The sequence below is a fragment of the Halopseudomonas formosensis genome, from assembly GCF_900115905.1.
Lineage (GTDB): Bacteria > Pseudomonadota > Gammaproteobacteria > Pseudomonadales > Pseudomonadaceae > Halopseudomonas > Halopseudomonas formosensis.
Genome location: NZ_FOYD01000015.1, coordinates 1 through 57,671, shown reverse-complemented (window position 1 = coordinate 57,671; position 57,671 = coordinate 1). Strand labels below are relative to the sequence as shown.

42 protein-coding genes and 2 pseudogenes (1 of these 44 running past the window's edge) are annotated in these 57,671 nt (G+C 63.8%); 19 read left to right on the top strand and 25 right to left on the bottom strand.

Annotated features, from left to right (window positions below):
* The 3 genes from BM046_RS15065 to BM046_RS15055 form a co-directional block, all read right to left on the bottom strand.
* On the bottom strand, nucleotides 1–1,119 hold the 5' portion of the coding sequence (locus tag BM046_RS15065) for an acyl-CoA dehydrogenase family protein (RefSeq protein WP_090540937.1). The gene continues 78 nt to the left of window position 1, outside the view; the window shows 1,119 of its 1,197 coding nt (coding positions 1–1,119); its start codon is at nucleotides 1,117–1,119; the stop codon falls past the left edge of the window.
* A gap of 58 nt (nucleotides 1,120–1,177) precedes the next feature.
* Complete coding sequence (locus tag BM046_RS15060) at nucleotides 1,178–3,271, bottom strand: 3-hydroxyacyl-CoA dehydrogenase NAD-binding domain-containing protein (RefSeq protein WP_090540935.1); 2,094 nt, start codon at nucleotides 3,269–3,271, stop codon at nucleotides 1,178–1,180.
* A 138-nt stretch (nucleotides 3,272–3,409) separates the two neighbouring features.
* Nucleotides 3,410–4,195, bottom strand: coding sequence for an IclR family transcriptional regulator (locus BM046_RS15055; protein WP_090540933.1), 786 nt, complete (start codon nucleotides 4,193–4,195; stop codon nucleotides 3,410–3,412).
* A gap of 197 nt (nucleotides 4,196–4,392) precedes the next feature.
* Here BM046_RS15055 and BM046_RS15050 point away from each other — a divergent pair, with 197 nt between their 5' ends.
* Together BM046_RS15050 and BM046_RS15045 are read left to right on the top strand one after the other, a co-directional pair.
* On the top strand, nucleotides 4,393–6,018 hold the full coding sequence (locus tag BM046_RS15050; RefSeq protein ID WP_090540931.1) for an AMP-binding protein: 1,626 nt from the start codon (nucleotides 4,393–4,395) through the stop codon (nucleotides 6,016–6,018).
* On the top strand, nucleotides 6,015–6,689 hold the full coding sequence (locus tag BM046_RS15045) for a crotonase/enoyl-CoA hydratase family protein (RefSeq protein ID WP_090540929.1): 675 nt from the start codon (nucleotides 6,015–6,017) through the stop codon (nucleotides 6,687–6,689). Before BM046_RS15050 ends, BM046_RS15045 begins: the two co-directional genes overlap by 4 nt.
* 42 nt (nucleotides 6,690–6,731) lie before the next feature.
* On the opposite strand, the gene BM046_RS15040 is transcribed toward BM046_RS15045, so the two are convergent.
* From BM046_RS15040 to BM046_RS15020, 5 genes are all read right to left on the bottom strand, one after another.
* Nucleotides 6,732–7,532, bottom strand: coding sequence for an acyl-CoA thioesterase (locus BM046_RS15040; protein ID WP_090540928.1), 801 nt, complete (start codon nucleotides 7,530–7,532; stop codon nucleotides 6,732–6,734).
* Between the two features lie 148 nt (nucleotides 7,533–7,680).
* The gene (locus BM046_RS15035) at nucleotides 7,681–8,163 is read right to left on the bottom strand and encodes a YbhB/YbcL family Raf kinase inhibitor-like protein (RefSeq protein WP_090540926.1); all 483 of its coding nucleotides are present in this window, start codon (nucleotides 8,161–8,163) and stop codon (nucleotides 7,681–7,683) included.
* 33 nt (nucleotides 8,164–8,196) lie between these two features.
* Nucleotides 8,197–8,493: a hypothetical protein gene (locus BM046_RS15030; RefSeq protein ID WP_090540924.1), complete on the bottom strand. Its 297-nt coding sequence runs from the start codon at nucleotides 8,491–8,493 to the stop codon at nucleotides 8,197–8,199.
* 212 nt (nucleotides 8,494–8,705) lie between these two features.
* Nucleotides 8,706–9,905 (bottom strand): 3-oxoadipyl-CoA thiolase, encoded by a 1,200-nt coding sequence (locus BM046_RS15025; RefSeq protein WP_090540922.1) that lies wholly within the window; start codon nucleotides 9,903–9,905, stop codon nucleotides 8,706–8,708.
* A gap of 4 nt (nucleotides 9,906–9,909) precedes the next feature.
* Nucleotides 9,910–11,424 (bottom strand): 3-hydroxyacyl-CoA dehydrogenase, encoded by a 1,515-nt coding sequence (locus BM046_RS15020; protein ID WP_090540920.1) that lies wholly within the window; start codon nucleotides 11,422–11,424, stop codon nucleotides 9,910–9,912.
* Between the two features lie 232 nt (nucleotides 11,425–11,656).
* Here BM046_RS15020 and BM046_RS15015 point away from each other — a divergent pair, with 232 nt between their 5' ends.
* From BM046_RS15015 to BM046_RS14995, 5 genes are all read left to right on the top strand, one after another.
* Nucleotides 11,657–12,085: a PaaI family thioesterase gene (locus BM046_RS15015; RefSeq protein WP_090540918.1), complete on the top strand. Its 429-nt coding sequence runs from the start codon at nucleotides 11,657–11,659 to the stop codon at nucleotides 12,083–12,085.
* A complete protein-coding gene (locus BM046_RS15010; RefSeq protein WP_090540916.1) occupies nucleotides 12,082–13,422 on the top strand; it encodes a hypothetical protein in 1,341 nt (446 codons plus the stop codon). Before BM046_RS15015 ends, BM046_RS15010 begins: the two co-directional genes overlap by 4 nt.
* Before the next feature lie 63 nt (nucleotides 13,423–13,485).
* Complete coding sequence (gene mutM, locus BM046_RS15005) at nucleotides 13,486–14,298, top strand: bifunctional DNA-formamidopyrimidine glycosylase/DNA-(apurinic or apyrimidinic site) lyase (RefSeq protein WP_090540914.1); 813 nt, start codon at nucleotides 13,486–13,488, stop codon at nucleotides 14,296–14,298.
* 191 nt (nucleotides 14,299–14,489) lie between these two features.
* Nucleotides 14,490–14,789: a multidrug transporter gene (locus BM046_RS15000; protein ID WP_235818661.1), complete on the top strand. Its 300-nt coding sequence runs from the start codon at nucleotides 14,490–14,492 to the stop codon at nucleotides 14,787–14,789.
* Between the two features lie 62 nt (nucleotides 14,790–14,851).
* A complete protein-coding gene (locus tag BM046_RS14995) occupies nucleotides 14,852–16,666 on the top strand; it encodes a Na/Pi cotransporter family protein (RefSeq protein ID WP_090540910.1) in 1,815 nt (604 codons plus the stop codon).
* On the opposite strand, the gene ggt is transcribed toward BM046_RS14995, so the two are convergent.
* The 6 genes from ggt to BM046_RS14965 are packed head-to-tail and all read right to left on the bottom strand — an operon-like array spanning nucleotide 16,653 to nucleotide 22,642.
* A complete protein-coding gene (gene ggt, locus BM046_RS14990) occupies nucleotides 16,653–18,335 on the bottom strand; it encodes a gamma-glutamyltransferase (protein ID WP_090540908.1) in 1,683 nt (560 codons plus the stop codon). The genes BM046_RS14995 and ggt overlap by 14 nt on opposite strands.
* Nucleotides 18,332–18,583, bottom strand: a complete 252-nt coding sequence (locus BM046_RS14985; RefSeq protein WP_090540906.1) for a YfhL family 4Fe-4S dicluster ferredoxin — start codon at nucleotides 18,581–18,583, stop codon at nucleotides 18,332–18,334. The genes ggt and BM046_RS14985 overlap by 4 nt, the downstream gene beginning before the upstream one ends.
* Nucleotides 18,584–18,606: 23 nt before the next feature.
* Nucleotides 18,607–19,086 carry a pantetheine-phosphate adenylyltransferase gene (gene coaD / locus BM046_RS14980; protein ID WP_090540905.1) on the bottom strand — a complete coding sequence of 160 codons (480 nt, stop codon included), beginning with the start codon at nucleotides 19,084–19,086 and terminating at the stop codon, nucleotides 18,607–18,609.
* 42 nt (nucleotides 19,087–19,128) lie between these two features.
* Nucleotides 19,129–19,707, bottom strand: a complete 579-nt coding sequence (gene rsmD, locus BM046_RS14975; protein WP_090540903.1) for a 16S rRNA (guanine(966)-N(2))-methyltransferase RsmD — start codon at nucleotides 19,705–19,707, stop codon at nucleotides 19,129–19,131.
* Nucleotides 19,704–21,278, bottom strand: a complete 1,575-nt coding sequence (locus BM046_RS14970) for a M16 family metallopeptidase (protein ID WP_090540901.1) — start codon at nucleotides 21,276–21,278, stop codon at nucleotides 19,704–19,706. The genes rsmD and BM046_RS14970 overlap by 4 nt, the downstream gene beginning before the upstream one ends.
* The gene (locus BM046_RS14965) at nucleotides 21,278–22,642 is read right to left on the bottom strand and encodes a M16 family metallopeptidase (protein WP_090540899.1); all 1,365 of its coding nucleotides are present in this window, start codon (nucleotides 22,640–22,642) and stop codon (nucleotides 21,278–21,280) included. The genes BM046_RS14970 and BM046_RS14965 overlap by 1 nt, the downstream gene beginning before the upstream one ends.
* Nucleotides 22,643–22,756: 114 nt before the next feature.
* On the opposite strand from BM046_RS14965, the gene ftsY reads away from it, so the two are divergent.
* The 6 genes from ftsY to hemN all read left to right on the top strand — a co-directional run bounded on the left by ftsY (nucleotide 22,757) and on the right by hemN (nucleotide 28,863).
* The gene (gene ftsY / locus BM046_RS14960; protein ID WP_090540897.1) at nucleotides 22,757–23,974 is read left to right on the top strand and encodes a signal recognition particle-docking protein FtsY; all 1,218 of its coding nucleotides are present in this window, start codon (nucleotides 22,757–22,759) and stop codon (nucleotides 23,972–23,974) included.
* A 3-nt stretch (nucleotides 23,975–23,977) separates the two neighbouring features.
* A complete protein-coding gene (gene ftsE / locus BM046_RS14955; protein WP_090540895.1) occupies nucleotides 23,978–24,640 on the top strand; it encodes a cell division ATP-binding protein FtsE in 663 nt (220 codons plus the stop codon).
* A 1-nt stretch (nucleotide 24,641) separates the two neighbouring features.
* Nucleotides 24,642–25,652 carry a permease-like cell division protein FtsX gene (gene ftsX / locus BM046_RS14950; RefSeq protein ID WP_090540894.1) on the top strand — a complete coding sequence of 337 codons (1,011 nt, stop codon included), beginning with the start codon at nucleotides 24,642–24,644 and terminating at the stop codon, nucleotides 25,650–25,652.
* Between the two features lie 181 nt (nucleotides 25,653–25,833).
* On the top strand, nucleotides 25,834–26,697 hold the full coding sequence (rpoH, locus tag BM046_RS14945; protein ID WP_090540892.1) for an RNA polymerase sigma factor RpoH: 864 nt from the start codon (nucleotides 25,834–25,836) through the stop codon (nucleotides 26,695–26,697).
* A gap of 66 nt (nucleotides 26,698–26,763) precedes the next feature.
* A complete protein-coding gene (locus BM046_RS14940; protein WP_143084209.1) occupies nucleotides 26,764–27,360 on the top strand; it encodes a hypothetical protein in 597 nt (198 codons plus the stop codon).
* Nucleotides 27,361–27,474: 114 nt separating this feature from the next.
* Complete coding sequence (hemN, locus tag BM046_RS14935) at nucleotides 27,475–28,863, top strand: oxygen-independent coproporphyrinogen III oxidase (protein WP_090540889.1); 1,389 nt, start codon at nucleotides 27,475–27,477, stop codon at nucleotides 28,861–28,863.
* A gap of 13 nt (nucleotides 28,864–28,876) precedes the next feature.
* Here hemN and BM046_RS14930 read toward each other — a convergent pair whose 3' ends face one another.
* Complete coding sequence (locus BM046_RS14930; RefSeq protein WP_090540887.1) at nucleotides 28,877–31,876, bottom strand: bifunctional diguanylate cyclase/phosphodiesterase; 3,000 nt, start codon at nucleotides 31,874–31,876, stop codon at nucleotides 28,877–28,879.
* 271 nt (nucleotides 31,877–32,147) lie between these two features.
* Between BM046_RS14930 and BM046_RS14925 the strand changes: the two genes are divergently transcribed.
* Complete coding sequence (locus tag BM046_RS14925) at nucleotides 32,148–33,062, top strand: alpha/beta hydrolase family protein (protein ID WP_090540885.1); 915 nt, start codon at nucleotides 32,148–32,150, stop codon at nucleotides 33,060–33,062.
* A gap of 44 nt (nucleotides 33,063–33,106) precedes the next feature.
* Here the strand turns inward: BM046_RS14925 and BM046_RS14920 are convergent, their stop codons facing one another.
* Entirely contained in the window at nucleotides 33,107–33,424 is a 318-nt protein-coding gene (locus BM046_RS14920) for a hypothetical protein (RefSeq protein WP_090540883.1), read from the bottom strand.
* A 74-nt stretch (nucleotides 33,425–33,498) separates the two neighbouring features.
* Here BM046_RS14920 and BM046_RS14915 point away from each other — a divergent pair, with 74 nt between their 5' ends.
* The gene (locus BM046_RS14915) at nucleotides 33,499–34,776 is read left to right on the top strand and encodes an exonuclease SbcCD subunit D C-terminal domain-containing protein (protein WP_218150050.1); all 1,278 of its coding nucleotides are present in this window, start codon (nucleotides 33,499–33,501) and stop codon (nucleotides 34,774–34,776) included.
* Complete coding sequence (locus BM046_RS14910) at nucleotides 34,773–38,021, top strand: AAA family ATPase (RefSeq protein ID WP_090540881.1); 3,249 nt, start codon at nucleotides 34,773–34,775, stop codon at nucleotides 38,019–38,021. Before BM046_RS14915 ends, BM046_RS14910 begins: the two co-directional genes overlap by 4 nt.
* A 58-nt stretch (nucleotides 38,022–38,079) precedes the next feature.
* Here the strand turns inward: BM046_RS14910 and BM046_RS14905 are convergent, their stop codons facing one another.
* The 5 genes and pseudogenes from BM046_RS14905 to BM046_RS16625 form a co-directional block, all read right to left on the bottom strand.
* The gene (locus tag BM046_RS14905) at nucleotides 38,080–39,546 is read right to left on the bottom strand and encodes a carbon starvation CstA family protein (protein WP_090540879.1); all 1,467 of its coding nucleotides are present in this window, start codon (nucleotides 39,544–39,546) and stop codon (nucleotides 38,080–38,082) included.
* 684 nt (nucleotides 39,547–40,230) lie between these two features.
* Nucleotides 40,231–41,136 (bottom strand): SphA family protein, encoded by a 906-nt coding sequence (locus BM046_RS14895; protein WP_090540875.1) that lies wholly within the window; start codon nucleotides 41,134–41,136, stop codon nucleotides 40,231–40,233.
* Between the two features lie 100 nt (nucleotides 41,137–41,236).
* Nucleotides 41,237–41,824 carry an IMPACT family protein gene (locus BM046_RS14890; RefSeq protein ID WP_090540874.1) on the bottom strand — a complete coding sequence of 196 codons (588 nt, stop codon included), beginning with the start codon at nucleotides 41,822–41,824 and terminating at the stop codon, nucleotides 41,237–41,239.
* A gap of 84 nt (nucleotides 41,825–41,908) precedes the next feature.
* Nucleotides 41,909–42,132 (bottom strand): annotated as a pseudogene (locus BM046_RS16630) (cytosine deaminase); the annotation flags it as partial.
* A gap of 6 nt (nucleotides 42,133–42,138) precedes the next feature.
* Nucleotides 42,139–45,603, bottom strand: coding sequence for an EAL domain-containing protein (locus BM046_RS16625; RefSeq protein WP_177197887.1), 3,465 nt, complete (start codon nucleotides 45,601–45,603; stop codon nucleotides 42,139–42,141).
* Between the two features lie 234 nt (nucleotides 45,604–45,837).
* On the opposite strand from BM046_RS16625, the gene BM046_RS14875 reads away from it, so the two are divergent.
* Nucleotides 45,838–46,917: a GGDEF domain-containing protein gene (locus BM046_RS14875; protein WP_090540868.1), complete on the top strand. Its 1,080-nt coding sequence runs from the start codon at nucleotides 45,838–45,840 to the stop codon at nucleotides 46,915–46,917.
* 15 nt (nucleotides 46,918–46,932) lie between these two features.
* On the opposite strand, the gene BM046_RS14870 is transcribed toward BM046_RS14875, so the two are convergent.
* The gene (locus BM046_RS14870) at nucleotides 46,933–47,610 is read right to left on the bottom strand and encodes a 5'-methylthioadenosine/S-adenosylhomocysteine nucleosidase (protein ID WP_218150049.1); all 678 of its coding nucleotides are present in this window, start codon (nucleotides 47,608–47,610) and stop codon (nucleotides 46,933–46,935) included.
* Nucleotides 47,611–47,698: 88 nt separating this feature from the next.
* Nucleotides 47,699–49,279: a transporter substrate-binding domain-containing diguanylate cyclase gene (locus BM046_RS14865; protein ID WP_090540864.1), complete on the bottom strand. Its 1,581-nt coding sequence runs from the start codon at nucleotides 49,277–49,279 to the stop codon at nucleotides 47,699–47,701.
* Between the two features lie 669 nt (nucleotides 49,280–49,948).
* On the opposite strand from BM046_RS14865, the gene BM046_RS14860 reads away from it, so the two are divergent.
* Both BM046_RS14860 and BM046_RS16530 read left to right on the top strand, forming a co-directional pair.
* Nucleotides 49,949–50,833, top strand: coding sequence for a universal stress protein (locus BM046_RS14860; RefSeq protein WP_177197886.1), 885 nt, complete (start codon nucleotides 49,949–49,951; stop codon nucleotides 50,831–50,833).
* Between the two features lie 50 nt (nucleotides 50,834–50,883).
* Nucleotides 50,884–51,135 (top strand): annotated as a pseudogene (locus tag BM046_RS16530) (IS66 family transposase); the annotation flags it as partial.
* A gap of 530 nt (nucleotides 51,136–51,665) precedes the next feature.
* On the opposite strand, the gene BM046_RS14850 reads toward BM046_RS16530, so the two are convergent.
* Nucleotides 51,666–56,819 carry a RecQ family ATP-dependent DNA helicase gene (locus BM046_RS14850; RefSeq protein ID WP_090540861.1) on the bottom strand — a complete coding sequence of 1,718 codons (5,154 nt, stop codon included), beginning with the start codon at nucleotides 56,817–56,819 and terminating at the stop codon, nucleotides 51,666–51,668.
* Nucleotides 56,820–57,022: 203 nt separating this feature from the next.
* A partial coding sequence (locus BM046_RS14845; RefSeq protein WP_143084208.1) for a DUF3387 domain-containing protein occupies nucleotides 57,023–57,671 on the bottom strand: 649 nt, incomplete at its 5' end.

The window sequence follows — 57,671 nt, the reverse complement described above, 5'->3', positions numbered from 1 at the left end:
GTTGAAGTAGGTGGAAGCCGGCGCCGCAGCGTAGTCGGCTACCAGGTACTCACCGTCGAAATCGCCTTCCAGTTCTTCCGGCAGGAAGGGCAGGGCGTAGGGGCCCAGCGCCTTGCGCATCAGATGGGTGATGGCCTGACGGATCTCGGTGCCCTGCACCTTGAGGATGGAGCTCTCGGCGCCCGGTACACCGCCTTCGGAGGCGGCTGCGACGATACGCAGGGTACTCATCTCGGCCGCCATCAAGGACATTTCCACTTCGGCGATCTGGGCACGGAACAGCGGGTCTTCCAGCAGGGACTTGCCGCCCTTCTGCTGCCTGGCAGCAATCTTCTTCAGGTGGCTCAGGGCCGCCTTGGAGGAGCCGATGCCGGCCAGGCCGGTACGCTCGTGGGTCAACAGGTACTTGGCGCAGGTCCAGCCCTTGTTCTCTTCACCCACCAGGTTCTCTACCGGCACGCGCACGTCGTCGAAGAAGACTTCGTTGACTTCGTGGTCGCCGTCCAGGGTGATGATCGGACGCACGGTGATGCCGGGGGTGTTCATGTCGATCAGCAGGAAGGAGATGCCGCGCTGCTGCTGGGCTTCCGGATCGGTACGCACCAGGCAGAAGATCATGTTGGCGTGCTGACCCAGGGTGGTCCAGGTCTTCTGACCGTTCACCACATAGTGATCACCGTCACGTACCGCACGGGTCTTCAGCGAGGCCAGGTCGGAACCGGCGCCCGGCTCGGAATAACCCTGACACCACCAGTCCTCACCGGACAGGATGCGCGGCAGATACTTGCGCTTCTGCTCTTCGGTACCGAACTTGATGATCACCGGAGCGACCATGTTGACGCCGAAGGGGATGGTGCGCGGTGCACCGGCAGCAGCACTTTCCTCGTCGAAGATGTGCTTTTCCACCGGGCCCCAGTCGGTGCCGCCGTGTTCAACCGGCCAGCCCGGTGCATACCAGCCCTTGCGGGACAGGATCTGCTGCCAGCGCTGGTGGTCTTCCTTGGTCAGGTGCTTGCCGAGCTTCACCTTGCTGGCGATGTCCGCCGGCAGTTCCTGCTTGAGGAATTCACGCACTTCATCACGGAAGGCGATTTGTTCAGCTGAGTAATGGATTTCCATGTTGGGTCCTCGTTGTTGTTCAGCTCACGGGTGCCCGCCGGGGGCACCCGTCGATAAGTCAGAGATCAGCGAACTTGCGTCCTTCTTTGGCCAGTTTCTCGAGCAGCGGTGCCGGCTTCCACCAGGCGCCCAGTTGCTCGTGGAATTCGCAGATGCGGGCGTAGACACGATCCAGACCGATCGCGTCAGCATAGAACATCGGCCCGCCCTGATGGGCCGGGAAGCCGTAGCCGTTGATATAGATGACGTCGATATCGCTGGCACGCTGGGCAATGCCCTCTTCCAGGATCTTGGCGCCTTCGTTGATCAGCGCGTACATGGTGCGCTCGATGATGTATTCATCGGACAGCGTGCGGCGCTCCACGCCCTGTTCCTTCGAGGCGGCTTCCAGAATGGCCGGCAACTCCGGGTTGGGCAGCGGGGTGCGCGAACCCTTCTCGTAGACGTAGAAGCCCTTGCCGGTCTTCTGACCCAGCATGCCGGCTTCGGCCATCTTGTCGAGGATGGTCGGCAGCTTGTACTCGGCAGGCAGGGTCTGGCGCTGACGGGTACGGATGGCCAGGCCGATATCCAGACCGGACAGGTCACGCATGGCGAAGGGGCCCATGGCCATGCCGAACTTGCGCAGGGCAGCATCAACCTGCTCGGGGGTGGCACCCTCTTCCAGCAGGAACTCGGACTCGCGGCCGTACTGGAATATCATGCGGTTGCCGACGAAACCGTCGCATACGCCAACCGGTACGGCGACCTTCTTCAGTTTCTTGCCGATGGCCATGGCGGTGGCCAGCACTTCGTTGCTGGTCTGCTCGCCGCGCACCACTTCCAGCAGGCGCATGACGTTGGCCGGGCTGAAGAAGTGCAGACCGACTACATCTTCCGGACGCTTGGTGAACCGGGCAATCTGGTTCAGGTCCAGCGAGGAGGTGTTGCTGGCCAGGATGGCGCCGGGCTTGCAGTGGGCATCCAGAGCCTCGAAGACCTTCTGCTTGACACCCATGTCCTCGAAGACGGCTTCCACCACCACATCCACGTCGGCCAGGTCGGCGTAGTCGGTGATGCCGCTGACCAGCGCCATGCGCTTCTCCAGCGCCGCTTCGGTCAGGCTGCCGCGCTTGACGCTCATGCCATAGGTGTCACGGGCGCGCTGAATGGCGGCATCGCGGGCAGCTTCGCTGATTTCCAGGATCTTGACCGGAATACCGGCGTTGGCGAAGCACATGGCGATGCCCACGCCCATGGTGCCACCGCCGATCACGGCGGCGGACTTGATGTCGCGCACCGGGGTATCGGCCGGCAGACCGTCGACCTTGGAGGCCTGACGCTCGGTGAAGAAGGCGTGTACCAGCGCAGCGCGCTGGGGCGACACCAGACATTCGGCAAACAGCTCACGCTCGCGCTTGAGGCCTTCAGCCAGCGGCAGGGTGAAGGACGCCTCTACGGCGGATACACAGCGCTGGGGCGAGAACAGGCCCGGGGTCTTCTTCTCGATCTCGGCACGCTTGGCGGCGACCAGGGCAGCGTTGTCCACGCCTTCCAGCTTGTCGGTGCGCTCCCCGGTGCGGCGCGGGCCCTTGCCTTCGGCGATCAGCTTCTCGGCGAAGGCCAGGCCGGCGGCCAGCAGGTCGCCTTCGAACAGTTCATCCACCACGCCCAGTTGTTCGGCTTCGGTGGCGGCAATGGGGTTACCGCTGACGATCATGTCCAGGGCCTTCTCCACACCGACCACGCGGGGCAGGCGCTGGGTGCCGCCGGCGCCGGGCAGCAGGCCCAGCTTGACTTCCGGCAGGCCGACCTTGGCGTCCTTGCGGGCGATCCGGTAATGGCAGCTCAGGGCCACTTCCAGGCCACCGCCCAGGGCGGTGCCATGGATCACGGCGATGCTCGGCTTGCTGCCGGCCTCGATCTCGTTGACCACTTCCGGCAGGCTGGGGGACTGCGGCGGCTTGCCGAATTCCTTGATATCGGCGCCGGCGATGAAGGTGTTGCCGTCACATACCAGAACGATGGCCTTGACCTCGGGATCAGCCTCGGCGGCATTGAAACTGTTCTGCAATCCGGAGCGCACGGCGACACCGAGGGCGTTGACCGGCGGATTGTTGACTCTGACAACGGCAACGGCGCCTTGCCGTTCCAGTGTGACGACCTCAGACATGCTGAACCTCCTCTGATCCTTTCAAATGCGTTTCATTGAGCGAAATAATGAAACCATGTTTCGCATGGCAAAATACAAAACTTGCAGAGCGTTGTCGATGCCCCCCGCTAAATGGTGGGGCATAAGGGGCGTTGATGATCAGACGCCCAGTCTTTCGATGTCCCGGGCCAGAATGGCCAGCTGATGTGCCAGCTGGTTCTTGACCTTGTCCTCGGACACCAGATAGGTCGGTGCGCCGCAGGTCAGGGCCATGAGGGTGCCGTCCTGCAGGTGCAGGGGTACGCCGGCGGCATTGACGTTGCGGTCCCAGTCGCCGAGGGACAGGCAGAAGCCGTACTTCTGATAATCGGCGAAGGCCTGTTCCAGCTGCTTCTCCAGCTCCGGCCAGTTGTCCGGGTTGCGGCTGGCCAGCGAGCTCATCACATGGCGCCGTTCCTCTTCCTTCATTGCGGCCAGATAGGCGCGGCCGGCGGCGGTAGTGGCCAGAGGCAGGCGGACGCCGACGTCCATGCGCAGCGAGGTCACTTCGGCGGGGCGGCAGTTCTCCACGTAGATCATGGACAGACGATCACGGCAGGTCAGGCCGACCGAGGTGTTGGTGTTGCGGGCGAACTCGTCGAGGTAGGGCTTGGCCAGCTGTCGGACCCGCAGGTTCGATACATAGGCATAACCCAGCGCGAGCACGCCGGAGTCGAGCTGGTACTTCTCCAGCTGCGGGGAATAGGAGAGATAACCGAGCTTGGTCAGGGTGTAGGTCATGCGCGAAACCGTGGGCTTCGGCAGGCCGGTAATCCGGGCGATATCCTGGTTGCCCATGACCACCGCGCCCTGGCTGAAGGCCCGCAGGACATCCAGTCCGCGCGACAGCGCCTCGACAAATTTGCGGTCCTTTACCGGGCTCTGCTCGATCTGATCGTCGTTCATTGAAAATGCGTACCTTGATAGATGTATCCGTGAAGTCTTTATTGTTATTTCGCTACGCGGAATTTACCTGAGTGCAGACATCCGGAGGCAGATTGTTTTGATTTGTTCAGATGATTGCACAGCTAAGGCGAATAGAATAGCATCTTTTTGGTATTGCGTTTCGCACAGCAAAATAATAGTCCAATAAAGAGGTTCCGATGTCCAGTCCTGAATCCTGCGTTGTTGCCCGCCAGCTGGCCGAACTCGGCCACACCAACCTGTATCACCTGTTGGAGCAGGCCTGTCGTGATTATGGGGACAAACCGGCATTCTCCTGCGGCGCGGATTCGGTGAGTTTCATCGCCCTGCGCGAGCACGCCGATGCCTTTGCCCGCTATCTGCGGCACGAGGTCGGGTTGCAACCCGGTGATCGTCTGGCAATCCAGCTGCCCAACCTGCTGCAGTACGTGGTCACCATCTTCGGTGCGCTCAAGGCCGGACTGGTCATCGTCAATACCAATCCCCAGTACACCGCTCCCGAGACCCGCCACCAGTTCAGCGACGCCGGTGCCCGTGCCGTGGTGGTACTGGACAAGCTGGTTCCGCTGGTGCGTGGCATCCAGGCGGACACGCAGATCGAGCATCTGATCGTGACCAGCGTGGATGACTGGCGCAACCCCCAGGAGCAGAGCGACGCCGCCGACGTGAGCCGTTTCATGAAGGCCCTGGCCGTCGGTCGAACCCTCCCGGAGGTCGAACCCGAGCGTGGTCTGGATGATATCGCCGTACTGCAGTACACCGGCGGCACCACCGGCGTCTCCAAGGGCGCGATGCTCACCCACCGCAACCTGCTGTGCAACGTCCTGCAGGCGGTCAGCATCATCCAGCCGGGTGAAGTCCAGTACGGCAACGAAACGCGGGTGTCGCCGCTGCCGCTGTACCATATCTTCGCCTTTACCGCGAACTGCCTGGCCTCGGTCTTTACCGGCTTCAACAGCGTGCTGATCACCAACCCCCGCGATCTGGACAGCATGATTGCCGACATGAAGCGGCATCGGGTCACCCTGCTGACCGGCATCAACTCCCTGTTCGTGTCGCTGATGGCGCACCCCGAATTCGACAGCCTGGATTTCAGTCACCTGAAATGGGTCAACTCCGGCGGCGCGCCGCTGAACGTGGCTGTGGCCGAGCGCTGGTTCGAGCGCACCGGTGCTGTGGTCCGTGAAGGCTTCGGCATGACCGAGACCTCGCCGGTGGTGGTCGCCTCCACCGCCAACACGCCCTATAAGGAAGGCTTCATCGGTCAGGCGGTAGTAGACACCGAGATGAAGATCGTTGATGACAACGGCAACGAGCTGCCCTCCGGCGAGGCCGGTGAGCTGTGGATCCGCGGCCCCCAGGTCATGCTCGGCTACTGGCAGCGTCCCGAGGCCACCGCGGAAGTGCTGACCACGGACGGCTGGCTGAAGACCGGCGACATCGGTGTGATCGACGAGGACGGCTTCCTCAAGCTGGTCGACCGCAAGAAGGACATGATTCTGGTCTCCGGTTTCAACGTCTATCCCAATGACGTGGAGGACGCGGTCATGCGCCACCCCGGCATCCGCGAGTGTGTTGCCGTGGGCGTGCCCGATGAGCGCAAGGGTGAAGCGATCAAGCTGTATGTCAGCCTGCATGACCGCAATCTGACCGAGGCCGAGATCATCGCCCATTGCCGCGAGCAGCTCACCGGGTACAAGGTACCGAGCTTTGTCGAGATCCGCGAAGATCTGCCCAAGTCCACGGTGGGCAAGCTGCTGCGCCGGGTGCTGCGCGACGAAGCCAGAGCGCAGGCCGGCGCATGAGCGCGCTGACTCTGACCCTCGCCGAGGGCGTGGCGGAAATCGCCCTGGACGATGGCAAGGTCAATGCCCTGTCGGAGCAGATGCTCGAGGCTCTGCTGGCCGCCATCGATCAGGCCCGCGCCGCAGAGGCGGCGCTGCTGATCTACGGCCGTGCCGGTGTCCTGAGCGCTGGCTATGATCGCAGGCTGATCGCCGCCGGCGGCCCGGCCTGTGATGCCATGCGTGCCGCCGGTGATCGTCTGACACTGGCACTGCTGGATTACCCGGCGCCGGTGGTGATTGCCAGCACCGGCCATGCCATGGCCAAGGCGGCCTTCATGCTGCTGCTGGCCGACTACCGCATCGGTGCCGCCGGTGCCTTCAATATCGCCCTGAACGAAGTGGCCATCGGCATGACCATGCCCGATGCCGCCATGCCCCAGGCGCGTCGTCTGGCACCGCAATGGCTCAACCGCTGCGCCCTGCAGGCCCAGGTGCTGGACCCGCAGCAGGCGCTGGAGGCGGGGTTCTATGATGAGCTGGCTACCGGCGGTGAGTTGCTGGAGCGGGCCAGGGTGAAGGTGCGGGAACTGGCGGCTCTGGATCGCAAGGCTTACCGGGAGACCCGTCTGTTGCTCAACGCCCCGTTGCGGGCGGACGTGATGGCGGCGCTGACCGGCGTTCGCGGCTGATCACCCGGACCGGGCCAGGGCGCCCGGTCCTTCCTTTTATTGCTATTCCTTGAAATACACCGACTGGGTGCTGGTCAGCAGCAGTACGCCATCCTCCGACCACAGGTGGGCGATCTGGTCGGCATAGTTGCGGTGCAGCCGGGTAGCCCGCGCCTGCCCCAGCAGGAAGCCGCTGGCCTGCAGCAACTCCTCGCCGGTGGCGTGGAAGTAGTGGGTCATGCTCACGGTACCCGAGGGCGTAAAGCTCTGGCGCAGCAGGAAGACCCGCGGCGCGAATACATCCCCCAGGGCGGTCAGGGAGGCGAAATCCAGCGCCCGCTCGGGGTAGTCGCGCACCCACAGCAGGGACTCGGTCTCCGGCTCATCCTCGGGGCGGCGGGAGAAGGGGACGCCGCGCACGAAACGGAAGTCGTACTGCTTGAACCAGTTGCGGATGCTCAGATCGACGCGCTGCAGGCTGGTCGGTGCGGGCGCCTGGGGCGCGGCCAGCTGCTGTTCCGACAGGGTCTCGCGGCGGTTGGCGAAGAAAGCGGTGGCGCTGGTGACCACCTCGCCGTTCTGCTTCTGCAGCAACAGCCAGTGCTGGGTCGAGCGATTGGTGCGCAGCGGCGTGGCCTCGACCTCGAAGTCGCCATCGGCCACCGGGCCGGCAAAGTTCACCGTCAGCGACACCGGGTCCCCCAGGCGTTCGGGGTGCTGCAGTACCGCATTGAGCAAAATGGCCGCAGTCAGTCCGCCAAAGGGGCCGACCATGTTCTTGAAGGCGTCGCTGGTGCTTCCTTTATATAGATTGGGCGCAACCGGGGTCAGGGCAATGGCCTGATCGAAGGCATGGCTACTCATTGTTGATTATCCGTTGGCAGGCTTGCTGAGGGTCCCATGCTAGGGGGCGCGGGAAGGGGCGGCAAGGTGATATGACCGCGTGAATCCGCCGTCATACACGGGCTGAGGGCCGCGATGGGCGAGCCGTCTTTCGCTCGCCCAGGGCGTATCAGCCGCGCTGGTAGGTGCCGACCAGACGGTTCATGGCCAGGGTGTGGGGCTCGACCCTGGCGAGCAGTTGCCACATGTCCAGGCCCTCATCCAGATTCGGCTCGCAGTCCAGCGCCAGAATCCAGAAGTAGTACTTGTGCTGACCATGCCCTTCCGGCGGCATGGGGCCACCGTAGGCGCTCTTGCCGAAGTTGGTCGGGCCATCGGTGTGCTGCTTGCAGCCCTCCGGCAGCGAGGTCACATCGGCGGGAATGTTGTAATGCACCCAGTGCACGAAGCCGTAGGTGCCATTGGCTGATACCAGCGGCGCATCCGGGTCATGGCAGATCACCGCGAAGCTTTTTGTACCGGCCGGCGCACCGCTCCAGCTCAGCGCGGGGGAGACGTCCTCGCCCTCGCCGGTGTGCTTGCGCGGAATGGCGCCGTCGTTGGCGAAGGCGCTGCTGGTCAGTTGCAGGTCGAGATTCAGGGCAAAACCCATGGGATACCTCCAGGTTGGCGTGAAAGGTCGGGATCAGCGGATCAGGCTGCTGAGCAGCCAGAGGCCGAGCAGCAACCAGATGACACCACGGATCAGACGTTTCTTGATCAGTGAGCTGAAGCCCAGATAGATGAGGAACAGACCCAGAACCACAAAGGCGATGCTGAGCAGGCTGCTGTCCACCCCCAGCGCCCGGGAAAAACCATTGACGAACGCGCTGCTGGCGCCGCTGAGCAGGTTGAACAGCCAGGACAGGGCATCCACGATCAGCCGGACCAGGGTGCCGAAGGCCTGACCGAGCCATTCGAAGGGGTTGGTATCTACATGCATCGGAGCGCTTCCGGTTCTGTTAGCGGGCAGGGGGTAACCATAGCAGAGGTTGGGGGGTGGTCAGAAGGCCGGTGCTGGCTGTTCCCTTCCCTCACCCCCGCCCCTCTCCCGCAAAGGGGAGAAGGGAGCAGGTCGCCGTTACCCGATAAGCACGAGGTAACCCGACGCACGGCCTTCCCCCTTGGTCCTCGGAGGAAGGGAGACAAGGGCGGTCAGACCCGCTCGATCACCGCTGCCACACCCTGGCCCAGGCCGATGCACAGGCTGACCAGCGCGTAGCGCTTGCCGGTACGCTCGAGCTGGCGCAGGGCGGTCAGGGTCAGGCGGGCTCCGGAGGCGCCCAGCGGGTGGCCGACGGCGATGGCACCCCCGTTGGGGTTCAGGCGCGGGTCGTCGAAGGCGATGCCCAGCAACTTGGCGCAGCCCAGCACCTGGGAGGCGAAGGCCTCGTTGATCTCGATCACGTCCATGTCATCCAGGGTCAGACCGGCGCGGGCCAGTGCCTTCTTGCAGGCTTCCACCGGACCCAGACCCATGACCCGCGGGGCAACGCCGGAAACTGCGCCGGCGAGGATGCGGCCGCGGGGCTTGACGCCGTATTTCTCACCGATGGCCTGGCTGCCGATGATCAGCGCGGCGGCACCGTCGTTGACCCCCGAAGCGTTGCCCGCAGTCACTACACCGCCTTCGAACAGCGGACGCAGACCGGACAGGGCGGCCATGTCGCTGGACGGGCGCGGGTGTTCGTCCTGATCCACTACCTTGTTCGGCTTCTTGCGGCCCTGGGGAACCTCGATGGGGTGGATCTCCTCGGCGAAGAAGCCCTCGGCACGGGCCTTCTCGTACAGTGCCTGGCTGCGGGCAGCGTAGGTGTCGGCCTCTTCCCGGGTAATGCCCAGCTCGGCAGCCACGTTATCGGCGGTCTGCGGCATGGTGTCGTCACCGTACTGCTTCTCCACCTTGGGGTTGGGGAAGCGCGCACCAATGGTGCTGTCGAAGGCGCGGAAATCCCGGGAGTAGGGGCTTTCGCTCTTGGCGATGACGAAGGGGGCACGGCTCATGCTCTCGGCGCCACCGGCGACGAACAGCTCGCCTTCACCAGCCTTGACCGCCCGGGCGGCATCGAGGATGGCGGCCAGGCCGGAGCCGCACAGGCGGTTGACGGTCACGCCGGCCACTTCCTGGGGCAGGCCGGCCAGCAGGCCGGCGTGGCGGGCCAGGTTGCGGGCATCTTCACCGGCCTGGTTGGTGTTGCCCATGACCACGTCCTCGTAGTCCTTGCCGTCGAAGGGGTTGCGTGCCACCACGGCACGGATCACCTCCGCCAGCAGGTCGTCCGGACGTACCGGAGCCAGGGCGCCGGCGTGGCGGCCGAAGGGGGAGCGCAGTCCATCATAGATATAGGCAGTCATCGAATTACTCCTGGAAATCGGGGGTGGTCAGGGGCAGGCCCAGCTGTACGCGACGGCGCAGCCAGGGGCTGGGCCGGTAGCGCGGCTCGCCGTACACCGCCTGCATGTTGTTGAGTACGGTCAGTACCGCCTGCTTGCCGTAGTGTTCGCCAAAGCCCAGCGGGCCTTTCGGGTAGCCGAGGGCGAGCTGGATGGCGCGGTCCAGGGTGTCCGGGGTGGCGATGCCCTTCTGCGCGATCTCGCAGCCGAGGTTGACCACGCTGGCGATCAGCCGCTGGATGACAAAGCCGGGGGAGTCGTTGATCACTTCCACAGGTACGCCGTCGGCGCCGAGTGCCTGACGGGCCTGGGCGACCACATCGGCGTCGGCAGCGGGCTGGCGCATCAGGGTGCGGCGCTTGTCCCAGCTGGCGAAGCTGTCCAGTGCCAGAGTGCGCTCGGCGGGCAGGCCCAGACGGGTCAGGGCAGCGGTGCAGTCCTCGCCCAGCGGGGTGATCAGGCAGATCGCCTCGGCGGAGGGCTGCTCACCGGTTTCCAGGGTGGCACCGGCGTTGGCCAGTACCTGGGCTACCTGGTTGCGCAGTGCCTCGTCATCGCTCTGCAGCCAGTAGGGGCGGCTGAGCAGCACGCTGCCGACGGCCGGTTCAGGCTGCTCGATCTTCTGGCCATCTTCATAGCGGTAGAAACCCTGGCTGGTCTTGCGGCCCAGCAGGCCGGCGGCAACCCGCTGCCCGGCAATGAAGGACGGGGTATAGCGTGGATCATGGTAGAACTGCTCGTAGACCGACTCCATCACCGCGTGGGATACGTCCAGGCCGGTCAGGTCGAACAGCTCGAAGGGCCCCATGCGGAAGCCCGGGCCGTCGCGCAGGATGCGGTCGATCTGCTGTACCGTGGCCACGCCTTCGCTGAGCATGCGCAGGGCTTCGGTACCGAAGGCGCGCCCGGCATGGTTGACCAGGAAGCCGGGGGTGTCCGGGGTGATCGCCGGGAAGTGTCCGGCCTTCTCCGCCAGCTCCACCAGACCCTTGATGTAACGCTCGTCGGTACGCGAACCGCGGACCACCTCGACGATCTTCATCAGCGGCACGGGGTTGAAGAAGTGGAAACCGGCCACCCGCTCGGGGCGGCTGCAGCCGGCGGCGATGCGGGTTACCGACAGGGAGGAGGTGTTGGTTGCCAGCAGGCAGCCTTCGCTGACGATGGCTTCCAGGTCGGCGAACAGCTTCTGCTTGACCTCGAGGATCTCGACGATGGCCTCGATCACCAGGTCGCAGTCCTTCAGGTCGGTCAGCGCTGCGGCGGGCTGCATGCGCGCGCAGGTGGCCTCGAACTCCGCCTCGCTCAGCTTGCCCTTGGCCAGCTGACGCTGCAGCAGGTTGCGGTTGAACGCCAGGGCATCCTCGATGGCCTCAGCCCGGGTATCGAACAGCAGTACCTGCTGGCCGCTGCTGGCGAACAGCTGGGCGATACCTCGGCCCATGGCGCCAGCGCCGATCACGCCAATACGATTGAACATGGAAGGACTCCTCGGTATTCTCTGGTTATCTTGTTTCGCTGAGCGAAACGATATTTCGTTTAAAGAGTTGCGAGATTAAATCCTGCGAGTGCCCAGTGCAAGTCGACCTGCGCATTACGCTTATGGTCCGGCATAAGCCACAGCAACCCTCATTATCCGCGCTGCTGCACCATGGCATACTGCACCCCGGTGTCAGCATGGCACAGGCCAACCTTCGACGAGATTCTCATCCATGAGTGAAGACCAGAAACTGGTAGTTCAGAATTCGGTGACCGGTTTTTTTCAGGAGCTCGGTGGTGAGCTGCTGGAGTTCGAGCCCGATCGGGCCGTCATCGGCCTCACTCTGGAAAAGCGCCATCTCAACAATGCCGGCAACCTCCATGGCGGCGTGGTCGCCAGCCTGCTGGACGTGGCCATGGGCCTGTGCGGCACCTGGGCCGCCGATCCGCAGGACCGCCGGGTGGCCATTACCCTGTCGATGAATGTCAACTTCAGCGCACCGGCCGGCGAGGGCGAGCGCGTCCGTGCCGTGGCCAGCTGCCGCAAGCAGGGGCACAAGATTTTCATGGCCAGCTGCGACCTGCTGGATGAGGCCGGCAATCTGCTGGCCTTCGGCGAGGGCGTGTTCAAGAAGGGTGCACTGCGCAGAGATCTGCCGTGATCACCTGGCTGCTGCCTCTGGGTGTTGCGCTGGAGCTGCTGGCGCTGGGCGGGCAGTGGCCGCAGCTCAGCTGGGTCGCCGCCGCAGCCATTGCTTCCTATTATCTGCTGAATTTCCGGCGGCTGCTGATCTACCCCCGGGTGCTCGGCCTGATCACCCTCGGCTCGGTGCTGTTGCTCGCGGTGCTCGGCACCGAGCAGGAAACCTGGGGGCAACTGGCCGCCTCCGGGGCCTACTATGCAAGCTTTCTCGGGGCCCTGGGGTTGATGCAGCTGCTGGCCAGACACCTGCCCCATCTGCGCGAGATGCACAAGGCGCTGCTGGCCGGCCCGGGCCTGTGGCTCTATCCCCGCTACGTGCTCACCGCCGGCAGCATCGGCTCCATCCTCAACTTCGGCATGATGGCGCTGCTCTGCGGCACCCTGCAGCAGCATCTGCAGCGCTACGATCTGGACGAACAACGCCGGCGTGCCGGGATGCGTACGGTCATGATAGCCACCCTGCGCGGCTTTGCCCTGGTGCCGCTGCTGGCACCGACCAGCGTGACCATTGCCATGCTCACCCGGGAAATGCCGGATATCAGCTGGGCGGGGATGCTGCCCTATGGGCTGGCGGCCTCGCTGATTCTGCTGCTGGTGGGCTGGCGGCGGGAGAATCCGGCGCTGGTCGCCCTGCGCGACGAGATCGGCGACAGTACCCCGGCAACCGGTATGGGTCAGTTGCTGATCGGCTCCTTTCTCGGGCTCGGCGCCATCGGTCTGCTGTCCTGGATGACGGTGCTGACGCCCTCCCAGGCGGCGATGATCCTCATCCCGCTGGGCATCGGCCTGTATGTGCTGTGGCGCGAGCGCTCCCCAGCCGAGGTGCTCAGGCAGGTCTCCGGCAACCTGGTGACCATGCACAACGAGATGTTCATCTTCGGCTGCGCGGCCGTGCTTGGCGGTGTGCTGGGGGCGCTGGCGCCGCTGGATGGACTGGCAGACTGGCTGGCGCAGGCTCCGCAGTACAACGCGCTGGTGGGGGTGGCCAGCCTGTTCGGCATCATAGGCCTGGCGATGATCGGCATCGCGCCCATTGTGTCGCTGGCGCTGATGGTCGGTCTGCTGTCACGGCTGGCCGAACTGGGTGTACCCATTCTGACCCCGGCGCTGGGTCTGATGTGCGGTTTCTCGATCGCCATGATCTTCTCGCCGTTCGGGCCCTCGACGCTCATTCTGGCGCGCTTCAGCGGCTCGCGGGCCAGCGAGGTGGTGTTCGGCTGGAATGGGCGATTCGTCGCCACGGTACTGCCGTTGCTGCTGATCCTGCTGCTGGTCACCCACTGGCTGCAGGGCTGAACACCTGCGACAGGGCGGTCTTGATACAATGGCCTGCCTGCTGTTGCCTTGAAGGAAGCCTCGATGCCGGAACTCCCAGAAGTCGAAACCACCCGCCGCGGGATTGCCCCTCACCTGCTGGGTCGGCGGGTGACCCGGCTGATCGTCCGCGATGCCCGCCTGCGCTGGCCGATCCCCGAGGATCTGGGGATCCAGATCGAGAATCAGACCTTCACTGCGGTGCGACGGCGGGCCAAGTATCTGTTGCTGGATATCGGCGGCGGTACCCTGATCAGTCATCTTGGCATGTCCGGCAGCCTGCGGCTGGTGCCCGCCGACACGCCGGTGCTCAAGCATGAGCACGTGGATATCGAGCTGGATTCGGGCATGACCCTGCGTTACACCGACCCGCGGCGCTTCGGCGCCATGCTCTGGCAGCCTGCCGGCGCGGAGCATCCGCTGCTCAGCCATCTGGGGCCGGAGCCGCTGTCCGATGAGTTCACCGGCGAGCGCCTCTACCAGCTGTCGCGCAAGCGCAGCATGGCGGTCAAACCCTTCATCATGGACAACGCCGTGGTCGTCGGGGTCGGCAACATCTATGCAACCGAGGCGCTGTTCGCCGCCGGTATCGATCCCCGGCGCGAGGCAGGACGGATCAGCCGGGCGCGCTACCTGGCGCTGGCCGAGGAGATCCGAAAGGTGCTGGCGCGAGCCATCGACAGCGGCGGCACCACCCTGCGCGATTTCATCGGTGGTGATGGCAAGCCCGGGTACTTCCAGCAGGAGTTGTTCGTCTATGGGCGTGCCGGTCAGCTGTGCAAACTGTGTGGCACGACATTGTCCGAATGCCGCCTGGGTCAGCGCAGCAGCGTGTTCTGCCGACACTGCCAGAGCTGAGTGGCGGCGGAAGTGTGCGCCGGGTAGCGCTTTGCCACTCGGCAGATTTTCTAATATGCTCAAAGAGCCTACAATGGCGCTGTCGGCACTTCGGGACGGAGTGCCTGAACATAATAATGCCGATTATCGGGCTCACACTCAGGGATACCACTATGCGCCTGTTACGTCACATCACTGCTCTGTTCGCCGGCATGCTGCTCGCCGGTAGTGTCATGGCCGCCGAGGCCAATTACGGTTATCAGGAACACGTCGAGAATCCGGGCATCTTTGCCATGGTGGGTGACCTGATCATTGCCCGCCCGATCGGCGCGGCCATCACAGCAGTAGGTGCGGCGGCATTCGTCGTGAGCCTGCCGTTCACCGCGCTGGCCGGCAATACCGCCGAGGCCGGTCAGGAGCTGGTCGTGCGTCCCGGTCGGGAAACCTTCATGCGCTGTCTGGGCTGCACCAAGGCCGGCTACGGTCGCAAGCAGCGCGACGAGAATCTCTGACAAGGCACTGCGCACCGGGTAGTGCGGTAGTTGGAGCCCGTCTGAACGCTGTCGGGGCGGTAATGGAAAGATCGATCGGGCGGATCTGGTTTCCGGCTCTGCTGCTGTTGTTGCTCGGTTTGATGATCTGGAGTACCGAATTGGCCACCCTGGCAGCCGGGGTCGGCCTTTTTGTCATGGGTATCGGACGACTGGAGGAGGGCTTCCGGGCCTTCTCCGGCGGTGCGCTGGAACGCTGGCTCAAGTGGAGTACCAGCGGCCTGTGGAAGAGCCTGCTGGTGGGCATAGTCAGTACCGCCGCGGTGCAGTCCAGTACCCTGGTGACCCTGCTGGGGATTGCCTTTCTCAGTGCCGGCCTGATCAACACCCTGGGTGGTGTGGGTCTGACGCTCGGCGCCAACTTGGGTACCACCTCCGGCGCCTGGCTGATTGCCCTGGCCGGCCTCAAGCTCAACATGGCGCAACTGTCGATGCCTATGCTGGCCTTCGGTGTCTTTCTCGCCCGGCGCGAGGAGGCCGGCTGGCGGGGTGGTGGCCTGGCGCTGCTGGGCATCGGCCTGGTGTTCCTCGGCATCGATCTGATGAAAACCGGCTTCAGCGGCTTCGAAGGGGCCTTCGATCTGGCCCGTTTCGCGGTCGATGGGTGGGCCGGCGTCTTCCTGTTCGTGCTTATAGGTGCGCTGGCCACTGTCATCATGCAGTCCAGCCACGCCACCCTGGTGCTTACGCTGGCGGCCCTGGCGGCGGGCCAGGTGAATTACGACAACGCCCTGGCGCTGGTCATAGGTGCCAACCTCGGTTCCACCGCCACAGCCCTGTTCGCCGCCATTGGCAGCAATAATGCCGGACGCCGGATTGCCGCTACCCACCTGATCTTCAACCTGGTCACCGCCGGCGGCGCCCTGCTGATGCTGCATCCGCTGGTGGCAGCGGTCGAGTGGCTGGCGCAGCTGGCTGGTCTGGGGTCGGATGAGCACATGCTCAAGCTGGCCATCTTCCATACCCTGTACAACGTCTTCGGCCTGGCATTGACGCTGCCCTGGGCACTGTTGCTGGTCCGCCTGCTGGAGCGCTGGCTGCCCGACGAGCCGCGACCGCCCGAAGCGGAGGGCCTGCTCAGTGAGCGGTCGCGTGCCCACGGACTCTATGTCAACGATTCGGCGCTGGTGCATGCCGATACGGCGCTCAAGGTACTGGGCCAGGAGCTGCAGCATCTGGCACAGCTGAGTCGGCAGGTGGTGGGTGCGGCCATGTATCTGCCCGGCAATCTGGCCGAGATGAGCACTGTCCAGTTGCATCAGGCGGTCCGGCAGCCGGTGCCGATGGAGCTGCGCGAGGATGCCGACGCCCTCTACGAGCAGCATATCAAGGGAGTCTTCGCCGATATGGTGGACTTCATGTCCAGGCTGGACGTGTCACTGTTGCCCGAGCAGCAGCACGCCCTGCTCAATACCACCATGGCGGCGCGGGATCTGGTGACCGCAGTCAAGGCAGCCAGGCATCTGCAGGTAAACCTGCGCAAACATATCGACAGCCCACATCCGGTCCTGCGCGAGGCCTATTCCCGCCTGCGTGAACAGTGTGGTCTGCTGTTGCTCGAGCTGCGCGATTGGGCCAATCATGCCGATAGCGATGCGGCGTATCTGCTGCAGGACAGTGATGCCAGAGCGGCGCTGTTTACCAGTGACTTCCAGCGCACCCTGCAGCAGCAACTGCGCAACCGTGAATTGGACGGCTGGCAGGCTACCTCGCTGCTGAACGATCTGAATTACCTGGACCGCATCCGCCGTCACCTGCTGCGCGGTCACGCCGGTCTTGGACAGGGGGTGCCGGTGAACGACGAGGAGCGTCTGGAGCAGGCGGTCAATCTGGCCTGACCGCCAGGCGGACGCTGGCCTGACCTTCACCCCGGGGGTCGCTGGCGGCGCTCAGCGACCCCCGGCGCTTGTTCCAGTGCACTGCCTGCATATCGCCGTAATCTCGACCTACAGGTTTGAGTTCATGGCCCAGCTCCTCCAGCTCCCGGCGCTGGTCGGGGCTGAAGGTGGCGTCCTCGATCTGGATGTGGTCGGGCAGGTACTGGTGGTGAAAGCGCGGACGGCTTACCCACTGCTGCACCGGCCGCCCGTCCATCGCCTCCAGCGCGCCCAGCAGCACCATGCTGATGATGCGGCTGCCACCGGGGGTGCCGAGGATCGCCAGCTGTTCATCGTTCTCCAGCATGGTCGGCGTCATGCTCGACAGCGGTCGCTTGCCCGGGGCAATGGCGTTGGCCTCGCTGCCGGCCAGTCCGTAGCTGTTCTTGCCGTCCGGATCGGCGGCGAAGTCATCCATCTCGTTGTTCAGCAGCACCCCGGTGCCGGGCACGGTGAAGGCCGCGCCGAAGGGCAGGTTGATGCTCAGGGTGGCCGCCACCGCATTGCCCTGGCGGTCGATCAGGGAGAAGTGGGTGGTATTGGTGCCTTCCACAAAGCCCAGCGGTTCGCCCAGCTCCAGACTCGGCGTGGCCCGTTGCGAATCAATCGAGGAGGCCAGCTGGCGGGCATGCTCGCGGGACAGCAGGCGTGCCACCGGCACCTCGACGAAGTCGCTGTCGCCCAGCAGCAGGGCGCGGTCGCGGTAGCTGCGACGCATCAGCTCGACCAGCTGATGGGTGCGCAGGGTCGAGCCAGGCTTGGCCTGTGGCAGGAGTTCCAGCCCCTGAAGCATGCCGGCCAGTGCGATACCGCCGGCCGAGGGCAGAGGGGCGCTGATGATCTCGAAGCCCCGGCTGGCAAAGCGCACCGGCTCGCGTTCAATGACCCTGTAGCTGTCCAGGTCCGCCTGCTGCCAGATACCGCCGGCTGCGCGTACCCCTTCGATCAGACGGGCAGCGACCGGGCCGCGGTAGAAACCATCCAGACCCCGCTCACCGATGGCGCGCAGGGTGGCGGCCAGCTCCGGCTGACGAATCAGCTCGCCGGCCGCAGGAGCCTGATTGTCCCTGAGAAAGATACGCGCCGTTTCCGCATCCTGCTGCATGGCCTGCAGGCGGAAACCGACCAGGGTGCGGTAACTCTCGCCCACCGCAAAACCTTTCTCGGCGGCGGCCACCGCCGGCGCCAGACTCTGCTGCAGGGGCAGCTGTCCGTAGTGCTGCGCCAGATGCACCAGCGCCGCCGGCAGACCCGGGATGCCTGCGGCAAGGGGGCCATTGATCACCCGTTGCAACTGGTTGTCGCCATCCAGATACAGGTCGCGATGGGCTGCCTGGGGCGCGGTTTCCCGTGCATCGAGAAAGCGGTAGTCGGTGCCCTGTTCGCCGCTCAGGCGCAACAGGAAGAAGCCGCCACCACCGATGCCGGAACCGTAAGGCTCGACCACCGCCAGGGTGGCGGCCACGGCAATGGCCGCATCGAAGGCGTTGCCGCCCTGATCCAGAATGAGATGACCGGCCTCGGTGGCCGTGGGGTGGGCGCTGGCGACGGCCTGCTGATCCGGCGCCGCCGCCTGTACCGCCTGGCCCAGTAACAGCGCCAGCAGCGGCAGGGCGGCCAGCGCCTTCATTTGTCGCTGACCAGCAGCTCGTACTTGGCCATCAGCTGCTCCCGGCTCTCGACCCGGTTGGGGTCCAGCGGAATGCAGTCCACGGGGCAGACCTGCTGACACTGGGGCTCGTCGAAATGGCCGACGCACTCGGTGCACAGGTCCGGGTCGATGACGTAGATTTCCTCGCCCTGGGAAATGGCCCCGTTCGGGCATTCCGGTTCGCAGACGTCGCAGTTGATGCAGTCGTCGGTAATCATCAGGGCCATGGGCTACTCCGGAATAAAGCGGGTCAACCCTGGTAGCGCTTGAGCAGCGCTTCGTGCACCACCGGGTGGACAAATTTGCTGACATCCCCACCCAGCGAGGCGATCTCGCGGACCAGGGTAGAGGAGATATAAGAATACTTCTCCGACGGGGTCAGGAACAGACTTTCCACATCAGGCGCCAGCTGGCGGTTCATGTTCGCCAGCTGGAACTCGTACTCGAAATCCGATACCGCGCGCAGACCACGCAGCAGCACGTTGGCCCCGACTTCGCGGGTGAAATGCGCCAGCAGGGTGGAGAATCCCACCACTTCGACATTGCTGTGCTGCTTGAGCACTTCCCGAGCCAGCTCGACGCGCTCCTCGAGGGAAAAGGCCGGGTTCTTCTTCGGGCTGGCAGCGACGGCGACCACCACACGGTCGAACAGCTTGGCCGCACGGCCAACCAGATCCATATGGCCCATGGTGATGGGGTCGAAAGTGCCGGGGTAAAGAACAGTATTCATTGGCGTTATCCTGCCTGTGGGTACCGGAGGGCGAATGGTAGCCTACTGGCCTCGTCGCTGCCACAGGCTGTACCACACCTGACCGGCCTTCTTCTGCCGGTGCAGATGCCAGTTGGCCGGGTGGGCAAGCTGCTCGGGTGGGGTCTCGCTTTCGGTGTAGATGAGCGCTTCAGCGGTGAGCCAGCCATTGGCTTCCAGGGCCACGCAGGCCGGCTCCAGCAGGTTCTGGTGGAATGGCGGGTCGGCAAACACCAGGTCGAAGGGCTCGGGCGGCGGGCTGGCCAACAGGGTCAGGGCGTCATGCTGGCGCACCTCGGCACGGTCGCAGTTCAGGGTCTGCAGATGCCCGCGCAGGGTCTGCACCACCTCGCGGCTCAGGTCACAGGCCAGGACATGCCCGGCGCCGCGGGACAGCGCCTCCAGCGTCAGTGCTCCGCTGCCGGTGAACAGGTCCAGGCAGCGGGCGCCTTCAACGCGGAAACTCAGCCAGTTGAACAGGGTCTCCCGGACCCGGTCCGGGGTCGGCCGCAGGCCCGGCTGCTCGATGAAGGTGAAACGGCGGCTGCGCCACTCGCCGGCGATGATGCGCAACTGGCTGGGACGGGACTTGCCGGGCTTCATGGGGCCGACTCCGTTGTGGTCGCCGGGACGCGCAATGCGTCTTCTTCGGGCTGCACTTCTTCGTCGAGCTGCTCTTCGGCTTGCGGCACAGCAAGGGCCGCAGGCCCGACGGTTACCACCAGCCGCCGTTCGGGGTCGAAGTGCCGGGCGAAGGCCTGGCGAATGTCTTCGGTGGTCAGGGCCTGCACCTGATCAAGGAACAGCTGAAGGTGGTTGAGCGGCAGTCCGTAGAAACCTATCACCCCGAGCTGGCCGACAATGGCCGCATTGTTGGCCGTGCTCAGCGGGAACTCGCCGCTGATCTGCCGGCGGGTACGTATCAGCTCCGCCTCGGTCGGCCCTTCGCTGATGAAGCGGTCGAGACTCTGGTGGATGACCTCCAGTGCCTGATCCACCTGGTCGGCGCGGGTCTGCATGCTTATCATGAAGGGCCCGGTGGCCTGCATCGGGATCAGATTGCTGCTGACCGAATAGGACAGTCCCCGAGTCTCGCGGATCTCCTCCATCAGCCGCGAGCCGAAGCCGGAGCCGCCAAGTATCTGGTTGCCTACGTAGAGGGCTACGTAGTCCGGATCATGCCGGCTGATGCCGTGCTGGCCCACCAGTACATGGGTCTGCTGGCCATTGAACTCGATATGCCGGTGGCTGCTGGTGATCGGCTCGGGAGCCGGGGTGGACTCGGCGGCCGGTCCCTGGGGCAGGGCGTTGGCCAGCCGTTGGGCAATGCGTTCGGCCCCGGCGCGGTCGATGTCGCCGACCAGGGCGATCACCGCATTGCCGGCGCTGTAGAAGCGACGGTGGAATTGCTCGAGGTCGGCAATGCTGATGCCGGTCAGGCTCTCCGCTGTGCCCTCGGGCAGGCTGCCATAGGGATGCTGCGGGTAGAGATCGGCCCAGAAGGCCTCGCTGGCCAGTGCCCCCGGGCGCTGCAGCCGCAGCCGCTGGCTGGCCAGCAGCTGGTTGCGCAGGCGCTCGAAGGCGTCTTCGGGAAAGCTCGGGCGCGACATGACCTCGGAGAACAGGGCCAATGCCGGATCGAGCTTGTCCTGCTCGGTCAGGGTACGCAGGCCGACCAGCGCCATGTCCCGGTGCGAGCTGTTGGTGAAGCGTGCTCCCAGCTGTTCGAAGGCGGCGGCGATGGCGCCGGCATCCTTGCTGCCGGTGCCCTCGTTGAGCATGCCGTTGGTGAGCATGGCCAGGCCCGGCTGGTCCCCGTCGCGGCTGGCGCCGGCGGCGAACAGCACCTGCACATCCAGCATCGGCAGCTCGGACGCAGGCATGAAATACACCCGCGCGCCCTGTTCGGTCACCCAGTGCTGCAGGTCCAGGTTGCGCCGCGCCGGAGCCTGATCAAGATCGATACGTTGCAGCGACTCCAGTGCCGGCAACAGCTCGCTGACGGCATCCTCCGGTTCGGCGTCCGCCGGCCCGGTCTGTTCGGCTGGTACCCCGGTCACTGGCTCGGGTGACAGTGGCGCGGGGGCAGGTTCGTAGAGCTGCCACAGCACCACGGCCAGTACAGCGACAGTCAGCAGTGCGGCGATCCAGCGCCGGGTGGTATTGGCAGCCATCAGGGCGTCTCCTCGGTCGCGGTGGGCAGGATATGGGCGCGGGTGAGGCGTTCGGGGACCAGATAGCGACGGGCAACCTCGCTGATCTGCTCGGGGGTGATGGCCTGAAGTGCGGCGACGTCCTCGTCGAGCAGGGTCCATGACAGGCCGATGCTTTCCAGCTTGCCGATCTCGTTGGCCTGATGGCTGATGCTGTCCTGGGCGTACACCAGTCCGGCGGTCATCTGTGCCTGGACGCGGTTCAGCTCCTGCTGACTCGGCGGGGTTTGCTGCAGTTGTTCGATCTGTTCACGAAGCGCCTTCTCCAGCTGGTCCAGATCTACCCCACGGGCCAGATTGGGAATGCCGGAGAGCAGGAACAGGCTGTCACCCCGGACAAAACCGTCGTAGTCGGCCGAGGCCGAGGTGGCGATGGCCGGCCCGCGCTCCAGATTGCTGGCCAGACGGGCGCTGTAACCGCCGTCCAGTACTGCGGCCAGCAGGCGCAGGGCGTGCACTTCCCAGGCCTGTTCGGCGGTGCTCAGGCTGGGCACGTTGAAGCCCAGGAGAAGGCTCGGCATCTGCACCGGCAGGCGTAGGGTCAGCTGGCGCTCGGCACCGCCGGGCAGCTCCAGCGGCGCCCGGGCATCGGGCGCCGGCTTGTCTGGCAGGGGGGCGAAGTAGCGCTCCACCAGCTCGCGCACCTGCTCGAGCTGGACGTCACCGACGATCACCAGAATGGCGTTGCTCGGCTGGTAGTAGCGATCGTACCACTCGCGCATGTCGCCCACGGTGAGGCGGTCGAGGTCGTGCATCCAGCCGATTACCGGCTGGCCGTAGGGGCTGGCCATGTAGGCCTGGGACAGGAAGCGTTCGTAAGCCAGGCTGTTAGGATTGTCCTCGACCCGCAGACGGCGTTCTTCCTTGATCACTTCCATTTCCCGAAGGAACTCGTCCTCGGGCAGCGTCAGCTTGTGCATGCGCTCGGCTTCCAGTTCCAGCGCGATGGGCAAGTGTTCGCGGCTGAGTATCTGGTAATAGGCGGTGTAGTCGCGCCCGGTAAAGGCATTCTCCTGGGCCCCGAGGCTGCTCAGCAGTCGCGAGGCCTGGCCCGGTGCCAGGCGTTCGCTGCCCTTGAACATCATGTGCTCGAGGGCGTGGGACAGGCCGGTGCGGCCGGGCGGTTCGTAGCTGCTGCCGACCCGGTACCAGAGCTGGGACACCACCACCGGCGCGCGGTGGTCCTCACGGACGATGACCTTGAGGCCGTTATCCAGGGTGAATTCGTGGGTAGGCTGCCGGCCTTCTTCTGCCAGCGCGCTGCTGGTCAGACCGACCAGCACCAGCAGCAGAGTGGTCAGCAGGGAGCGCAGTGGCGTATGCATGTTGGATCCTGTGGCTTACGAGGGTCGCTGAAGTGGGGTAGGATAACCCAACCTTCCACGCGCAGGCCAAGGGGGAGCCCGAACGCCAGCGCCAGACTCAGATAGTGACAGTCAATGTTTGGTTCCAAAGACAAGCCAGAACATCCACAGCAGGATCCCGAGCGCAGTGACGACGGCAAGAGCGGTCGCAAGGGCCTGTTCGGCTGGATGCGCCGCAAGGGGGATGACGCCCCTGGCGAGGCGCCTGCCCAGCCCCCCGCACCGGCTGAGGCAGTGACCGAAGAGAAGCCCGCCGATAAGCCCGCCGCCACCGGCAGCCATGACCAGAGTGCGCGCCAGGCCGCCGCCGAGCTGTTCTCGGGGCTGGCCCAGACACCCGCCGAGCCGGCGGAGCAGCCGGCCGCTGAGCCAAAGGGCTTCTTCGCGCGCATGCGCGCCGGGCTGTCCAAGACCAGCGCCAACCTTGGCGAAGGCATGGCCAACCTGTTCCTCGGCGAGAAGGAAATCGATGACGAGCTGCTCGAGGAAATGGAAACCCGCCTGCTGATGGCCGATGTCGGCATCGAGGCCACCACCCTGATCATGGAATCCCTGCAGCAGCGGGTGCGCCGCCGCGAGCTGTCCAACCGCAACGCCCTGTACCGTGCATTGCAGAACGAACTGGAGCGCCTGCTGACGGATGTGGCCAAGCCGCTGCAGGTGGACGCCGGCAAGAAGCCCTACGTGATTCTGGTGGTGGGGGTGAACGGCGTGGGCAAGACCACCACCATCGGCAAGCTGGCCAAGCGCCTGCAGGGCGAGGGCAAGCAGGTGATGCTCGCCGCCGGGGATACCTTCCGCGCCGCCGCAGTCGAGCAGCTGCAGGTGTGGGGCGAGCGCAACAATATTCCTGTGATTGCGCAGCACACCGGCGCCGACTCCGCCTCGGTGGTGTTCGATGCCCTGCAGGCCGCTCAGGCCCGCGGTGCCGACGTGCTGATTGCCGACACCGCCGGGCGTCTGCACAACAAGGACAACCTCATGGACGAGCTGAGGAAGGTCAAGCGGGTCATGGCCAAGCTCGACCCCGATGCACCCCACGAGGTGCTGCTGGTGCTGGATGCCGGCACCGGGCAGAACGCCATCAGCCAGACCCGGCTGTTCGATCAGGCGGTGGACCTCACTGGCCTGGTACTGACCAAGCTGGACGGCACCGCCAAGGGGGGCGTGATCTTTGCGCTGGCCAAGCAGTTCGGCCTGCCGATCCGCTATATCGGCGTGGGCGAGCAGATCGATGATCTGCGGCCCTTCACCGCGCCGGAGTTCGTCAAGGCGCTGTTCGGACGCGAGTAACCGATGATCCGCTTCGACCAGGTCAGCAAGCGCTATCCCAACGGTCATCAGGGGCTGGACAACCTGAGCTTTCACATACGCACCGGGGAGATGGTGTTCATCACCGGTCACTCCGGGGCGGGCAAGAGCACCCTGCTCAAGCTGATCATGTGCATGGAGCGCCCGAGCTCCGGGCATGTCTTCGTCGGTGGCCAGAACCTCAAGGACCTGCGCAGTCACGATATTCCCTACCTGCGTCGCCAGGTCGGGGTGGTGTTCCAGAACCACCAGCTGCTGTTCGACCGCACCGTGTTCGATAACGTCGCCCTGCCGCTGATCATCAATGGTACCCCGCAGGACGAGATCGGCCGGCGGGTGCGGGCGGCGCTGGACAAGGTCGGCCTGTTGAAGAAGGAAAGCCTCTACCCCATCGCCCTGTCCGGTGGGGAGCAGCAGCGGGTCGGCATCGCCCGGGCGGTGGTGCACAAGCCGGCGCTGCTGCTGGCCGACGAGCCCACCGGCAACCTGGACCCGGCGCTGTCGGCGGAGATCATGGCCCTGTTCGAGGACTTCAACCGGGTCGGCGTGACCGTGATCATTGCCAGTCACGACCTGCCGCTGATTGCCAAGCTGGATCACCGCATGCTGACCCTCAGCGAAGGGCGACTGCTGGCGGACGGGAGCTGAGATGGCCACCAATCAGAACCAGAACAAGGCAGCTGACAAGCGCCAGGGCAAGGCCGCCAGCGGTGCGGCCCGCTCCCGGCACAGCTGGCGCCACCCGCTGCGCAGCTGGGCCAACAGCCACAGGGACAGCGCCCGCCTGGCCCTGCACCGGGTTACCGATGCCCCCTTCAGCACCCTGATGATAGTGCTGGTGATGAGCATAGTGCTGGCCCTGCCCATGGGGCTGGCGGTACTGATCGACCAGGTCGAGCAACTGGGCATCGACTGGCAGCGCGCGGCCCAGCTGTCGGTCTACATTGAAGACGAGGTGGATGCCGCCGAAGCCGGGCAACTGCAGAGCAGGATCGACGAGCTGCCCGGTGTGGCGAGCACCCAGCTGCTGGACAAGGAGCTGGCGCTGGCGGAATTCCAGCAGCACTCCGGGCTGGGCGAGGCCCTGCAGCAGCTGGCCTACAACCCGCTGCCGAACGTGATACTGGTGATGCCCGAGAGTATCGAAGGCGGCTCCTCGGCCCTGCGGCCACTGCGTGATCAGCTGGCACAGCTGCCCGGCGTCGACGAGGTGCAGATCGACCTGCTGTGGGTCGAGCGGCTGACCGCGGTGCTGAAGATGTTCGAGCGCTTCACCGGCGGGCTGACGATATTGCTGATCATCGCCATGTTGCTGGTCATGGCCAACACCATCCGCCTGGCGATCGAGAGTCGCCGCGAGGAGATCCTGGTAGTGAAACTGGTGGGCGGCACCGATGCCTTCGTGCGTCGTCCCTTCCTGTACCTTGGGGTCTATTACGGCATACTGGCCGGGGCACTGGCCTGGCTGCTGCTGATTGCCGGCCTGAGCTGGCTGAATGTCACTGTACGCGAGGTGGCCAGTCTCTATCAGAGCGACTTCGTACTGAGCGGCATGCCGGTCATCGATGGCCTGACGCTGCTGGCCGCGGCCATGCTGCTGGGCCTGGCCGGTGCCTGGCTGGCCGTAGGTCGGCATATCCGCGAGATTCAGCCACAGTAACCGATGGAATCGGGTAACTGGTTGATTTTAAAGGGATTGATCGGGGTGTTGCGGAACTTTTCCGAGCATTCCCTGTCAGAGCCCTGAGTGATACACTGCGGTGTCGGCCAAAGCGCCCAGGCGCTACCGGCCCGTCCCGACCGGACGTGAAACGGTCTTACGAATTTTCTGGAGTCCAAACATGAGCACTGCTTTGCAGCCCGTACATAACCTTTCGCCAGGTGCCAACCTGGAGGCCTATGTTCAGACCGTAAGCAGCATCCCGGTACTGAGTATCGAGGAAGAGCGCGAGCTGGCTGACCGTTTGTACTATCAAGAAGATCTGGACGCAGCCCGTCAGCTGGTCATGTCGCACCTGCGTTTCGTAGTGCATATCGCCCGCAGCTATGCCGGCTACGGCCTGGCCCAGGCCGACCTGATCCAGGAAGGCAACGTCGGCCTGATGAAGGCGGTCAAGCGCTTCAACCCGGAAATGGGTGTGCGCCTGGTGTCCTTCGCCGTGCACTGGATCCGCGCCGAGATCCACGAATTCATCCTGCGCAACTGGCGCATCGTCAAGGTGGCTACCACCAAGGCCCAGCGCAAGCTGTTCTTCAACCTGCGCAGCGCGAAGAAGAAGCTGGCCTGGCTGACCCATGACGAGGTCAACGCCGTGGCCGAGGATCTGGGCGTGGCGGCCCGCGAGGTGCGCGAGATGGAGAGCCGCCTCTATGGTCAGGACCTCGGATTCGACGGCGCCGATGACGACGATGACGACGCCAGCTACGCCCCTGTGCACTATCTGGAAGACAAGCGTTACGATCCGGCGGTGCAGCTGGAGAACGCCGACTGGAGCGACAGCTCCACCCAGCAGCTGCAGCAGGGCCTGGCCCAGCTGGATGAACGCAGCCGGGATATCCTCTACCAGCGCTGGCTGGCCGAGGAAAAGGCCACCCTGCACGAGCTGGCGGCCAAGTATCAGGTCTCCGCGGAGCGGATCCGGCAGCTGGAGAAGAACGCGATGACCAAGCTCAAGAAGCACATCGACGTTGACGACGCGGCCTGATCGGGTCGGACGGCATACAGGGGCATCCAGTGGGATGCCCCTTTGTTTTTGGCAAAGAGGAATTGCATGAATCCGAGATTGGCCCTGCGTGTCGGCACCCTGCTGGCGGCGATAGTGCTCACCATCCTCGCCCTGGACCAGTGGTGGCAGGAGCGGGAGGCCACCCAGCCCCTGAGCTGGCAGCCGGAGTATCAGGCCAGCCTCTGGGCTCCCCTGCGCAACGGCTCGCTGACACTCGGCGACCTGTCCGCGGTGCTGGGCGAGGGCCGGTTGTGGATGATCAGTGCCGATGGTGAGCCGCGTCTGGTCAGTCGCCATTCGCTGGAGGCCGAGCGTCAGCCATGGGAGGTGACTGCCAGCATTGCCCTGGACCCACAGCAGACCGCCTCGCTGGTGCAGGCCCGGGGCTGGCGTGCCGACATGCCTGACCAGCCGGTGGGTACCGATATCGGCCGCGCCCTGGCCGACTACCCGGTGGAGCGCCTGAGCCTGATTCCGGAACAGCCGCTCAAGCTGGTGCGCATCATTGCCACCTTCGGCCAGCCCGACTGGCAGATGCCGGTGGAGCAGGGCGAGGCCTGGATCTATGCCCGCGAGGGTGTGGTGGTCGCGGTGGGCGAGGAGCAGGCCCATTCGATCATGTTCGGGCTGCGCGCGGAATAGTTAATCCGCGCTGTTCTTGACTCGCCTCAATGCAAAGGGTGGTGGCTTGCCTTACACTTTCCCTTTGCGAGCGCCGGAGCTTTCTGTCCCGGCAATATTGAGGGCGAGAGACCCATGACCCAGAACATCACCTTCGACCGTGCCCTGATCGAGAAATACGACCGCCCGGGCCCGAGGTACACCTCCTATCCCACTGCGCCCCAGTTTCACCAGGCCTTTGCCATGGATGATTATGTGGCGGCGGCCAAGGCCAGCAATGCCGAGGCGGCGCCGAAGAACCTGTCGGTCTACATTCATATCCCCTTCTGCAAGAGCCTCTGCTACTACTGCGCCTGCAACAAGATCATCACCCACAAGACCGAGCGTGCAGTGGAGTATCTGGAGTACCTCAAGCGCGAGATCGCCATGCAGGGGGCGCTTTTCGACAGGTCCCGCAAGCTGACCCAGCTGCATCTGGGTGGCGGCACCCCGACCTATCTGACCAGCGAGCAATTGGCCGAGCTGATGGACAGCCTGCGCGAGCACTTCAATCTGGATGACAGTGACGAGCATGAGTTCTCCCTGGAGGTTGACCCACGTACTGTTGCGCCGGTGCAGATCCACCAGTTGCGGGCACTGGGCTTCAACCGCCTGAGCTTCGGCGTGCAGGACTTCGATGAGGCGGTGCAGGCCGCGGTCAACCGGCTGCAGAGCGAGGAACAGACCCGGGAGCTGGTCAGGGCGGCGCGGGAGGCCAGATTCAGGTCGGTCAGCGTGGACCTGATCTACGGCCTGCCGCTGCAGACGGTGCAAAGCTTCGATGCCACCCTGAGCAAGATCATCGACATGCGCCCCGACCGCATCGCTGCCTACAGCTATGCCCATCTGCCGGAGCTGGTGCGCGCGCAGAAACTGATCCGACCCCAGGACATGCCGCCACCGGAGCGCAAGCTCGAACTGCTGGAGCTGACCATTGCCCGGCTGACCGCAGCCGGATACGTCTACATCGGCATGGACCACTTTGCCCTGCCGGACGACGAGCTGGTACTGGCCCGGGAAAACGGTACCCTGCAACGCAACTTCCAGGGGTATTCCACCCGCGCCGACTGCGATCTGATCGGTATCGGCGTGTCCTCCATCGGCAAGGTGCACAACACCTACAGTCAGAGCGTGAAGGAGCTGTCCCAGTACTATGCGCGCCTCAACGAGGGGCTGCTGCCCATCCAGCGTGGCTACACCCTGACCGAGGATGACCGTTTGCGCAGGGAAGTGATACTGGACCTGATGTGCCAGGAGCGGATCGACTTCGGCAAGTTCGAGGACCGCTACCAGATCGACTTCAGGGCGTATTTCGCCGATGCCCTGGCCCAGCTGGAGGAGCCACTGGCGGATGGGCTGGTGGCCATCAATGAGGATGGGCTGGTGCTGCTGCCGGAGGGCAAGCTGATGCTGCGCAACGTCGCCATGGCCTTCGACGCCTATCTGGGCACCGGGCAGAAGGGGCGTTTCTCCCGCACTGTCTGATCTGCGGGCCGGGTCAGTCCCGGCCCAGCAGCATCCGCTCGAACTCCTCCACCGGCATGGGCCTGCCGAACAGATAGCCCTGGAACTGGTGACAGCCGCGCTTCTGCAGGGCAACCTGCTGGTCCGGGGTCTCCACGCCCTCGGCCAGTACCGACAACCCCATGCGTTCGGCCAGTAGCACGATCATCTGGGCGATTTCAGCGCTGTTGGTATCCTGCAGCATGCCTTGCACGAAACTCTGGTCGATCTTCAGCTGATCCAGCGGCAGCCGGTTCAGGTAGTTCAGCGAGGAGTAGCCGGTGCCGAAGTCGTCCAGCGAGAAGCTGACGCCGTGCTCCTTGAGCTGGTTCATCTTGTCGATGACGCTTTCTATCTCCTGCGCCAGGGCGCTCTCGGTCAGCTCCAGCTTCAGTCGCTTCGCCGGGGCGCCGGTCTCGGTCAGGGCGGCCAGTACCCGGTCGACGAAGTCGGCCTGAGCCAGCTGGTTGGCGCTGACGTTCACCGCCAGGGTCAGGTGTGCCAGGCGCGGGTCATCCGCCCAGTGGGCCAGCTGCCGGCAGGCGGCCCAGAGCACCCAGTTGCCGAGCGGCAGTATCAGCCCGTTCTGTTCGGCGATCGGCACGAAGCGCCCGGGGGAGATCATGCCCTGCTGCGGGTGCAGCCAGCGCACCAGCGCTTCGGCACCCAGGATGCGACCGTCATCATCCACCTGTGGCTGGTAGTGCAGGACAAACTGGTCCTGTTCCAGGGCGATGCGTAGACCCGCATCGATCTCGCTGCGTTCGCGCACCTGCTCGGGCATGCTGGTATCGAAGAAGCACCAGCCGCTGCTGCCGCTGATCTTGGCCTGTGACATGGCCAGATGCGCGTTGCGCAGCACCTCGGCGGCGGACTGGGATTCCCCCGAGCCGAACAGGGTGATGCCGATGCTGGCGGACCCGCGGTACTCGGCCTGGTCCAGCTGATAGGGCCGGCTCAGCGCCGCCAGCGCATCCTGTGCGACCTTTTCCGCCTGGCGTGCCGCTTCGACCTGATCGGCGCTGAGGTTGTCCAGCAGTACCACGAACTCGTCACCGCCCAGGCGCGCCACGGCCTCCTGATGGGGTACGCAGGCCACCAGTCGATTGGCCACCTGTTCCAGCAGCAGGTCGCCGGCGGTATGACCCTCGGTATCGTTGAGGGTCTTGAAATTGTCCAGATCCACTACCAGCAGCGCACCGAAGGTATGCAGCCGCTGGACGGCGGCGTAGGCATGTTCCAGGCGCTCGAGGAACAGTCGGCGGTTCGGCAGCTTGGTCAGCGAGTCGTAGAAGGCCAGGGTGCGCATCTGCTCCTCGGTGGCCTTGCGCGCCGAGATGTCCGACAGGGATGCAACGTAGTGGGTGGTTTCCCCGGCTTCGTTGCGCACGGTGCCGATCGACAGCAACTGGGGATAAACCTCACCGTTCTTGCGCTTGTTCCAGATCTCACCCTGCCAGGAACCCTGGGTGTTCAACCCGTGCCACATGGCCTCGTAGAAGGACTTGTCGTGCCGACCCGACTGCAGCAGGCTGGGCTTGCGACCGACGATATCCTGCAGCTGATAACCGGTGATGCGGCTGAAGGCCTCGTTGCAGCGCAGGATGCGCAGATCGGCATCGGTGATCAGCATGCCCACCTGGGATTCGAAGGCGCGGGCGGCAATACGCAGCTCCTCCTCGACCTTCTTGCGCTCGGTAATGTCCCGGGCCGCGTTGAACACCAGCGGCTGGCCGTCGATCTCCAGCGGGACACTGGTGACTTCCACCGGGAAATCATGCCCATCCCGGTGACGGAAGCGACTTTCGAAGATCCGTCCACGCTGGTAGCGCAGGGTGCCCCGCACCAGGCTGCGGATTTCCTGCGGGCTGTGCCAGGCGTCCCAGTTTTCCACCAGCGGGCGTATCGGGCCCGCGGGGCGGTAACCGAGCATTCGGTAGAAGGAATCACTGGCCTCCAGCAGCCGGCCGTACTCGTCGAGGATGTGGATGCCGTCACTGGCGTGTTGCAGCAGCATGCGGCTGCGCCGGTTGGCCCGGTAGCTGGTCCTCACCTGACGCCAGAGCAGCTGGGCTCCCAGCGTGGTTACCAGGAAGAACAGCAGGCCCAGCCCGATGGCCTTGTTGCGGTCATGGCGCCAGATCGCCATGTAGTCGGCTTCACCCAGGCCGGCGACCACGACTACCGGCAGCTGCTCCAGTCGCCGGAAGGCGTCGGTGCGGGGAATGCCGTCGGCCGTGCCCTGGCTGTAGAACAGTCCCGTGGCGACACCGGCGTCCATGAGCGCCGTCAATTCCCGTGACCCGCCGATGGCGCCGGTCTGGCCGGGTGGCGCATCCAGCGGCGGATGCCGGGCGACCAGTCGCCTGTCCAGATCCCGGATCAGGGCAATGCCATGGGGGCCCAGGTCCAGATCCGACAGCAAACCGACGAAGTAGCTGGCGTCAACCGCAGCGGCCACCACACCACCGAATCGGCCATCGGGGAGGTTGTAGCGGCGCAGGCACACCAGCACCCAGTCCTCGGAGATGGGACTGCGTACCAGATGGGTGATGACCTGTTCCAGATCGGGGTTCTCGCGCAGCTGATGGAAGGCATCCAGCTGGGCGAAACCCAGCCGCTCGCGGTATTCGGGGGGCGCGGACATGACCAGCCCGTCGGCATCGGAAATGTGCAGGCGGGCGATGTGACCGATCCAGCCCTCCCGGTCCCGGACCAGCTGGCGCAGTTCCTCCGGGGGGAGCTGGCGGCCGGCTGCCAGCTCGCGATCGAGGTAGTACTGCAGCTCCTCGACCACCAGCACGATTTCCCGGGCAGCGCCGGTGATGCTGTGGTCCATCATCAGTGCCAGGTTGGTGACATTGGTACGCACCTGATCGATGGTGCGCTGGTAGGACGCGTTGAGGGTATAGGACAGCAGCCCGAACATGAACAGGTTCAGAACGACCACGGTGACGAGCAGCACCAGTGCCAGGGACTTCAGATTCTGCCGCATCGTCCAGTTCCGGAGAAAAAGGGCCTATCAGGTTTGACGGCCGATTATATCCCCGATCCGCTTCGCTTGCTTCAATAACCGCTGCTTGCGAAGGGATAATCTTCGCGCGAATGGTCATCGCCGGGGCCGCGCTGATGCTGCGACAATTGACCGTCGTACGCCCATTGGGTAGGGTGTCAAACGGACGTTTGAAATTCGCGACGCGCCCGCGTCTGTCGGCCGACATTCCGCCGCCCTGATTCCAACAAGAAACCGCAGTACGGAGTTCGTCATGACCGCAGCATCCGCCCCCATCGACATCCGCACGGAAAAGCTCACCCTGCTCGCACGCGACGGCTATCCGCTGGGCGTCAATCGCTATCATGCGCCGGGCAGCGCCCTGGGCAACCTCCTGGTGGCCGGCGGTACCGGGGTACCCCAGCGCTTCTATCGACGTTTCGCCGAACATGCTGCCCGTCGCGGTTTCAACGTCACGACCATCGACTTCCGTGGTACCGGCGAATCCCGCCCGCGGCAGCTGAAGGGCTTCGAGATGAGCTATCTGGACTGGTCGGAGAAGGATCTGCCCGCCGCCGTGGACATGCTCAGCCAGGAAGACCTGCCACTGTACTGGGTCGGGCACTCCTTCGGTGGTCACGCCATCGGCCTGCTGCCCAACCACGATCGCCTGACCGCCTGCTATTGCTTCGGCAGCGGTGCCGGCTGGGCCGGCTGGATGCCCCTGGCCGAACGATGGAAGATACGGCTGTTCTGGCATGTGCTCATGCCGCCGATCGTCGCCTGGAAAGGGTATATGGCCTGGAGTCTGCTGGGCATGGGTGACGATCTGCCGCTGGGGGTGTATCGGGACTGGAAGCGCTGGTGCGGCTACCCGCATTACTATTTCGACGACCCCAGGATGGGGCATGTGCATGAGCGCTACGCGGCGGTGCGTACCCCCTGCGCCTTCGTCACCTCGCGGGATGACCCCTGGGCCCCGCCGCAGTCACGGGATGCCTTCGTCAAGGGCTACCGCAATGCTCCGCTGACCCTGTATGACATCGAGCCGTCGGCCGGCAACCCGCCTATCGGCCATATGGGCTATTTCCGCAGTGAATCGCAGCCATTCTGGGATGAAGCACTGGACTGGCTGCTGTCAGCGGGCAACCAGGCAGCCGGGCAGTCCGTCAGCGCTGCTCCGCGCTGAGCGGGTGACGCCGGATCGGCACGCCGATCCGGTGATGGACGGCCTCAGTTGGCGGGGATCCAGCCGGCGTCGGTCTTGGCCAGCATGATGTTGGTACGCTCGACCGAACGGCCGACGATGGGGGCGGTGGAATCGACTTCCACATCACAGCGGTAGACGTCGGTGCGTGCTTCCTCGCAGCCATGCACCGTCACCTTGTGCAGCTCGACTTTCATGTCCAGACCGGCAAAGCTGGTCAGATTGGCAAGCTTATCCACCTCTGCCTGCAATACTGCCTTCACCTCGCTGTCGGACGGCCCCTTGGAACAGGCGGTCAGCAGCACCAGAGAGACGCCCAGGAGAACTCCATGGCTCAATTTCATCGTTATATTCCTTGTGTTGGGGTACAGGCAGATTGCCAGCGTGCCAGTGTACAAGTGTTTCAAGGGTTTTCAATATGATGCAATCGGCGGGCAGCCTCAGGCTGCTGCACACCTCGGACTGGCATCTGGGCCGCACCCTGTACGGCAGGCGCCGTTATGGGGAGTTCGAGGCTTTTCTCGACTGGCTGGTCGAAACCCTTCGGCAGCAGCGCGTGGATGTCCTGCTGGTGGCCGGGGACATCTTCGATACCACGGCGCCGAGCAACCGCGCCCAGCAGCTGTACTACCGCTTCCTCTGCCAGGCTGCGAACGCCGGCTGCCGGCATGTGGTCATCATCGCCGGCAACCATGATTCGCCGTCCTTCCTCACCGCGCCGCAGGAGTTGTTGCGGGCGATGAATGTGCATGTGGTGGGCAGCACCTCCGAGGACATTGCCGAGCAGGTGCTGACCCTGCATGGCGCTGATGGCGAACCGGAACTCATCGTCTGCGCCGTGCCCTATCTGCGGGATCGGGACATCCGCCAGGCAGCCGCCGGCGAGAGCGTTGCAGACAAGGAGCGCAAGCTGCAGGACGGCATCCGCGAGCATTACGATGTCGTGGCCAGGCTGGCGGAAGACCGCCGGACAGAGCTCGGCGCGCACCTGCCGATAGTCGCGACCGGCCACCTGTTTACCGCCGGTGGCCAGACCATCGAGGGCGATGGCGTGCGTGAGCTGTATGTGGGGTCCCTGGCGCATGTCCACGCCAGCCTGTTCTCGCCGAGCTTCGATTATGTCGCCCTCGGCCATCTGCACGTACCGCAGAAGGTCAACGACTCGGAGCACATCCGCTACAGCGGCTCGCCGCTGCCCATGGGCTTCGGCGAGGCGCGCCAGCGCAAGAGCCTGTGCCTGGTGGATCTTGCCGTGCAGGAGGGGCAGCGCCAGACCGGCATCGAGCTGCTGGAGATACCCGTATTCCAGCGCCTGGAACGGATCACCGGGGACTGGCCGGCGATTGCCGCGCGGCTGGCCGAGCTGGTTGCTGTCGGCTCTGACGCCTGGCTGGAGATCATCTATCAGGGCGAGGAGATCGTCAGCGACCTGCGCGAGCGTCTGGACAAGGCCACCGAGGGCAGCGCCATGGAGATACTGCGGGTCAAGAACAGCCGTATTGCCGAGCGGGTGCTGGGCCGGATGCACGATCAGGAGACGCTGGACGAGCTGGATGAGCAGGAGGTGTTCGAGCGTTGCCTCGATCAGCACGAGGTCAGCCAGGAGCAGCGGCCGGATCTGCGCCACGCCTACCGGGAGGTGCTGCAGTCGATCCACGAGGATGACGCCGGGGCCATCGGAGGAACCCACGGATGAGGATCCTGCAGCTGCGTTTCCAGAACCTCAATTCGCTGGTGGGGGAGTGGCAGATCGACCTCGCCGATCCCGCCTTTACAGCCGACGGCATCTTTGCCATCACCGGGCCGACCGGCGCGGGCAAGACCACCCTGCTCGACGCCATCTGTCTGGCGCTGTACGGCAGCACCCCGCGTCTGGGCCGGGTGACCAACAGCAGCAACGAGATCATGTCCCGCCAGACCGGGGAATGCTTCGCCGAAGTGACCTTCGAGACGGCGGGCGGTCGCTACCGCTGCCACTGGAGCCAGCGCCGGGCGCGTGGGCGTATCGACGGTACCCTGCAGGCGCCGAAACACGAGATAGCCGATGCCGACAGCGGCAGGATCATCGAATCGAAGCTGAGCCGGGTCGCCGAGCAGGTGGAGCTGGCCACCGGCATGGATTTCGAACGTTTCACCCGCTCCATGATGCTGGCCCAGGGCGGCTTCGCCGCCTTCCTGCAGGCCACCGCGGACAAGCGCGCGCCCATCCTCGAACAGATCACCGGCACCCGTATCTACAGCGAGATATCCGTGCGAGTGCACGAACGTCAGCGTGCGGAACGTCAGGCGCTTGAGCTGCTGCAGGCGGAGACCGCCGGCATAGTGCTGCTGGACAGCGAGCAGGAACAGCAGTTGTGCGAGCAGCTTGCGCTGCGCACCGCCGAAGAGCAGACCCTGGCCTCCGAGGTGGAAGCGACCCGCCGGGGCATCGACTGGCTGACCGGCCTGGCCAGCCTCGAACGCGAGCTGGTGCTGCTGGCCGAGCAAAGCGAGAACCTGCGCCGGGAGCAGCAGGATTTCGAACCCCAGCTCAAGCAGCTGGCCCTCGCCATGCAGGCCATGCTGCTGGATGCGCCCCATGCGACCCTGCGCACCACCCGCCAGCAGTTGCAGCAGGATCGCGACACCCTGGTCCGCGAGCAGGCCCGGTTACCGGAGCTGGAGCAGGCGGCCGGGCAGCAGCAGGCAGTGCTCGACAAGGCGGTGCAGCACTGCGAGAACAGTCGCCGCCAGTTGCAGGAAGCCGCCCCGGTACTGGAGCAGGTCCGCAGTCTGGATCAACGTTTGCAGGAGCAACGCCGGCTCATCGCCGCCGAGCAGCAGGGCTGCACGGCGGACCGGGCGGCACTGGAACAGTTGCACGGGCAGCGAACGCACCTGCAGGCACAACTGGACCAGGCCGGGCAGACGCTGCAGGAAGTGCAGCAGTACCTGTTGCAGCATGCCCGGGACCAGTGGCTGGTCGGCGGGCTGGCCGGGGTGCGGGAGCAGCTGGATGGGTTGCTGGAGCGCCAGCAGGAACTGGGGCGGCGGGAGCGCGAGCTGGAGGCGGCCACCCTGCAGCACCGGCAGGCCAGCACCGACCTGGGAGCGCTGCGAGAGCGATACCGACAGCAGGAGAAGGCGCTGCAGGAAGCCGAGCAGGCCACCGTCCGGGCGCGGGAAGCGCTGGACGGCCTGCTGCAGGGTCGTCTGCTGCGCGAATATCGCGCCGAGCGGGACGCGCTGCAGCGCGAGCGGGTGCTGCTGCACCGCATCGCCCGGCTGGAGGATGAGCGCAGCCGGCTCGCCGATGGCCAGCCCTGTCCCCTCTGCGGCGCCACCGACCATCCCTATGCCCGGGGCAACGTGCCCACGCCGGATGCCGCCGAGCGGAGGATTGCCGAGCTGGACAGGCTGATTGCCCACGCGGAGGAGCAGGAGGCGCTGATCCGCCGGCTGGAACAGCAGGAGTTGAAGGCCCGTACCGACTTCGGCGAGATTCGCGCCACCGGCATCGCCGCCAATCATACCGAGCAGAGCGCCGGCGAGCGGGTCGCCGCACTGTCTGCGGCCCTGCAGGGGGCCAGGGAGGAGTTCGCCCGCCGCCGGCAACTGCTGACCGAGCGGCTGCAGCCGCTGGGTATCGACAGTCTGCCGGAGGGCGATCTTGCGCCCCTGCTGCTGCAGCTGGAGCAGCGCCTGGCGGACTGGCAGGCGCGGGTTGCCAGCCAGACGGAGATCGAGCGGCGCATCGGCGAGCTGAACAGCGAACTGCGCCATCAGCAGGCCATGGCGCAGGCCGCCGAGGCGGCACTGGCGCAGCGGGACCAGCGGTTGCAGGCGCTGCAGCAGGAACAGCAGGGGCTCGTTGACCAGCGCCGGGCCCTGTTCGATGACCGCGACCCCGGCACCGAGGAGCAGCGCCTGCGCCGGGCGGTCACCGACGCCGAGCAGACGGAGAAAACCGCGCGGCAACACCACGCGGCGCTGCAGCAGCAGTGGCACGAGCTGCGCGCCCATGTGCAGTCCGTGCAGCAGCGCATCAGCCGCTGTGAGCCGGAGCTGCGCCGGCTGGAAGAGGACTTTGCCGAGGCGCTGGTGCAGGCCGGCTTCGCAGATGAGCAGGCCTATCTGGCGGCGGTCCTGCCGCCGGCCGAGCGGGAGCGTCTGGGTCGTCAGTCCCGGGAGCTTGAGCGGCGCCACACCGAGCTGGAGGCGCGCATCAGCGACCGCCGTCAGCGCCTCGCAGCGGAGCAGGCCCGCCAGCTGACGGAGCAGACGCTGGAGCAGCTGACCGGGGAGCTGGCAACCCGGGAGGCATCGCTGGCTGAGGTACGCGAGCTGTGCAGCGGACTGCGCCACCGCCTGCAGGACAATGACCGCGCCCGGGAACGCCTGCAGGAACGACAGCAGGCCATCGAAGCGCAGCAGGCCGAGTGCCGACGCTGGGATGCCCTGCATGCCCTGATCGGCTCGGCCGATGGCAAGAAATACCGCAACTTCGCCCAGGGCCTGACCTTCGAGATGATGGTCGGCCATGCCAACCGCCAGCTGCAGAAGATGACCGACCGCTACCTGCTGGTCCGCGATGCGGAGCAGCCACTGGAGCTGAACGTGATCGACAACTATCAGGCCGGCGAAGTGCGTTCGACCAAGAACCTGTCCGGTGGGGAAAGCTTCATTGTCAGCCTGGCGCTGGCCCTGGGGCTGTCGCAGATGTCCAGCCGCAATGTGCGGGTTGATTCGCTGTTCCTTGACGAGGGCTTCGGCACCCTCGACGAGGAGGCGCTGGATACCGCCCTGGACACCCTGGCCGGGCTGCAGCAGGAGGGCAAGCTGATCGGCATCATCTCGCACGTGCAGGCACTGAAGGAGCGCATAGGCACGCGCATCCGGGTCTACCCCGGCACCGGTGGGCGCAGCCGTATCAGTGGTCCGGGCTGCCTGCAGATCGTCTGATGCAGGTACTGACCCCTGCCGCAGCCGGGGTGACCGGCTGCGGCAACAGGGCAGGACCTCAGGCGGCCGCGTCGGCGGTACGGCGGTTGTGCACTGTCCACAGTCCGATCAGGCAGGCCACGGCAATGGCGATGCCCATGGGCTTGCTGTAATCCAGCGGCAGGTTCAGGCCGATGGGTGCGGTGGCGATGTAGGACAGGGTGATGGCCGTGCCGATCACCGCCGGAATGCTCACTATCCAGTGGAAGGTGCCCCGATCCATCAGGTACTTGGTCGCCAGCCACAGCACGCTGGTCGACAGCAGCATGTTGGAGAAGGCGAAGTAGCGCCAGATCAGCGAGAAATCCAGGTGGGTCATCAGGTAGGCCACGCCGAGAATCGGTGCGGCCAGCGCGAGGCGGCGCATGGCTGACTGCTGGATGTTGAAGGCATCGGTAATGGTCAGGCGCAGCGAGCGGAAGGCGGTGTCACCCGAGGTGATCGGGAAGATGGCCACGGCGAGAATCGCCATGATGCCGCCGAACACGCCCAGGTAGCCGGTAGCGATATGGTTGACCACCAGGCCCGGGCCACCCTGGTCGAGCATCGCCTTGAGTTCGGGATAGCCGCCGGGGAAAGCGGCAATGCCGGCCAGTGCCCAGACGCAGGCGACCATGCCTTCGCACATCATGGAGCCATAGAAGATCGGGCGGGCGTATTTCTCGTTGGTCAGGCAGCGGGCGATCATCGGCGACTGGGTGGAATGGAAGCCACTGATGGCGCCGCAGGTGATGGTCAGGAACAGCAGCGGCCAGACCGGCAGCCCTTCGGGATTGGGCGCCAGGAAGTCATGTTCATGATGGCCATGGAAGTAGGCGAACACATCGCCGACCTGGGGCAGGTTGGGGGCTTCCAGCAGCAGCGCCAGGGCCACCAGCGTGGTCATCACTATCATCAGCAGGCCGAACAGCGGATACAGCCGGGCGATGATCTTGTCGATCGGCAGCAGGGTGGCCAGGAAGTAGTAGAACAGGATGACCAGTACCCATACCGCGTTGCTGCCCAGGAAGGTACCGTCGAATATCGACAGGTTGCTCAGCAGTCCGGCCGGACTCATGATGAAGACCACGCCGACGAAGAACAGCAGCATGCAGGTAAATACCAGCATGAAGCCCTTGAAGATGACGTTGTAATAGTTACCGGCGATTTCCGGCAGGCTCTTGCCGTCTTCCTTGAGGCTCATTACCCCCGAGAAGTAGTCATGCACGGCACCGCCGATGACGTTGCCGATGACGATCCAGACCAGCGCGACGGGACCGTACAGGGCGCCGAGAATGGGCCCGAAAATGGGACCGATACCGGCGATGTTCAGGAACTGGATCAGGAAGGCACGGCCGGGACTCAACGGTACGTAGTCCACCCCATCGTGGAGACGCTGTTGGGGCGTGACATTGGAGGGGTCTATCCCCGCCTGCTTTTCCACGAAGGGACTGTAGAAGCGGTAACCGAGCAGCAGGATGGCAAGGCTGAGGAAGAATAGGAGCATCTTGTAACCTCGATTCTCATTTGGAGGAGGCCCTGCGCTGAACTGCGCTGGCCTGAAGTGCAGATCACCCCCCAGCTTAGCGCGGGGAGTGATTACAGGATACTAGCCTATGGTCGAGGACAGGACGCGCGCCGGCTACCAGGTGCTGCGCGGATTCACGCTGGAGTTGCGTGGCCTGTTGTATTCGAACTGTCCGGTCCCGGTCCCGGTCCCGGTCTCGATGCCGGGCGCGGACAGTTCCTCGGGTTCCCAGTCGGGTTCGGCGGCCGGGCTCTGGGCGAGGCCAACGGCGGGCATCAAGGGCTCTGTGGGCAGGGGCGGTGTGTCAGGCGCCCGGAGCGATCTTGCCGCTTCCTCGGCGGCCCGCTGTCGCTCCCGCTTGAGCTCTTCCAGCTGGTATGCATGGTCGCGTCGCCATTCTTCCCCGCTAAACAATTCGTCTGTCCCTGGTAATTGCGCCAGAACCGCCGGAGCAACAGCCATCGTGACTACCGCAAGCGTCAGTCTCACCCGATGTCCCTCCTGAGTTTATCAGCGTTGTTATCGGTCGCAGCGTAATGGCGAACCGCTGCGCACCGTTTCTCAGGACAATCTGATCGGGGCGAAATTCCCGGAATGCAAGTCCCCCGCTGAAAACTTTTCCGGCAGCCGCTGACCACGGTGGTGCGGACGAAGCCGGAGGGCTCAGAACGCCGTGGTCAATGCCAGCCGGAACAGATTGCCACTGGGTTGCACGCCGCCGCTGCCCGCCTTGACCGAGTATTCATGATAGACCGCGCCCTTGAGCTGCAGCCCGGTATCCGGCCAGCGGTAGCCCAGTTCCAGACCGGCGGCATGGCGCTCGGCCTTGTTGTTGTTGCCGGCGCCGGTATCGGCCTCCAGCTGCCAGGCATCATAGCCGGCCAGGCCCACTTCCAGGCCGCTGTCCAGACGGTGGGACAGCGCCCACTCCACCAGCCAGCTGTCGCCGGGGGTGATGCCGGTATCATCCTGCTCGCCCTTGATCTCGTAGCGCGACAGGGCCGATACCGACCAGCGGCGCTCGGGGTCGAAGTGCCAGGCGCCGCCCAGGGTCAGCATGGTCGCCGGATGGCCGCGGCCGATGGTGGCCGGGTCGCGGGGATCGTGCTCGGCGGTATCCAGCCAGAAGCCGGCAGCAAACACCGTATCCCACTGCGTGCCATGCCAGCCCAGCACCACAGGCCCCAGGTAGACGTCACCCACGCCGCTCTCGCTGCTGTCCACGCCCAGACCGCGGAACCTCAGCGATGTGCGCTGCACCGGCACTATCGCCTCCACGCCGTAGTTGGCGCCGAGGAAGGTCCTGTCGGTGACGTACAGCAGGCGGTTGGCGAAGGCGGTGACACTGCCGGTGTTGTTGCCGGGCAGATCATCGCCACGGGCGTCGGCGACCTGGCGAATGTCGTAATGCACCAGATAGGCCCGGTAGTACAGACCCTGCACCGGCGGCATGAAGGCGCCGCCGCTGGCTTCGATGCCGGGCACGTAGTGGCCGTTGGCGGCGAGCAGCGGCAGGGGAGCCGACAGGGTCAGAAGGGACAGAAACAGGCGGTTGAGGGTCAGTCGCATGGCCGGGTACCAGTATCAGAGGAACAGGAAGCGCGCCGCAGGATAGGAGCGTCCTCATACCGCGGCTATTAGGCTTTCCTCTAATGCAAGATAGGCCGGTTTATGGCAGGACGCGAAACGCCAGCTCACCGCGGGTGGCAGTCAGCAGCTGTTCCTGCAGCCCCGCGAGGGCAGCCTCGGGCAGGCGCATGATCAGGGTGACGGACCCGGCATGCCGGACCTCGAGCAGCTCGCCACCGGCCTGGGCGAGCAGGTGGCGTGCGGTACTTTCATGGGCATAGGGCAGCTCGCAGTGGACTTGCACCAGCGCCACCGGGGCCACCTTATCGGCCTGTTGCAGGGCCTGGGCCACGGCATCGGTATAGGCGCGGACCAGGCCACCGGCTCCCAGCTTGATGCCACCGTAATAACGCACCACGGTGGCCAGCACGCCGTCGAGCTGCTGATGACGCAGCACCTCCAGCATCGGCCGACCCGCAGTGCCCGAGGGTTCGCCATCGTCCACTGCCGCGCTGTGCCCACCCGCCAGCAGCGCCCAGCAGACGTGGGCGGCATCCGGGTGCTCGGCACGCAGTTCGGCTACCCGCAGCTGGGCGCTGGCGCGGTCGGCAACCGGTTCGACACAGGCAATGAAGCGGCTCTTGCGGATTTCCAGGGTGGCGTGAACGGGCTGGGCGAGGCTATACATGGCATCAGGGGGTTGAGGCTGAGCCGCGAGTATACGCCAGAAAGCGGCACGGGCGGCCGAGCCGCCCGGCCCAGCGGTGCCCTGTCAGCGTGCGAGGATCACACGCCCATCACGGATCGAGGCCCGCACCGGCTGCTGGCCAAGCAGCACTTCATAGGGCGAGCGGCCCTGGAGTATCACGCAGCGGGCGGGCAGTCCGGGCCGAAGGCAACCTTCAGGCCGGCCGCCAGCAGTTCCGGCACCCGGGTCAGGCCGCGGCGTTTGGGGTAACTGTCGAAGCGGCCCTGCAGGTGCAGGCTCTCGGTGGGCCGGGTTCAGACCGCGTCGCTGTTCTGATGCTGACGCACCCAGTCGATCAGCTCGTCAAGGCCCATGGGGCGGGAGAAGTAGTAACCCTGGAATGCATCGCAGCCGTAGCCCCTGAGCAGTTCGAACTGTTCGCGGTTCTCCACGCCCTCGGCCACCACTGTCATGCCCAGCTCGCTGGCGGTGGCGATGATGCCGCGGCAGACGGCGGCGTCCTTGCGGTTGGAGATGACATTGTCGACGAAGTTGCGGTCGATCTTGACGCTCTCCACCGGCAGATCCTTGAGATAGCTGAAGCTGGAATAGCCGGTACCGAAGTCGTCGATGCTGGTGGTGATGCCCATCCGCTTGAGGGTGTTCAGGGTCTCGATGGCGGCATCGCTGTTGCGCATGAGGATGCTCTCGGTGAGCTCGAGCTCCAGACAGCTGGCGGGCAGGGAAGTGCGATAGAGGATATCCTGCAGGGAGGCGAGGAATCCCGGACGGTGGAACTGCAGGGGCGACAGGTTGACAGCTACCCGATGGTTGAGCAGCCCCAGGTCCAGCAGCTGTCTGGCATCCCGGCAGGCCTGGGTGATGACCCAGTGGCCCAGGTGCATGATCTGCCCGGTTTCCTCGGCGATGGGAATGAACCTGGCCGGCGAGATGAGCCCCTTGATCGGGTGGCGCCAGCGTACCAGGGCCTCCAGCCCGCAGAACCTGCCGTACTGGTCCACCTTGGGCTGATAATTGAGGAACAGCTGATCATCGCGCAGCGCCTCCTGCAGCTCGTTGCGCAGGGTTACCCCGGAGGACAGCTTCTCGTCGAGATCGCCGGAAAAGATCACATAGGCATTGCGACCCTGCTGCTTGGCCTTGTACATCGCCATGTCCGCCTGCTGCAGCATTCTCGTCGGCGCATCCGGGTCCTGGGGCAGGAAGCTGATGCCGATACTGGCGGTGACGTGCAACTCGTGGCTGCCGACCCTGTGCGCCTGCCCGACCTCGTGGAGAATGCGATCAGCGACCAGCTCGGCCTCCCCTTCGGTTTCCAGGTTGGGCAGCAACAGGACGAACTCATCGCCGCCGAAACGCGCCAGGGTATCGGTGGGGCGGATCGCACAGCTGAGGCGGCGGGCCACGTTGATAAGAATCTGATCACCGATACGGTGCCCGAGGGTATCGTTGATGGGCTTGAAACTATCCAGGTCGATGAACATGACTGCCAGCTGCTTGCCGCTGCGCCGGGCCAGCTGGATATCGTGTTCCAGGCGGTCCTCCAGCAGGGCGCGGTTGGCCAGGCCGGTGAGCGCGTCGTGGGTGGCCTGGTAGGCCAGCTGGTGTTCGTGCTCCTTCTTCTCCGACACGTCCTTCATGATGACGGTGTAGTGGGTAATGCCGCCGTCCTCGTCCTTGATCGGCGCCAGGGACAGCTGGTTCCAGAAGGTCATGCCGTTGCGTCGCAGGTTGCGCACGGTGAAGGTCGCGGCTTCGCCGTTGGCGATGGTGGTGCGGATCAGCTCGACATCCCGAGGCTCCTCCATCGAGCCGGTAATCATCGACAGGGTGCTGGCGCGCGCTTCCTCCCGGCTGCACCCCGTCATGCTGGCGAAGGCGGCATTGACGAACACCACCGGCATCACAGGATCCCGTACATCCACCACCAGCACGGCATTGTCGCTGGACTCCAGACTGCGAGTCAGCAGTCGCTGGTTCTCCTGGGCCTGCAGGCGTTCGGTAATATCCTTGACCACCGAGTACAGCCCGACCACGGCGTTGTTGACCAGCATCGGCATGAAGGAACATTCGTAGTCACGCCATTGACCGGAAATGTTCAGGAACTTCACGCTGAAGGTCTGCGCACTGCCCTCGATGGTCCGCTGGAAGGCGGCATCCAAGGTCTCGAAGTCCATGCGGCTCATTACTCTGCCGGTGAGCAAGCTCTGGTAGTGGAGCTCACCCAGGTCCTGGTCATTGATGCCGGTGATGAATTTGGCCCGGTCATTGAGCGCGACACAGCGCCCTTCACGGGTGAACTCGAAGACCGCGTCGGGTGACTGGTCGAACAGCGAGCGGAAGCGCTGCTCCTCGGTATGCAGGGCTCCGGTGCTCTGACGCTGCTTGACCGCCACGATGCGGCCGATGGTCAGCAGATAGCTGACCAGCAGACCCAGGACCAGAATCGAGGGAATCAGCATGCCCGGCAGGGTCCGCATGCTGGCCGGTCCGGCCGAGGCGGTAACGGTCAGGGTCGGCCCACCCGGCAGAGTGACACTGGCGTGCTCGAACACCTCCAGCCTCTGGGCATGTTTCAGTGAGGGGCTGTCGGGCCGGGAGACCAGAGTGAAATCGAACTCGTTGTCGGACGCCGGAGCCACCGGCTGCCACATGGGATCCAGGTCAAAGGTGGCGAAGAACAGCGCCTCGGTTGAACCCTCCGGCACTATCATCAGCACCGCATGCAGCGGTCGGCTGTTATCCGGTATGTGCCAGGCGGCAGTCAGACCCTGGGCCCGCACAGTGTTGATCCACTGCGCCATGGGCGGGTTCGCCATCTGCCGCGCCAGCCAGTGCTGTTCGCCGGTATTGCTGCTTTCATGGAGCAGGGTCCGGCCGTCGCGGCCCAGCACCAGCAGGGATTTCAGGGCGGTGATATCGGTGAAGTAGCGCTTGAGTTCGGTGCGTTGCAGGGCGGCGGGCACTTCCAGGTCCAGAGCGGCCCAGCGGTCGGCCATACGCCCGATGAGCTCGGCCGAGGACTCCAGCTCGTATTCGAGCATCCCGGCATAGTGCTGCACCAGCGCGCGTGCCGAATTGTGGCGCTCCTGATGAATGCCCCCGCTGGCCATCACCAGCAGAAAGAAGGTGCCGAAAACGGCCAGAGCACCGCCACTGGCGGCGGAAAGCTCCATGCGTTCGATCTGGGACCAGGGCAGACGGCAGAGGAGCGCCAGTGCTGCAGCAAATACCAGACAGAATATGGCGCCGATCCGGGTGAAGCCGATGATGAGCGGGGGGCTCTCCCCGCCGCCGGCGAACAGGAACATCAGCAGTACATAGCCGCCGATGGCCATGCCCATGCAACTGATCAGCATGGCGAACAGCCGACGCAGGCGGGTCTCGGTACCGATCAGGCCGCCCAGCCCCCACAGCAGGGAGCAGACCATCGGCGCTATCTCGCCGCTGGACTGCGCAGCCGGCGCCATCAATCCGGCGATCGCGAGCAGCTGGCGCACCGCGTAATAGCCGCCGACGATGGAAAGCAGGGATCCGGACAGATAGCGCAGCGGTCGTGATTGCAGCATCAGCGACAGCATTACCAGGCTGCCGAGTATCAGTACCAACGAACCGCGCATGGTCACCATGAGGCTTTCGGGAATTGCCAGGCCGGGCCAGACCTGGCCGACGAAGCCGAGCAGCCCGGTCAGCAGTCCGCTGATGAACAGGAGGTAGAGCCAGACCTGCAATCGAAGATTGTGCGTGGTATTGATCATGGATGCTGTGCGAGCTCTGAATGGCCAGCCCCGAGCGGGGAGTGGTGGCCAGGTACAATCCACTGTAGTACAGCCGTTACAGCTATATCGTATGGGCATTGGACTGTCTTGAGCCAGAACTGGCTACACATGAGACGAATTTTTTACACGAACGACTGTGGTTACCCGTTTCATGCCCCCGCTTTTCAGGTTAATGTTGCCGCAAACAACCCACACCGCAGGAGCTGAGCGTACATGGAAGGACGGCGCCCCACGGCGGATTCGCGCTCGCAGTTCTGGCTCATGTGCATGCGTTGCTGCGTGCTGGCCGGCTGCGTGGACGTGGCCCTGTTCTTCATCTTCCATTATCTGGGTTCGCCGATCCTCGCCTGGATCAACGTGTTCAGTGTCCCCATGTACGCCATCGCCTGGTGGGCGCTGAAGACCCGGCGCAATGTCCTGGCGCTGACGCTGATCTGGATCGAGGTGCTGATCCATGCCACCCTGGGCTCCCTGCTTATCGGCTGGGAGGCGGGTTTCTACTATTACCTGCTGATGTTCATTCCCGCGCTTTTTGCCGGTAATCGTTCCTACCGCAGGGCGGCGCTGACGGTCGTGGCACTGTGGCTGTTCTATATCGGTCTGGCGGTCGCCACCCATCTGGTCGAGCCCGTGCAGCCCATCTCCGAGAACGCCCGGCTTGCCCTGTACCTGTTCAACCTGACCGTCCTCTTCGGCATGTCCAGTTATCTGTCGATGTATTACATGATGACCGTCAGACGGGCCCACCGCAGTCTGAGTCGCATGGCCACCACCGACCCGCTCACCCGGCTGTACAACCGCGGGTACATGGTCGAGCTGGCCGGTCGGCATATTGCCGAACGGGAACATGCCGGGCGTCGGCTGGCCTTCCTGCTGGTGGATGTGGACCACTTCAAGCAGGTCAATGATCTGCACGGGCACGACTGCGGCGACCGGGTGCTGAGTCAGGTGGGCGCGCTGCTGCGCGAAGCCCTGCGCGAAGGTGACAGTGTCGGGCGCTGGGGCGGGGAGGAGTTCCTGGCGCTGCTGCCGGGGGCGGATATCCGGCAGGCTACCCAGGTCGCCGAGCGGGTACGCCAGGCCGTGGCCGGGTACGACTGGAGCCTGTACGGTCTGCATGCCCCGGTGACCCTGAGCATCGGTGTCAGCGAGCATCAGGCCGGGGAGATGCTCAGCGACTCCCTGAACCGCGCCGATGCCGCCCTGTATGCCGGCAAACATGGTGGACGCAATCGGGTGGAAGTGGCGCTGGAGACCGAGCAGCAAAGCGCAGCGGGCAGCCAGGCTGGCTGACCCTGCCCGGGCCGGTTACGGCATCAAGCTGCCATCGCTCAGCGCTTGTGCCAGTTGATCCACGGCCGCCGCCAGCTTCTCATCGATGATGTGCAGATACTCGGTCCAGTCACTCACATGATTCAGCTCGGCCTTGCCATCGGAAATCCCCCGCAGGGCGATCAGCGGCAGGTTGAAGCGCATGCAGGCCCGCAGGCAGGCGTAGGTTTCCATGTCCACCATCTGCGCCGCGACGCTGTCATAGGCTGCGCCGGAGACGATATTGGCTCCGGTGGAGAGCGTCGCCTCCGCGATGCCGGGAATGCGCAGGGGCAGGGGCAGTACCGCCGGCAGGCCGAGAAACGGTGTGACGCCCCGCTCGAAACCCAGCGCCGAGGCATCCATATCCCGATAGGCCACCGAAGTCGCCTGATAGATGCCGGTCTGCTCCAGCACCCGACTGCCGGCCGAGCCCAGCGACACCACCAGGTCCGGTCGCTCGCCCCGCGCCGCCAGCATGGTCAGGGCTGTTGTGAGCTGCACTGCCGCCTCCACAGGACCTATCCCGGTCAGCAGCGGGATGAAACGCTGCTGCAGATGCGGACCATACTCGGCGCGGTCGGCCATCACGAACAGCACGCGACGCCCGCTCAGGGTGGTCATCGGGGGCGGCTGCAGATACTCCAGGTTTTCGGTAACAAATGAACTATTCATGATGGGGGAGCCAGTAAGGAAATAACCGGGCCGCAGTTTACCCTGTTGGAAACATCAATAGAGCCTGTCCGGGCGCCCCGGGGCCTGCTCAGCTCGAGCACACCCGGTTGCGCCCGCCGCGTTTGGCCTGATACAGCCGGGCATCGGCCTCGGCCAGCAGACTGTCGGTGGTAGGATGCTGCCCGGTCTGGGTAGCCACGCCTATGCTCAGGGTCACCTGCCCCGACGGGGAGCCGGGATTGGCCAGGCGCAGGCGGGCAACCGCCTCACGCATCCTCTCCGCGATCTGTAACGCCTCCGGCTGCGCCGTCTCCGGCAGCAGACAGATGATCTCCTCGCCGCCGTAGCGGGCCAGCAGATCCGTCGGTCGGCGGCAGTAGCCCTTGAGCTCGCTGGCCACCCGGCGCAGGTATTCGTCGCCCATGGCGTGGCCGAGCTGGTCATTGACCTGCTTGAAGTGATCCAGGTCCAGCATCAGCACGCTCAACGGTCGGCCGGTACGCCTGTGCAGGGCAAATTCCAGCGCCACTCGCTCATCAAACCGCCGCCGGTTCGCCAGGCCGGTCAACCCATCGGTCATGCTCAGGCGCTCCAGCTGCTGGTTGGCTTCCAGCAGGGCCTGCTGCTGTTCCAGCACCTGCCGGTGACTGGCATCCAGCTGCTTGCTCAGGCGCCGGTAGTGGCGGAAGTAGGCCAGCAGCAACAGCAGCGACAGGGCCACGACCGCCGTCAGCAGCCGCTGCAGATCCAGGCGGTCCTGCTGACGCAGATAGCGCTCAATCAGACGCTGCTCCCCCACCTCGTGTCGCAGGATGGCATCGGAGGCATCGATGTGTGCCAGATAGTGGTCGAACAACTCGACCAGGCGCTGGTGATCTTCCGTCTTGCTGAAATAGAAGCCGTACCGGCGCGGGAACTGCGTGAGAATCTGCGCCACTTCCATGTCGAATAGCTCGTCGCGGTACTTGTCCTCGGTGAAGATGTCCTTGTTCATCACCAGCACATCCACCGTGCCGCTGCGCAGGGCCTGATAGAAGGCCTTCTTGCCCTCGTCCAGGGGCAGGGCATGCAGACTGTCAGCCGGCACTACTTCCGCCAGGTCCCGGGCCAGGGCAGTCTGGGCGACTACCCCGATGCGGAAGTCCGGCAGTTCAGCCAGGCTCTGCAGGGTGCGGGGTTTGCCCTTGAGCGAGATGACAGCGTAATGACTGGTGAAATAGGGCAGAGTGAACAGGCCGAATGGCTCACGCTCTCGCTGACGGCTCAGGGGCATCAGCATATCCAGCTCGCCCTGCTGAACTGCCCGCAGCATGGGAGTAAAGTCTCCCCCGCTGTCCAGCAGTCGGTAACGAAGGCCGAGCTCTTGGGCAATGAAGCAGAACACATCGATACTGATACCGCGGTAGGCCCCGGTGACCGCATCGCGTTCGGTCAGCGGTGCGGCATTGCGAATCACCCCCACCCGCAGGGCAGGCAGCGAGGCGATCCAGGCGCGCTCCTCGGCTGTCACAGCGACCTGTTTTCGCAACTGGATATTGCCGGCACTGCCGCAGGTGCTGGCCAGTGCGGTGCCTGCGGGCAACATCAGGGCGAGTAGGCACAGCAGCGCGAATAAGCTGAAAGGGTGCCAGCGTCCGGGAGCAGCGCAGGTGAAGTATGAATGCGTCATCGGCGGCTATCAGCAGGTAGCGTATCCGCAGTATGGTCGGATTCGCGTCATATCGCTCAGTGGAGGGCTGCAAGCAGAGCGCTTGGTCAGAGGGCGGGAGAATAGCAAATTCGGGCGGGCGTTGGCCAGCGGGGAAGGTGGCTTCGCAGTAGTTCGTGATTCCCGGAGACGCTGCGGCGTGCTTGTCTCGGTCACTGGTCGGCGAGCGGGTGCTCGCCAACTCAGGGCACAACCCTTCGGGGTGTAGCGCGCCCTGCGTTACACCTGCCTCTGTGACATCAATCCTGCGGTGTGATACTCACCCCCTGCTCGGCAAACACCTCCTGCGCCACCGTCAGCTCCTTCAGCTTGTCCATGCCCTTCTGATAACGATCAGTGCTCATCTCGATCTCCTGTTCAAATAGATGGATACAGGGATCATACCCGGCATGCAGTTCCACTGCTTGTCGTGCTCTCACATACCCCCTACCATCAAGCCGATCCGCCATCATTCAAGGATGGTGCGATGCGTCTTTCGAGTTCTGCCGTTTCAGCTGCCCTGCCGGGCTTCTGCGTGCTGTACGGCGCGTCGGCTGGGTGAGCTGGCCGCGGTTTTATGTTATCCAGCCCAGTATCAGCGGGAGGAGCGCACAGCGCTTGGCTCCTTCCCGGCATGTCAGGAGATGCGGCGTGACGATCAAAACCATCATTGCAGCGATCGCCCTTGAGCATGGTGAGCAGCAGGTAGCGCGCCGCGCGATCCGGCTTGCCGCCGCCCACGGGGCCAGGCTCGTACTGGCTCATGCGATCGAGAGCCTTCCGGAGTCCGATCCCAGACTTCCGTCTCCAGCCAACGAGAAAGCCATCGCAAGCATGCTGGAAGCAGAGGCTATCGCTTCACTCAGACAGCTGGCCGAGAGCGCGGCGGTTCAGGTAGAAGTCGAGGTGGAATGCGGCAAGGCCGACCAGCTTATCGAGCGCCTGATACGCGATCACGCTGCCGACCTGCTGGTTATCGGGCCAGGAAGGCCTCAGAATCTGCGCGAAAGAATATTCGGCTCGACCGCTGACCGGGTCGTGCGCGTCGGCTTATGTCCGGTCTTGGTCGTCAAGCGCGCGACTGACGACCCGTACCGGCGTGTGATCGCGGCCGTTGACTTCTCGCCGATGTCGTTTGCGGCAGCACAGACCGCGGCGCAAATAGCCCCGCCGGCGAAACTTGAGCTTATACACGCTTTCGAAATCCCGCATACGTTCGAGCAGGCCATGCTGAAAGTGGGAACCTCTCAGGCCGAGCTCGACCGGTATCGTGAAGCCAAAGCACAGACTGCCTACGCAGAATTGCGTTCCGTCCGCGCAGACCTGGCAGTGGCAGGAAAAATTCGGGTCGTTCGCGGTGATCCTGCCACAGCGCTGGTTCGAGTCGCGAGGAGCGGAAGAGCAGACCTCATCGCGCTCGGCATTCAGGGAAAGAACGCAGTATCCCGATTGATTCTGGGCAGTGTCGCGCGCCGCGTGCTCGCGGCTTCCTCGTGTGACGTGCTTCTGGCAGGTGGTGCCATGTCGAGAGATTGACGACTGATTGAGCAGGTTATAGCCGAGATGGCGAATGATGGCGATGCCCGATGCCTAAGGGTATCCAGTGCGCGGTGCTGCTGCTGATCGGGGATCTGTATGTTAATCGGGGTCACCCGTCAACCGTCCCATACACCATGCGCCGGAAAATCAGGCAGCAAAAAAGCGAGCCGATCCTGCAGCAACTGAAAAGCTGGCTGGACAAGACACAGCCGCACATCACACCGCAGAGTGCGCTGGGTAAGGCTATCAGCTACCTGTCCAACAACTGGTCCAGGCTGATCCGCTACCTGGAAGGCGGCCACAGATTCCACAGAGGGGCGGAGCGTATCACGTCGAGGATCTGCCTCTTTATTTCGAGTTGGAGCGTACTGAGGCCAAAGTAGCCCAGCACTTCGTGGCTAAGCGTCGAACAAAGCCGTTCGCGACGGGCCGGCTTCTGGGCGCTGAAGAGCGTGCGACCGTGTACATGAGGGGAAGCTCCAATCGTTCCCCCTTGCGCAGCTGCACTGGTCTGGGCGCGGGGTCGTCGTCCTGTTGGGTCATAAGCTCCGAGAATGACCTGGGGTCTACCATCTGGCGTATAAAGGGGGGCAGGTTCGTGTACATCACTTGTTATGTCCCTCACATCGTACGGTAACGGGATATGCCTGTTATACGACCCTTCGGACTTCTCGACAACCGCGTTAACCCTGGTACGACTCAGAGGCGTTTCTGGCCTTCCCATGTTCGTGAAGGCAGAACCCAGAGAAACCCGCGTTGCCGAGATGTCGGTGCCGTAGATCGCGTTGGCATCTTCGATATCCCAGGTGCTAAGACCCTATCCGACGTTTCATTCCTGGGGTGTTGGCGTCCGTAAAGGTTCGCTGTAAACCACTTGAGGCACTATTACCTCCCAGCGCTCGGCCTTGGCGTAATGCCGGTGCTGCTCCTCAGTGTCGCTGGCATACCGAACTACTATGCTGCTCACAGAGCTGCTCTCAATAGCATTGTTCAGACTGAACGAGGCGGACGTTCGACCGACTACGTTGCCTTGAGCATCTTGCAGCAGGAACCGGTCGCCCTCAGAGCGCCAGGTCAATGGATCTCCTGGACGCAACTGGGCAATATGACTATGAATGGCGGCACTCGGGGGCTGGCGGCCAGCGAAGCCAATGTCTATATCCTTGAGGGTAAGCGTTCGATAGCGTTTGCGTAAGGCGGGGTCAGGCTGTGACTGCCAGTCCCGAGTCATACAGACCGAGGCCAACCCGGGGCTGAAAATGTTGCCGCCCGGATACTCGCAGAGCGTGAGTGTGTGAATTGCCCGTGTCATGCCCACGTAGTAGAGGCGCCGCTCGTCCTCGAGACTCGGGGGGTGGTTGATCCAGTCGCCGTCCAGCAATACAACATGGGCGAACTCAAGCCCCTTGGCTGAATGTACAGTGCCTATATACAGGCCTTCAGCGGGTTTCTCACGAATATCCCTGAGGTAATCATAGAACCAGTCGATCAATGCAGGGCCGGTGAGTGCGGCTTCTCCGAACTCCAGAGCAAACTGATCGATAGCCTCGTGCAGCAGATCCAGCCAATAGCGGTCATGGGGTTGTTCAGCCAGCAGAACGTGGAGTCTCTCTGCCGTTGCGGGTTGAGTCAGGGCTGCCAGGGCATCGATGAACGAAACAAATGCGCGGTGGCGTGACAGCGGGGCTGATCTGACCTTGTCAGCTGCCAGGTGATACCGGACCTGATGTTGCTCACACCAGGCCTGAATCGGGGCAAGATAGCGATGACTGCGCGATAGCACCGCACAGTCGGACCAGGTGAACATCCCCGTTTCAACAAGTTCGTTGAGTCGCGCTGCAGCAGCTTGCGCCTGGATATTACCTTCCTCCAGATCGCTGGATGGGAGAGCCAGCCTCAGAACTTTGCCCTGGGCTACGGCATCGGCAGACGCCTGGGCGCCACCCGCAGGGTCTTTTCTTCTGGCCTCGTCAATCCGGATCGGGTGCTGCTGCTTGAGTCGATTGGGGTTCCGAGCGATCAGTCTGTTAGCGCAGTCAATGATATACGCGGTTGAGCGGTAATTCTCCACCAGGTATTCCACACTGGCTTGGTAGTCTTCACAGAAGCGCTCGATATATCTGTTACTGGTATTGCGCCAAGCATAGATGTTCTGGTCGTCGTCACCTACGGCCATGATGCATAACTGTTCCTCCTGATCGACATGCCTGCCAGCCAGGCCGCTGATCAAGCGGTACTGAATGTCATCTATGTCCTGATACTCGTCTACCAGGATGTAGCGATAGCCCGCCAGCAGTTGACTCCGCAGCTCATCACCATCGGCTTCGGCCGTATCGCTGCCCAGCAGCGATACAGCTTCCTGCAGAACCTCCAGAAGGCGCTGTTCATCCACCTGCGTATTGCGCTGGAAGCTGACTCCGGTCAGCCTCATGGCCAGGCTGTGATACGTCAGCACAGTGACGCCGAAGGCGTCAGCGCCGACCAGTGCCTGAAGCCGCTTGCGCACCTCGTTGGCGGCATGGCGATTGAACGTCAAAGCCAGAATGGCTCTGGCTGGAACGCGTCTGACTCTGAGCAGATAGGCGATGCGGTGCACCACCACCCGGGTCTTGCCCGATCCGGGGCCAGCCAGAATCAGGCGATTTATATCGTTATCGTCCACCACTGCCTTGCGTTGGGCTGCGCTCAATGGACCGACAATTGCCTCCCAGGACTCTTCACTGGTGGCTCGCTCAAGTATCGACCGCTTTCCGGCAAAGTATCGCTGCAGGAAGTCTTCTTTACTCTGGCTGAAGTAATCAAATACCAATCTCAGAGCATCAGCCATGGTCTGCAGCGCCTTTTCCGCATATTCGCGCATCACATGCACTTGAATGGTGCGCTCCTGGTAATGCTCCTCCAGGCGCCTGAAATCACTCTTGAGGTAGCGGCCCTTGCGCTCCACATTCACATTGATGGTCATGGCACGGCGCATCACCGTCATGCCGTGGTTCAATACCAGCACCTCCTGCTGATGGAGGTACAGCAGTACATGCTCGACGGCTTTGCGGCGCTGTTCGGGTGGTATGCGTGCTTTCAGCATCAGGTCTTCAGCAATCAGCGACTCCATCTCACCGAAGCTGGTTTGCACCATCGCGTCCTTGCTGCGCAGGTCAGGTGGCAACTTGCCAATCAGAAAAGGCATTAGTACTGCAGCCAGCTCACGCCGCTTGGTGCCCAAAGCTTCCAGGCTTCGCCAGCTGTAGCCATTGAGTATGCGCAGCTTCAGGTAGTCATGGGTTAAAGGCCGCAACTCGAAACTACTGCGCTGCCCCCCATGGTTATCCTTATCCCGCGACAGACTTTTCAATAGGGCCAGTACTTGCACAGGCAATATCTGACTGTTGCCTGTGCGCTCCTTCAGTACGGTGGCCAGCCTGGTCAGAGACAGGTCTTGCCACTCTCCACTCTCTGCGTCGGGGGCTTCTTCAGAAAGCAGCGCAAACAGCGATTCTTCCAGCTCCAGGATGCGCTTCAGGCGGATTTCCGAGGAGTTTGTTACTCCATGGCGAAGATAAAGGGTCAATTGGGTGTCATTGATCAGCAGACCAAGTGTTTCCATCTGCCGCAATGTGCCAGCCAGCTCATCGGGTGTCTGGCCGGTCAACTGCAACAGTTTATCGGTACTTACCCGCTCATCAGGTCCTGTATTGCGCAGATAGTGGAGGATGGTTTCATACTCCTTGCGCTTGCGTTGGGAGAGCTCCGCCTTGGCCAATATGGCCGCAGCTTGAGCTTCGTCGCCACCGAGCCTGGCGGGAAAGATGCGTGTGACGTTGGCCTCGCGGCTCAGGTAATCCCCGCGCTCCAGCCAGGCAATGGCGGTGGTAACCTTGGTTTCTGCATCGCGCTCGTCAGCATCAAAACTGGTTTCGACCGTCTCGTCCTGAAGAATTTCGCCGGCGGTGATGATCAGTGGCTCGCCTTTTCGGCGAGCCTGCTCAAAACGCAGCTTACGCAGGATCTGCTGAATGTCGCGCAGCGTAAGGCGGGACCGCTCGGTCAGCTTGAACTGGGTTTCAATGTCGTTCGGGTCGTACAGCAGTACGCATCGTGCCTGATCGCGGTCACGCCCGGCACGCCCTGCTTCTTGCAGATAGTTTTCCAGCGAGCCGGGAATCTCAGCATGCACCACCAGCCGTATATCAGGCTTGTCGACACCCATACCGAAGGCATTGGTAGCAACGATCACCCGCAGGCTGCCGGCCTTGAAAGCGTCCTGGATGTCCTTTTTCTCGTTGGGCTCGAGGCCGGCGTGGAAGTGCTGACAGCTCCAGTTTTGCTGGGCAAGGAAGGTGGCCAGCTCTTCGGAGGATTTGCGACTGGCCACAAACACTACGGCACCACCGGTGGTATCGGCCAGGTGGGCATTGAGCAGCTCGAGAGTGCGCGCCCATTTCTCGTGGCGGCTGCAGGGCAGTACATCGAAGCTGAGATTGTCGCGCTCGTGCGTACCCTTGAATACAGTAAAGCTGATGCCCAACTGCTCATCAAAGTGCTGACAGATGTCCTCAATCACATCGGTCTTGGCGGTGGCAGTAAAGCAGCCGATGGGGGCCAGTTCGTCTGTACCTGTCAGCTCCCGGATAAAGCGGGCTGCATACAGATAGTCCGGTCGAAAATCATTGCCCCATTTGGACAGACAGTGCGCCTCATCAAAGATCCAGGCGCCGATCCGCCGTTTTTCGATGGCCTTTCTGAACCCCTGATTGCGAAACTGCTCCGGCGAGACGAGCAGAATGCCAATGTCACCCAACTGCAGTTTGTCCAGCACATCAGCCCGCTCTGGCAGGGACAGCAGGCCATTCAGGGCTGCGGCGCATTCAATATTGCGTTCCAGCAGCCCATCAACCTGGTCCTTCATCAGGGACTGGAGCGGTGAAATGATCACGGTGAGACTGCCGTTGCGGTAATACCTGTTGAGTGCGGGGAGTTGATAGCAAAGCGACTTGCCACCCCCGGTGGGGAGGATGGCCAGCACGTTTTCGCCACGCATGCCGGCCAGCACGGTATCGTGTTGAAGACTGCCGCCGTCGGCTTCGTAGCGGAAGTCATCGAATCCGAAATAGCGTTTGAGCTCTGAGCGTGGATCATGGACGCTCAGGCAGTACTGACAGTTTGGTGCGGAACAGGGCTTATCGCGTAACTCACGGATGAATTTCCCCGTGGAGGGAAACTGATGGTACACCCAGGGAGCGAGTACCGAGTTTCCTCCGGATACCCGCAGCCAGGCGAGGGCATACGCCAACGACCAGCGCTGTAGAGGCTCAGACAGCTCTTGAGCAAGCAGGCGGTCAAGAGCAGTACGGCATACCTTCAGGTCATAGCCCAGGCTGGGGTCATGCTCGCTCAGCAAGGCTGGAATCTGCCCAGCCAACTCCCGATCGGACAGTGGGGATTGTCCTGTCATGCTCGCTATCAACGCAGCCGTAGCAGTCGAGTTATCGGCGCTGGCCAGCGCTTGATAGCAGAGCAGTTCCTGATAGTGGGTTTCATTGAGTCTGCGGAAGGCCTCGCACTGATCCTGGAACAACTCCCAGGTAGCCCGGCAGTCAGCCAGCGGGGAGTTCAGTGCGTCACGCACCAGCTTGTAATCCTTGATCAGCCGGTGGTAAGGGTTCTGCGGAAAGGAAAGGGGCGACAAGCGCAGAGTGTCAATCACCGGCAGCTTGAATAATGTGTGGTCTGGCTGGTATTCAGCCAGCACCGGCAGATCGTGGGCGAGAATGTTGTGGCCAACAAGACAGTCAGCTCCGCTGGCCAGATCCTGCAGTTGCTCAAGGGCGGCATCAAGTGGTGTTGCCCTGGTGATCTTGAGCTCAAGGGATTTGCCCGTGTCAGGACGCAGCGCACCCAGCATGAAGATGCGCTGGGGGCTCTGATCCGATTTTGCTGATGCAGTTTCCAGATCCAGAATCAGTGGGGAGGTAGGGAATGCTTCCATGTCATTGGCAAGGGCCGTACCCGAGGGCCACCTGAACTCCTTTTCAACACGATGCTAAGTTTCCATAGTTCACCTGTACCCCTTCGTACAAGTCAAGCTTGGCGTAATGTCGGAGATCTCATTGGACTGGTGGCGCTACAGCAAGGCACAGGTCACCCGTGAAAGGCGGGAAGCGCTGCGCTCACCGCTATAGTTCATTTTCATCACACACTCCACGCATTAGACAGCACCTCAGCCTGCTTCAACACCAGCTCCACAGCCCCCGGTGCTTCATCGGGTGGGTATTTGTACCGCTGCAAGGTACGTCGAACCAGGATCCGTAACTTGGCTCTGACACTCTCGCGTATCTGCCAGTCCACGGTGGTGGATGCGCGTAGTTTCTCAGTGATTTCCACCGCAATCTTCTTCAGGATTTCATCGCCCAGCTCGCGCACGGCGCTCTCGTTGTTGGCCAGGGCATCATAAAAGGCGATTTCGTCCGGGTTGAGGCCCAGCGCAGCCTCCCTCTCCATCTCGGCCTGGAACTGCTTGGCCATGGCAATCAGTTCTTCAATGACCTGCGCCGTTTCGATGCCGCGGTTGTTGTAGCGGCGCAGGGTCTCCTGCAGGCGGTCGGCGTACTTCTTCTCCTGCACCACGTTGTTGCCAGTGCGGGCCTTGATATTGTCCTTCAGGAGCTTTTCCAGCAGCTCCACGGCCAGATTCCTGTAGGGCATGCGCCGTACATCATCCAGGAACTCGTCAGACAGCAGCCCGATATTGGGCTTGTCGAGGCCGCACAGGGCGAACACGTCGGTCACACCCTCGGCAACGACGGCGTTGTCGAGGATCTGCTTGAGCACCGAGTTCTTT

What these genes read in the sequence shown, in the direction of transcription:
- BM046_RS15060 (WP_090540935.1), bottom strand. Translation starts at nt 3,271, where the DNA reads ATGTCTGAGGTCGTCACACTGGAACGGCAAGGCGCCGTTGCCGTTGTC.
- BM046_RS15055 (WP_090540933.1), bottom strand. Translation starts at nt 4,195, where the DNA reads ATGAACGACGATCAGATCGAGCAGAGCCCGGTAAAGGACCGCAAATTT.
- BM046_RS15050 (WP_090540931.1), top strand. Translation starts at nt 4,393, where the DNA reads ATGTCCAGTCCTGAATCCTGCGTTGTTGCCCGCCAGCTGGCCGAACTC.
- BM046_RS15045 (WP_090540929.1), top strand. Translation starts at nt 6,015, where the DNA reads ATGAGCGCGCTGACTCTGACCCTCGCCGAGGGCGTGGCGGAAATCGCC.
- BM046_RS15040 (WP_090540928.1), bottom strand. Translation starts at nt 7,532, where the DNA reads ATGAGTAGCCATGCCTTCGATCAGGCCATTGCCCTGACCCCGGTTGCG.
- BM046_RS15035 (WP_090540926.1), bottom strand. Translation starts at nt 8,163, where the DNA reads ATGGGTTTTGCCCTGAATCTCGACCTGCAACTGACCAGCAGCGCCTTC.
- BM046_RS15030 (WP_090540924.1), bottom strand. Translation starts at nt 8,493, where the DNA reads ATGCATGTAGATACCAACCCCTTCGAATGGCTCGGTCAGGCCTTCGGC.
- BM046_RS15025 (WP_090540922.1), bottom strand. Translation starts at nt 9,905, where the DNA reads ATGACTGCCTATATCTATGATGGACTGCGCTCCCCCTTCGGCCGCCAC.
- BM046_RS15020 (WP_090540920.1), bottom strand. Translation starts at nt 11,424, where the DNA reads ATGTTCAATCGTATTGGCGTGATCGGCGCTGGCGCCATGGGCCGAGGT.
- BM046_RS15015 (WP_090540918.1), top strand. Translation starts at nt 11,657, where the DNA reads ATGAGTGAAGACCAGAAACTGGTAGTTCAGAATTCGGTGACCGGTTTT.
- mutM (WP_090540914.1), top strand. Translation starts at nt 13,486, where the DNA reads ATGCCGGAACTCCCAGAAGTCGAAACCACCCGCCGCGGGATTGCCCCT.
- BM046_RS15000 (WP_235818661.1), top strand. Translation starts at nt 14,490, where the DNA reads ATGCTGCTCGCCGGTAGTGTCATGGCCGCCGAGGCCAATTACGGTTAT.
- BM046_RS14995 (WP_090540910.1), top strand. Translation starts at nt 14,852, where the DNA reads ATGGAAAGATCGATCGGGCGGATCTGGTTTCCGGCTCTGCTGCTGTTG.
- ggt (WP_090540908.1), bottom strand. Translation starts at nt 18,335, where the DNA reads ATGAAGGCGCTGGCCGCCCTGCCGCTGCTGGCGCTGTTACTGGGCCAG.
- BM046_RS14985 (WP_090540906.1), bottom strand. Translation starts at nt 18,583, where the DNA reads ATGGCCCTGATGATTACCGACGACTGCATCAACTGCGACGTCTGCGAA.
- coaD (WP_090540905.1), bottom strand. Translation starts at nt 19,086, where the DNA reads ATGAATACTGTTCTTTACCCCGGCACTTTCGACCCCATCACCATGGGC.
- rsmD (WP_090540903.1), bottom strand. Translation starts at nt 19,707, where the DNA reads ATGAAGCCCGGCAAGTCCCGTCCCAGCCAGTTGCGCATCATCGCCGGC.
- BM046_RS14970 (WP_090540901.1), bottom strand. Translation starts at nt 21,278, where the DNA reads ATGGCTGCCAATACCACCCGGCGCTGGATCGCCGCACTGCTGACTGTC.
- BM046_RS14965 (WP_090540899.1), bottom strand. Translation starts at nt 22,642, where the DNA reads ATGCATACGCCACTGCGCTCCCTGCTGACCACTCTGCTGCTGGTGCTG.
- ftsY (WP_090540897.1), top strand. Translation starts at nt 22,757, where the DNA reads ATGTTTGGTTCCAAAGACAAGCCAGAACATCCACAGCAGGATCCCGAG.
- ftsE (WP_090540895.1), top strand. Translation starts at nt 23,978, where the DNA reads ATGATCCGCTTCGACCAGGTCAGCAAGCGCTATCCCAACGGTCATCAG.
- ftsX (WP_090540894.1), top strand. Translation starts at nt 24,642, where the DNA reads ATGGCCACCAATCAGAACCAGAACAAGGCAGCTGACAAGCGCCAGGGC.
- rpoH (WP_090540892.1), top strand. Translation starts at nt 25,834, where the DNA reads ATGAGCACTGCTTTGCAGCCCGTACATAACCTTTCGCCAGGTGCCAAC.
- BM046_RS14940 (WP_143084209.1), top strand. Translation starts at nt 26,764, where the DNA reads ATGAATCCGAGATTGGCCCTGCGTGTCGGCACCCTGCTGGCGGCGATA.
- hemN (WP_090540889.1), top strand. Translation starts at nt 27,475, where the DNA reads ATGACCCAGAACATCACCTTCGACCGTGCCCTGATCGAGAAATACGAC.
- BM046_RS14930 (WP_090540887.1), bottom strand. Translation starts at nt 31,876, where the DNA reads ATGCGGCAGAATCTGAAGTCCCTGGCACTGGTGCTGCTCGTCACCGTG.
- BM046_RS14925 (WP_090540885.1), top strand. Translation starts at nt 32,148, where the DNA reads ATGACCGCAGCATCCGCCCCCATCGACATCCGCACGGAAAAGCTCACC.
- BM046_RS14920 (WP_090540883.1), bottom strand. Translation starts at nt 33,424, where the DNA reads ATGAAATTGAGCCATGGAGTTCTCCTGGGCGTCTCTCTGGTGCTGCTG.
- BM046_RS14915 (WP_218150050.1), top strand. Translation starts at nt 33,499, where the DNA reads ATGATGCAATCGGCGGGCAGCCTCAGGCTGCTGCACACCTCGGACTGG.
- BM046_RS14910 (WP_090540881.1), top strand. Translation starts at nt 34,773, where the DNA reads ATGAGGATCCTGCAGCTGCGTTTCCAGAACCTCAATTCGCTGGTGGGG.
- BM046_RS14905 (WP_090540879.1), bottom strand. Translation starts at nt 39,546, where the DNA reads ATGCTCCTATTCTTCCTCAGCCTTGCCATCCTGCTGCTCGGTTACCGC.
- BM046_RS14895 (WP_090540875.1), bottom strand. Translation starts at nt 41,136, where the DNA reads ATGCGACTGACCCTCAACCGCCTGTTTCTGTCCCTTCTGACCCTGTCG.
- BM046_RS14890 (WP_090540874.1), bottom strand. Translation starts at nt 41,824, where the DNA reads ATGTATAGCCTCGCCCAGCCCGTTCACGCCACCCTGGAAATCCGCAAG.
- BM046_RS16625 (WP_177197887.1), bottom strand. Translation starts at nt 45,603, where the DNA reads ATGATCAATACCACGCACAATCTTCGATTGCAGGTCTGGCTCTACCTC.
- BM046_RS14875 (WP_090540868.1), top strand. Translation starts at nt 45,838, where the DNA reads ATGGAAGGACGGCGCCCCACGGCGGATTCGCGCTCGCAGTTCTGGCTC.
- BM046_RS14870 (WP_218150049.1), bottom strand. Translation starts at nt 47,610, where the DNA reads ATGAATAGTTCATTTGTTACCGAAAACCTGGAGTATCTGCAGCCGCCC.
- BM046_RS14865 (WP_090540864.1), bottom strand. Translation starts at nt 49,279, where the DNA reads ATGACGCATTCATACTTCACCTGCGCTGCTCCCGGACGCTGGCACCCT.
- BM046_RS14850 (WP_090540861.1), bottom strand. Translation starts at nt 56,819, where the DNA reads ATGGAAGCATTCCCTACCTCCCCACTGATTCTGGATCTGGAAACTGCA.